This is a genomic window from Salinimicrobium profundisediminis (assembly GCF_026241755.1).
GTDB lineage: Bacteria > Bacteroidota > Bacteroidia > Flavobacteriales > Flavobacteriaceae > Salinimicrobium > Salinimicrobium profundisediminis.
Genome location: NZ_JAPJDA010000003.1, coordinates 1 through 57671, shown reverse-complemented (window position 1 = coordinate 57671; position 57671 = coordinate 1). Strand labels below are relative to the sequence as shown.

Genomic DNA, 57671 nt, shown 5'->3' with positions numbered 1-57671 from the left:
CGCTAAAAGGAACTTTTCTTTTGAATTACGAAATGCAGGAGAAGTTGATTTGAGCCAGGGAAAACTGGAAGTTTCCTATTTTGAAGAAGATGGGAAAGCGCTCGCAAAAAAGGAATATGAGCTGTAAAATAACTTTGATACTCCTGTAAAATAAAATTTTTCTCTGCTATAATGAATACATCGGCTCCCCCTGTTCGCATTTTGTTCTTATGCCTGTTCATGCTGGGGAGTTATTTGGTGCAGGGACAGAGCATTAGTAAACCCATTGTGTCAGGTTCGCCTGTGTGTAGCAATCAATTAGAAGTGACTTTCGATGCTACAAAAGCCATTATTTTTGGAAATTTCGATTCAAATACTAATTATTACATAGAGTTACAAAAGTCAGGAACCATTGTTTATAGTACCCTGTTTAAATCGGATAAAACTACAAGTTTATTTGGAGAATGGACTATTAGTTTAAGTACGAAAATTACTCCTCCTACTGCATTTCCTCCTGGTTCAGGTTATACAATAGGTGTTCGATCTACAAATCCTGACGTACCTTCAGTAGCTTCTGATCCTTTCACTATTTATGCCGGACCTATATCTCCTGCCATTGGCAGCATTTCACAACCAACATGTACAACATCAACAGGAAGTGTTATATTGAATGGCTTACCGTCGACAGGAAGCTGGACAATAACTGAATCTCCAGGGGGGCTAACAAAGACAGGGACAGGTACCAGCACAACTTTCACAGGCCTTACATCCGGCACCCATACTTTTAAAGTTACAAGTGCTAATGGGTGTATCTCTTCTGTTTCGGCTAATGTTGTTATTGATCCACCACCTACAGTACCTGCTGCACCTGCCGTTGGACAAATCACACAACCCACCTGTACATCAGCTACAGGTAGTGTAGCTTTGAGCGGTTTACCTTCAGGAAACTGGACAATAACCGAATCACCAGGCGGATTAACAAAAACCGGAATAGGTACAAGTACAACTTTTACCGGACTAAGTGCCGGCACGCATATATTTACAGTGACCAATGAAACTGGTTGTACTTCTCCGGCTTCAGCAAATGTGGCTATTGACACACCTCCTAACCCTCCTGCACCAATAGTGTCCTCTGTAATTCAGCCTACATGTTCAACAGCCACAGGTAGCGTAACCCTAAGCGGTTTGCCTTCAGGAAACTGGACTATTAATCCTGGAGAAATTACAGGATCGGGTCCTACCAAAACCATTACCGGCCTTAGCCCCGGCAATTATACTTTCACTGTTGATGTACCAAAAACCACAACTGGTTTAAAAGCAGAATATTTTAACAATAGGTATCTCTCAGGTACTCCATCTCTAACACGTACAGATGCTACTGTTAATTTTGACTGGGGAAGTGGGAATCCTGGTTCACCAATTAATAGCGATAATTTTTCGGTAAAGTGGTCGGGGCAAATTCAACCATTATACAGCGAAAATTATACCTTTAAAACAAGAAGTGATGACGGAATCATATTAAAGGTAAATGGTGAATTAATCTTTGAAAATTGGACAGATCATTCAGCCTCTTTTAATGAGGGTAAAATAAGACTTACTGCTGGTGTAAAATATGATATTGTTCTGGAGTACTATGAAAAGGGTGGCAATGCAGTAGCTCAACTTTACTGGTCCAGTAGAAGGCAGGAAGAACAAATCGTACCACAATCGCAATTATTTTCTGATACCGGAAAATGCACCTCCTTTTCTTCAGAACCTGTTGTAATTAACCCACAACCAGCAACGCCTGCCGCACCTGTAGTAGGATCTGTTACCCAACCTACCTGTACATCAGCAACTGGCAGTGTAAGTTTAAGCGGCTTACCTTCAGGATCATGGATCATTAATCCGGGAGGAATTACGGGTTCGGGAACTAATAAAACAATAACCGGACTCGTACCCGGTAACTATAATTATACCGTTACAAATTCAAGTGGATGTGTGTCTTCTGCTACAGCAAATGTTGTTATTAATCCACAACCTTTAAGTATATCTAATAATAGCATTAATTATTCAGGAGAAACACGTAATATTTGTTCAGCCAGTACTGCTTCTCAAATACATGGTTCACAACCTACAGGAGGAAGTGGCACTTATTTATATTTGTGGGAAAGTAGTATTTCAGGTCCCGATGAAGGATTTGAAGAGGCATCAGGAACAAATACTAACCTGAATTACATTCCAGGAACTCTAACGCAAACTACCTGGTTTAGAAGAATTGTAAATTCCGGGGTATGTGGGGCAAGTACCTCAAATGTTATAAAGGTAAGTGTTAACCCGCTTCCCAAATTGACTCCAACCAGTGGAGATACTACCATTTGTTTAGGACAAACAGTAAACCTGAGTGGAAAACTTTCAGGAACAGCACCATGGATGGTAAGAGGAACTATTAATGGAGCAGCATTTTCGGTCTCCTCGCCTTCTGCTTCTCTTTCCTATCCTTTCTCTCCTACTGTAAGCACTACGGTAAAAATAACCAGCATCACCGATGCCAATGGCTGTACCAATAATGAGGTGCATTCAATTACCATAAGCGTGTCACAAGAAAATGTGTGGACCGGTGCCGAAGATACTAACTGGAACAACAAAGCCAACTGGAGCTGTAATACGCTACCAACTTTGAAGACAGACGTCCTTATTCCCAATGGACTCCAAAATTACCCTAAGGTAAATACCGGGCAGAATGCACTTGCCCGAAAACTTACCATTGAGTCTGGGGCTTCTGTATTTATCAATGGTAACTGGATAAGAATGGCCGGAGACCTGGTAAATTCCGGAGTTTTTAACGTAGAGAATGGCAGCGTCTCGTTTGAAGGTGCTAATACTCAGCAGATTCCTTCAGCAGCTTTTCTTAATGATAATGTTCTCAATCTAAATATTAAAAATCCCGCGGGTGTGACCTCCAATGCAAACATCAGGATCCTAAATTCTTTGAAGGTAGAGCAGGGTATTTTTAATACCGGTAATAACTTGCTGCTGATTTCTAACGAAGCAGGAACGGCATATATTGACGGTAGTGGTACAGGTACTGTTACGGGTAGCGTGAGTATGCAACGTTACCTCTCAAATGCCTTTGGTTACAAATATTTCAGTACGCCTTTTCAAAATACATCAGTAGAAGATCTGGCTGCAAATTTCGAACTTCAGGATGCCACAACCGGATTTCCACATCTTTATCAATACCTGGAAAATAGACAAGACGGTTCGGGCAATGATCTTACAGGCTGGGAGAAATATCTGGATGCTACTTCCGTGATCAATGCCGGATTTGGCTATGCAATTAATCCGAAGGGAAATGCAGTATCTTTGACCCTGCAACTTTCGGGAACGGTTAATAATGGAGCTGTAACTGTAGACCTTGAAAACAACGATGGGACCTACACCAATGGCTTTAATTTAGTCGGCAACCCCTACCCTTCTCCTATTGACTGGAATTTGATTGTGGGCAGTCTCAACGGCATAGACAATGCAATTCACTTTTTTACCGCTGGAAGTGACGACAGGTATACCGGCACTTACACTTCATACATAGATGGTATCTCTACAGATGGGCGTTCGTCTAGTGTCATTCCTTCAATGCAGGGCTTTTTTGTGAGGGTGAGTGATCCTGCCAATGGCGTTTATCCCGCAACAGCAAGCTTGCAGTTCAAAAATGCTTATAGAGTAGGCAATCAATCAGAACCGAACTATTACAGGGCAAAAAATAAAGCTGAAGTACCTCAAATCAAATTAATGGCTGGTTTTAAAGGAGAGGAAATGGCAGATGCCACGGTGATCTATTTTAGACATGGCGCAACCACAGGATTTGAAAAGGAAATGGATGCCCAAAAACTTCTGAATACTGCCGTTAATGTTCCCAGTGTTTACAGCTTAACCGCACTTCAGGAAAAACTTTCTATAAATGCAGTTTCGGGCACTTCTATGGAAACTATGGAAATTCCGTTGGGAATTTCAGCAGAAAGATCGGGTGAGATGAGCCTTTCTCTTGCTGAAACCAACAATCTTTTTCCTTCTGTTTATATTTACCTGAAAGATATCAAGAAGAATGTCCTAAAAGACCTTGAGAAAGATGGCGATTACACTTTCACCTCTCAAAAAGGGCAAATTAACGACCGGTTTGTGCTAATGTTTTCTTCGGAAAAATTATCGCCTGTACAAATGGAACTTGCGATGGAAGATTTTACCGTGTACACCAAAAATGAGCAGGTATTGGTACGCCTGAATTTGCCTAATAATGCTGAAGGAAAAGTGATTCTTAGCAGCATGGCAGGCCAGGTACTTCAAAGCAAAAGAGGCTCGGGCAAAGATGTGCTTACCTTTAGTGGTATGGCAGCCGGAATTTACCTGGTGACGCTCAAAACTGAACAAGAAAGCCAAACCAAAAAAGTAATCTTTAAAGAGTAGAAAATGACGGGAAAAAGCTTCTTCTTATTCATTTGCTTCAGCCTGCTGATTATCCCCTTTCACAAAGCAGCTGCCCAGGAGCATCCGCCTATTCCCGTTAGTGTAGAGGTGCGAAATGCCCAGGGGCTTAACTTTGGGTCTTTTATTGTGGGAAATGCCGGTGGTAACGTCATCCTCACTCCAAACGGCGATCGTTCGGCCGATACCGATGTGTATTTACTAAATCTGGGAAGCAGCCCTCATTATGCCATTTTTGACGTCTATGCCAATCCGGGAACACTTCTGCAAATTCAACCTGTAAGTAAAGTGTTACTTTCGGGACCCGCGGGCAGCAACGTCACCTTAAATATTGATCCGTTTTTTGATATCAGTACTGGCCAAACTTTTATTACCACCACCAATCCTCACGAAGTTATTGTAGGCGGAAAATTGAATATCCCTAGTGGTGAGGCCGGCCCGGCAGGAAATTACAACGGTACTTTTACCCTCACCTTCATTCACGAATAGCAAGCCAACCACGATGCTTTCTCCTTTTCGTCTTTCTCTTTCTGAAGTTTTGAAGTTGTGGCTAACGCTCATGTTATTCCTGAGCCTTGGCACCGCATTCGCACAAGAAGATTATCCCGATTACGACGAACTTTCGGTAGAAATGAACATTCCCAGGTTGGGCACCTATGAAATTCCTATCGCGATAAAGGGGGAAGATGCATTTTTGCCGGTTACCACGCTGTTTGAAATTCTAAACATCAAGCACGAAATCGATGGAGGTATTCTAAGCGGATTCATCATTCACCCCGATTCTACCTATACTATTAACTGGGAGCAGCCACAAATCACATATAAAGGAGAGAGCTTCAGGCTCTCCAAAAATGACGTTTTGATCACTCCTTCCGTAAAGTATCTCAAATCAAATTACTTCGGAAGCATATTTGGCCTCGATACCCAGTTTTCCTTCCGAAGCCTTTCTCTAAAACTTGAAACAGACAAGGAGCTACCGGTGATGAAGGAAATGCGCCTTCAAAAAATGAGAGAGAATCTTGATCGGGTAAAGGGCGTGGTAGTTCCAGATACGCTTATCCCTGCCCGCTATCCCTTTTTTAAACCCGGTACTTTAGACTGGGGAGTGGTGACTACTCAGCAAACCAACTTTGAGAATGACAATCGCCTTACGTTGGGGCTGGGCACCATGTTTCTTGGTGGGGAAACCAATCTTATGCTTAATTATTCCAGCAGGCTGCCGTTTTCATCACGTAACCAGTTTTACCAGTGGCGCTATGTAAATACCGATAACAAGTACCTGTCTCAGGTCACCGCCGGGAGGATCTTTAGCCGGGCCACTTCTTCCCTTTTTGCCCCGGTTTCGGGGGTGCAATTCACCAATAGTCCGCTTCAAAACCGCAGGTCTTTTGGTACTTATTTGCTCAGTGATTACACTGAACCGCGATGGACGGTTGAATTATATGTAAACAATGTGCTCGTATCATTTACAGAAGCCGATGCTTCGGGGTTTTACAGTTTTGAAGTTCCGCTCATGTATGGCAATACCGCTGTGAGTCTGCGGTTTTATGGCCCGTGGGGAGAAGAAAGGACCGAAGACCGGGTGATTAACATCCCTTACAATTTTGTACCTAAAAATGAGCTGGAATATACCCTTAGCGCCGGGGTAGTAGAAAGTGACGACTGGAACCGCTTTAGCCGCCTTAACCTCAATTATGGGTTAAATAACGCCATAACTATTGGCGGCGGGGTAGAATATCTTTCGGAAGTAGAAAGTGGCGAAGTAATGCCGTTTGTCAACTCTTCAGCAAGAATTGCTTCAGGCCTGCTGTTCTCTGGAGAATATATGTATGGTGTAAAAGGAGAGGCTTTATTGAGCTATCAGTCTCCGCGCAACTTCCAGGTAGATTTGAATTATATCAATTACAACGAAGATCAAACGGCAGTAAATTTCAATTACCTGGAAGAAAGAAAACTCAGCTTCTCTACGCCTATTCGCACAAAACATTTTTCTTTGTTTAGTCGTTTTAGTGTGAACCAGATCATAATGCCAACAACCGAGTTCACCACTGCACAGCTCCTGTTATCGGGAGCGGTTTTTGGCGTAAGCACCAACTTTACCTCTTATGGCCTGTATAACGACAGGATGAAGGAGCCTACTATTTACAGCTCTTTATCTCAAACTTATCGCATGCCCTATAAGTTCCTGTTGTCTCCCCAACTTCAGTATGACTTTAGCCGCGACAGGTTCAATAACCTGATCGTTGAACTGGAACGGCCTATGTTCAAACAAGGCTTTCTTAACCTCGCTTACGAAAATAATTTTTTGAGGAATGCCCACATCTTTGAAGTAGGCTTGCGCTATGCTTTTAATTTTGCTCAAACTTCGGCCACTTCACGGATAGGGAACAGAAATTCTTCTTTCGTACAATCAGCCAGGGGTAGCCTCATGCTCGATGACAATACCGGCTATATCGCGGCCAGTAACCGTACCGCCATGTCTCGTGCAGCAGTGAGCATCATTCCCTTTCTCGACTTCAACCAAAACGGGATTAAAGATCCTATGGAACCGGGAGTGGCCGGGCTTGAACTTAAAAACCGCAGCGGCAGGGTGAGTTATAACGACGATGAAACGGTATTGCGAATCACCGAGCTGCAGCCTTATATCGACCTTATGATTGAACTCGATCCTCTTAGTCTCGACAATATCGCCTGGAAGATCCCAAATCCTAAGATCCTGGTGAAGACGCAGCCCAACCACTTCAAAGAGATTTATGTGCCGGTACAGGTCATGGGTGAAGTTGGTGGTATGGTCTACTTCAAAAACGGCAATTCCCTTCGCGGACAGGGCCGTATACTTATAAACATCATCGATGCAAACGGAAATAAAGCTGCGGAATTATTAAGTGAGGGTGACGGATATTTCAGCTACCTGGGTCTTGCTCCCGGAAAATATACTGCTGAAATTGATGCACAACAGCTCGAAACCCTCAACTATAAAGCGGCTCCCGACAAAATTGACTTTGAGATCGAAGTTGATGAATACGGCGATATTGAAGACACGCTGGAATTCATCCTCTCTCCTGCCGAATAATTATTTTTCTGAAAAACCGGAAATCTTAGGGTGTCAAAAATGGCATTTTAGGAAGGTAATTTTCACCAAAGTTTTGGATAAACCTTTCTGAAGAGAACTTAGTTTACGCATAAGTGATGTTGATGATCTCAAGTTCCTGCATCGCACCACCCGTTTGCCCCTGCGCCTTCTCGCCCACTTTTTTTCCGGTCAGTAAAAGTATAAAAGCTGTCAAAAATGGCATTTTAGGAAGGGATTTTTTACCAGAATTGTGGATAAACTTTCAGAGGAGAATTTAATTTACGCGTAAATGATGTTGATAATCTCAAGTTCCTGCATCGCACCACCCATTTGCACCTGCGCCTTCTCGCCCACCTTTTTTCCAGTCAGTGCCCGCGCAAGGGGTGCCAAAAATGCTATTTTTCGCTGTTTAATATCTGCTTCATCTACTCCCACAACGGTAAAAACCTGCTCTTTGCCCTGTAGCGGACCTGTTAGCGGCTTAAAAGTGACCGTAGCACCAAATCTCACTTCACTTTCTGGTTGGTCCTGTGGTTCCAGGATCCTTGCAGAAGCAAGCCGCTCGTTTAGCAGGTTTAATTTTCCGTCAATCACTGCTTTGGCGTGGCGCCGCTCTTTATCGCTACTTATATCAAGGCCTTTTCTCTCATTTTCGAGGGATTCCCGCTCTTCCAGGAGCTGTTTGTGGCCTTGTGGCGTCACGTAGTTGGTCACTCCCGCAGGCAAAGATGCTCTTGGGGGTATAAACGGTGCTTCTTCCTGGTCTTCTTCTTTTACAAATCCGCGGCTCATTGTTCTGTTTTTCTTAAAGGTCACAAATTAGCGGCACAATTCAAAAAGTCTATTAAAACCTGTTAATTTTGGAGCATGTCACAAAAACACCTTTTAGTCATTGGCTACGTTTGGCCCGAACCAAAATCCTCGGCTGCGGGCGCCAGAATGATGCAGTTGCTGGAATTTTTTATTGCTGAAGGTTATGCTGTAACCTTTGCTACCACGGCTGCAAAAACCGATTTTATGGCCGATCTTTCTTCCTTTGGAATAGCTTCGGAAAAAATTGAACTCAACAACAAGAGCTTCGACGCATTTATTTCAAAAATATCCCCTGAAATTGTCATTTTTGACAGGTTTATGATGGAAGAACAGTTTGGCTGGAGGGTGGCTGAAGTATGTCCTGAAGCCCTAAGGATCCTCGATACCGAAGATCTGCACTTTTTACGCAAGGCAAGGCAGAAAGCCACAAAAACCGGAAAAGACCTCTCTCTTTCAGCGTTATTTACAGAGGTGGCAAAAAGGGAAATTGCCAGTATCTATAGATGTGATCTAAGCCTTATCATTTCAGAAGCAGAGATGGATCTACTTCAACATACTTTTGGAGTGCCACAGCAGCTATTGCTGTATTTGCCATTTATGCTGAAACAGATTTCCGAAGAAAAGAAAGCGGATCTTCATCAATTTCAGGAACGGCAGGACTTTGTGAGCATCGGGAATTTTCTTCATGAACCCAACCGGGATGCTGTAGTTCGCTTAAAAACTGAAATATGGCCACTGATCAGAAATAAATTGAAGGAAGCAAAAATCCACATTTTTGGGGCCTATATTCCGCAGCAAATCCTGGAATTCCATAACGACAAAGAAGGCTTTATTGTACATGGGCGGGCAACTTCAGCAAAGACAGAAATTAAGAAAGCGCGGGTTCTCCTGGCTCCTATAAGGTTTGGAGCGGGTATAAAAGGGAAATTTACAGATGCCATGCAGGTGGGAACGCCTACGGTCACCACCTCTGTTGGTGCCGAAAGCATGGCCGGAGAGCTTCCCTGGAACGGCTTTATAAGCGATGACCCTTCAAAATTTGCCAATGCAGCCGTCAGTCTTCATGAAAACGAGATCATTTGGCAAGAAGCACAGGAAAAAGGGTTCAGGATCTTAAATGAAAAATTTTCAGAAGAACAACATCGCAGCCGGTTTAAAGAAAAGCTTCAGGAGTTAAAAGCCAGACTTCAGCAGCATAGAAATTCAAATTTTACGGGGCTCATGCTACAGCATCATTCTTTGAGCAGCACAAAATACCTTTCAAAATACATAGAGGCCAAAAATAGGAGTCGCCCGTAAACGGGCGACTCCTTCCAAACAAATAAACTAACAACTCGAAGTGAGCGACTAGGTTACTTTTAATGTCTTTTCTTCAAAAAGCTTTTGATGCAAAAGCTGTAACGCCCTGACTTTGTTCTGCGTATCTACAAGCAGCGAAATGTTGTTGCTACTACCGCCGTAGGAGATCATCCTTACAGGAAGATCATTAAGTATTTCGAACAGCCTGAAGGTCTCGTGGTCATTGATCACGCCCTCTCCTACAACACAAATAATGCTGTGATTTGAATCTACGGTGATCTCGCCGTATTCGTCGAGTTCAGAAAGGATCTTATCCAGGTTTATGGGATTGTCTATGGTAAGGGAAATCGCGATTTCTGAAGTCGTGATCATGTCTATAGACGTCTCATGCTTGTCAAAGACATCAAAGATCTTTCTTAAAAAACCATGAGCCATAAGCATACGGTTAGACTTGATCTTGATGGCTGTGATACCGTCTTTTGCAGAAATAGCTTTAAGACCTACAGTATGGTATTCATCTGAAATACAGGTTCCTGGCGCATCAGGGGTAAAGGTATTTTTCAAATAAATGGGAATGCCTTTTTCCTTTACCGGAGAAACCGTTTGTGGATGAAGGATCTTTGCGCCAAAATAGGCCAGCTCGGCAGCTTCTTCAAAAGTAAGGTTGGTGAGAGCCGAAGTCTCGGGCACGTAACGCGGATCATTATTGTGAAATCCGTCAATATCGGTCCAGATCTGCACTTCGGTAGCATTTACAGCAGCCCCAATAATGGTCGCTGTGTAATCACTTCCTCCCCGGTTTAGCGTGCTTATGTTCCTGTTGCGATCAATTCTAACGAAGCCCTGGGTTACATAAATTTCATTGGTAACTTCCCTTTGCAGGCTTTGCCTGATAAGTTTTTGAACAGTAGCAATCTCTGGATTCTCCACATTTGAGATATGCATGAAGTTCTTGGCATCCAGGAGGGTATTAAACACGCTCTCTTCTTCAAGGTAATGCGAGAAAATAAGGCTCAAAAATGTTTCCCCAAATGTGACGATAACAGCATCTGAAAAAGGGCTTTGCTGAAGCGCCTCTTCGAGTTGTTCATACAACTCAAGGAATTGATTTTCGGCCATGCGTTTTGCTTCATGAGAAACTATAAGCTCTTCAATAAGCTGCAGGTGTTTTAGTTTAAGTTCCAGCAGGATGGCTTCGGCCTCTTCAGGCTTACCATTCTTCATGGTTTCACATAATTCTACCAGCATATTGGTGACCCCAGACATTGCTGAGACCACGATAATCTTCCGGCCTTTTTGACCCTGAATAATATTTTTTACATTGCGAATGCTTTCCGCAGAGCCGACAGAAGTCCCTCCAAATTTTAATACTTTCATATCTTAACTTCAGACTGCATAATTAATAGATGGAAAAGGCAGATTAAAAAAAATGACTTCTTTTTCATATCTTTGTACAAATTGTATATTATTTAACAATGAAAACCATAAGTACCTGTGTCCATGACATCATAAAACATCAGCCTTTTTTGGATGATGCCCTTGCCCGTAACATCATTAACTTCAGTTCTCTGGCTGCCGATTTGCAGCCGCAGGTGGAAAAAGAAATGAGAAAACCGGTAAAGCAGGGTTCTATAATTATGGCACTACGGCGGTACCACCCCAAAAGGAGCAAGTTTACTACCAAAAATTTCAGGGAACTGGGCGACATGATAGTGCGTTCGGGGATCACGGAATACACCTACCTGAACTCTCAAAACATTATTGCACGAAAAGCTGAGTTGCTACACGCTATTAAAGATCAAACCGGGATATTTCTGAATTACTCAAGTAACTTCCAGGAAAGTAATTTTTTGGTGTCTACGAGCCTGCAGCCGGTGATTGAGAAGATCTTTAAAGAAGAACAACTGGTGAGTATCTCTGAAGAACTTTCTTCTATCACCATTGCCCTGCCCGAAAAGAACACGAAGACTGTAGGACTTTATTTCTATATTTTTAAGCTGCTGGCTTATGAAGGAATTCCTGTCTATGAAATTATTTCTACGTCTAACTATTTCACAATTTTCTTAGAGAAGGAATATGTAAATCAGGCATTTTTGCTGATGAACGAGATAAAAACCTCCTGATCATTTCATGTTGTAGATCCACACTTCATTCTGATGGTTCATTGGGAGATACATTTTTTTGTCATTTTTGAGATATAATATATCTCCCGAGCTTTTTTCTGAAGTAAACTCCTTCGTGAGATTTCCTTGCATATCTATACTATAGATGTTGCCCGTTGCCCAATCTGAGATATAATATGTTCCGGTAGCTGCGGATTGTATTCCATCCATATTACCGATTCCGTTTCCAGTTATTTTACTGATCTCTTTCGTGCCACGATCTACTTTCAAAATATTACCATTCTGGTTTTCGCCCCAGGAAGCAACCAGGATATTATCTGGTGTTACAAATAGACCGTTAGGTCTCTCCAGGTCGGTGTTGTTAAGCCACTGCTCTACCTCCCCGGCTTGATTCATCTTATATATGCTGTTCCCGACAAGATCTGAAAAAAAGATATTTCCTTCTTCATCTATTGCTGGATCATTCAGCGATTTTGCGCCTTCCACAGGGATTCGTCTTATGATCTCTCCTGTATGCAGATCCATTTCAACAATATTGGTTACGTCGGTTACATAGAGTCGGTCGCCGTTAATAAGAAGTCCTTTAGGGTCATTTAGTCCTGTGATCCAATTGTGTTCCTGTTCCTGCCATTTCCTGGAGATCCTTGAAATGAATCCGTCACCTTCTGCTTTGTCGGCCATATTCGAAACATAAAAATATGCCGTTCCTTCATCAAAGATTATTGATTCGGGATGGCTGAATCCTGTTAATTTAATTTCGGGAGTTTTGTTCTGTTCCTGTGCTGTCGCGGTGATTCCGAAAAGAAGCAACAATAATAAGAAATGTCTCATCTTTTTCTTTTCAAGATAGTGATTTTTGTTTTTATACATTTAAACAGCAGGTCGCTAAAAATTTCTTAAACATGACATTGTAAAGTAGGTATCCTATTACTTTTAATTAAAATATGAATTGGTATGAGAAAGATCATTAGAGCCCTGTTGGCAGGATGGGGAGCAAAAAAACTGGGAGGAAAGACCGGATGTGGATGTTTTGGAACTATAATAGTGTTTATTATCTTATGGTGGCTCCTTTCAAACCTTGGGATCTAAGCCCTTTTTTTCTACTGAAAAAAGTAACCAAACCCAATGGTGAACATGATTAGCCCATATAAATAATGTTCCAGGCTCACGTTAAGCAGGCTTCGTGTTTGGTAGTAGTTATAGATAAAGATCCAGCCGGCTAAAAAGGTCGCGATGGGTGCTACCCAGTTGGCATAGATAAAATGTGCCAGGCCAAATACAATGGCATTACTGAGCATTAAAAGGTATTTTTCGGGTACTACTTCATGATACCTGTGAAAAAAATACACCCGGTAAATGATCTCCTGCGGAAAAACTGATGCCAGGGGATATAAAAAGAAGGTAATTACGTAGCTCTGGAAATTCTCTACAGGATATACTAAAAATAACTCCGGAAAGATCCAGAAAGTAAACCACACCAGGAGTATGGTGATAATGATCATCCTGCCAAAACTCTTACCTAGATATTTTGTGTTGAATCTGGTAAGTACCTTCCTGTCAAAAGTGGGGTCTTTGAGTAGTAGAAATAGAAACAATAGCGCGATGAGCACCAGGGGAATGATCTTGTACCACCCGTCAAGAAAGGCGGTGGCCAGGAAGGGAAAAAAGACGTAAAAAACAATAAACTCTGCCACCATGTAGGGTGTAGAATTGTATATGATCTTTGGGCTCATTTAGAGATGGAATGAAAGAGAGAAAAACTGAGGTGAAAATAATAATCCTAATCAAATTAAAAATCAATCACCCGGTTTCAAGATTTTCCTCTTCTTCAGCTTTATTTCTGCGCATCTTTTTTTGGCGTAAAAGGTCTATAATATTGAAAAGGATAACACAAAAAGCCACCCATATAAGTCCGGCTACAAAACCTCCAATAACATCGGAAGGAAAATGTACCCCAAGATATATTCTGCTTAGACCAATAAGAAAGACAAGGGAAGTGAATAATACGGCCAGGAATACCCGAAGTACCCTGCTCATTTTAATTTGAAATACCAGGTACGTAAGGAAACCGTAAAAAGCCATTGCACTCATGGCATGGCCGCTAGGATAGCTAAGGGTTTCTACTACCACCATATGCTCAATAGTGGGACGGGCACGGTCAAAAGCTTTCTTTAAAGCAATATTGGCCAGGGCTGATAATATAAGCACCCCTAAAAGCTGAAATATGAATTTCTTGTTCCGGAGTTTGAAAAAAAAGAAAATAGCGGCAATGGTAGTGGCGACTATATAGGCATAGACATCACCGAGATCGGTCACGAATTGAAAAAATTGATTTAAAGCGGGAGTTCTAAAGGAAGTCACATAGTCTGTAACCCGGCTGTCAAAGTGATCTATGGTTTCACCCTGCACTTCTTCGGTCAATTCAACAAAGAGGTTTGTACCAAGAACGAAGATAAGAAAAGCAATAAAAATTAAGAGGTAAAATGGAAAATCCGGATTACTCCTGGTAACATGTTTTTTAAAAAATTCAACAAATTCATTGATGTACTTTTTTGTTACCTGTACCATTAGAGTTGTTTTTATCCTCCCGGCTCATCTTTGGCGGGAAAAGCGATTTCTACTTTTCTTCTACCCCACTTAAGGGCCTTTTCTTTATTGGCCCCCATATAAATGTCAATCTTATTTCTCCATCTTGGGTGCATTTTGTCGTTCACTATAAATACCCCTTCAAAACCTTCAATTTTTACTGGAGTTTTATAATCGAGCCCTTTTTTCATAAGGTCTCTTGACACAGCTATAGACTGTACCCCGGGGTTTAGCGTATCTCCCCATGCAGTGATCATAGGGTTTCCTTCCCCCTGTTTCCCTAACGAGTTATAGGCCGAGGCTGTCACTGTTATTTTCTGCCAGTCATCAAAATTCAACTTTTCATCTTCAATTTCCTCACAGCTTCCCAGCGCAACCATCATCGTAACAGGCAGCAACAAGAACTTTAAAATAAGCTTTACAGAGAACATAGTTACCAACATAATAAAAATTAAGGCATTAAACAATTTAAGGCTTCAGTCTTAACCCTCTTTTAAGAGAGATTTTAAAATTAAGTATCTAAACTCATTTTTTTGCTGATTATTTTCAGCTACTGCACATTTTTTTCAGAAGAAAAGGACTAAAAGGCTGTTTCTTTGGTCGTCCATCTTATTAATGGTATCTTTGTTTTTTTGAAATGAGTTATTCCTCAGCACTGTAAAGGTCCTTCCTTTTTATTTTCTGTTTAATTTCCATTTCCCGAATATTTAATTGAAAAAATAAACATTTATTATGAGTCAGGTTAAAGCAAATGACACTGTAAGAGTACACTACACCGGAAAACTTACCGATGGCCAGGTTTTCGACAGTTCTTTGGAAAGAGAACCAATCGAATTTACCATGGGACAGGGACAGTTAATTCCCGGGTTTGAGAATGGTTTGCTCGACATGAAAGTGAGTGAAAAGAAAACAATTGAGATTCCTTCTGAAGAAGCTTATGGTGCTCCAAGGGAAGAATTGATTCAGGAAGTTGACAAAAGCCAGTTACCTGACGAAATTAAGCCGGAACCAGGAATGGGACTTGTTTCTAAAAGCCCTGATGGCCGTGAAATGAATCTTGTTGTGAAAGAAGTAAAAGAGAATTCTATTGTTGTAGATGGAAACCATCCACTGGCAGGGAAAGATCTTATCTTTGATCTTGAAGTAGTAGAGATCAAATAATCACCTTTCTATTAGAAATAAAAAAAGCCTGCATATTGCGGGCTTTTTTGTTTTTAAAAAGTCTTTCTTCCAGACTCTTTCTCGATTGTTTAAAAATCAATCGTGGTGCATAAATTTTTGCTTTGCCATAAGGTGCTCCTGTGATTCTTCATTAGCAGGATCGGGCACACAACAATCTACCGGGCACACAGCCGCACATTGAGGTTCATCGTGAAAACCAACACACTCGGTACATTTATCGGGTACTATATAATATATCTCATCGCTAAGCGGTTCATTTGCTTCATTGGCGTTTGCTGCCTTACCACTGGGTAAAACAACGTCTCCGTTAAGATCTGTTCCGTCTGCATACCTCCAGTCATCTGCACCTTCATAAATAGCCGTGTTTGGGCATTCAGGTTCACAAGCGCCACAGTTAATGCATTCGTCGGTTATAATAATTGCCATAGCTTATTTTTGTTCTAAATTTGCACAAATTTAAAGCCAAATCCGTTCTTAAACAAATAAGGAGATGACAATCGAGCAACGTAGAGAAAAGTTGGAAAGCCTGGGACGTTTTTTAAACCAGTTTAAAAGACAGGGAATTGAGAAAGATGAAAGCCTGCCACACAACGATCCTTATTTTGAACTGCTGAAGGAAAAAATAGAAAGAGCCGTGCATTACAACGGCTGGTTCACCCTTGAAAATGTGCTTTTTAGCATCGAGCAATGGAGCAGGGCTCTCACTTCAGATAACCTTCAAAAATGGCTTTCTGGCTATGATTTTTCTGAAGTTGAACCAAAAACCGTGGGCATCATCATGGCCGGGAACATCCCACTCGTGGGATTTCATGATTTTATTTCGGTGCTGGTGAGTGGCCACAAGGTGCTGGTGAAACAATCTTCTAACGATAAGCTGCTTTTGCCCGTAATAGCCGATTATCTCAAAACAATTGCTCCTGAATGGCAGGAAAAAATTGAACTTCTCCCCGACTCTGCCGATGGGGCGTCAAAAATGACAAATTTCGATGCCATTATTGCTACCGGAAGTAATAACACTGCACGTTATTTTGAATATTATTTCTCCGGAAAGCCTTCCATCATCAGGAAGAACCGCAATTCGGTAGCTGTGCTTACCGGAAATGAGACTTCCGAAGAACTTTCGGCCCTGGCTGAAGATATTTTCAGGTATTACGGCCTTGGCTGCAGAAATGTTTCCAAATTATATGTTCCAAAAAACTATGACTTTAATGCCTTTTTTGAGGCCGTATACAGTTGGAACCCTATTATAAATCAGGCGAAATATGCCAACAACTATGATTATAACAAGGCGGTATATTTAATGAGCCAGTTCAAGTTACTCGAAAACGGGTTTCTCATTCTTAAAGAAGACGTATCCCTTAACTCCCCTATCGCCACACTGTTCTATGAAACTTATGAAGATATGGAAGCAATTCAAAAGGAGCTTGACAGCAGGAAAGAGGAGATTCAATGTGTAGTGGGAAGAGAAATTATTGAAAATGAAGTAAGTTTTGGCAATACCCAGTATCCACAACTTTGGGATTATGCAGATAATGTAGACACCCTCCACTTTTTAACCAAACAAGTCTAAAAAGCCCGATTTTCGGCTGTAAGTTATCCTAAATTATCATTTCAATAACAGGAAAATGCTTTTGATTTTCTCATATTTGTAACTGTTAAAACACAAGTATGAAAAAACATAATTATAGTGCCGGACCCTGCATACTTCCACAGGAAGTTTTTGAGGAGGCATCACAGGCAATATTAAATTTCAATAACTCAGGCTTATCAATTCTCGAGATCTCACACCGAAGTAAAGACTTCGTTGATGTAATGGAAGAGGCCCGCAACCTGGCCTTAGAATTGCTGGGGCTGGAAGGCAAAGGATACAAAGCCCTTTTTCTCCAGGGCGGTGCAAGCCTGCAATTTCTTATGACTCCATATAACCTGCTGAAAACAAAAGCAGCTTATCTCAATACGGGTACCTGGAGTACAAAAGCCATTAAAGAAGCTAAATTCTTTGGAGAGGTTGCCGAAGTGGCATCATCGGCCGACAGAGATTTTAAATACATCCCAAAGGGTTATTTTATACCTTCAGATGTAGATTATTTTCATTGCACCAGCAATAACACCATCTACGGTACTCAAATAAAGGAATTTCCAAATACACCAAAACCAATGGTGTGTGACATGAGCAGTGATATTTTCTCACGGCAAATGGATTTTTCTAAATTTGACCTCATTTACGCAGGGGCACAAAAGAATATGGGGCCTGCAGGTACTACCCTTGTGGTGATAAAAGAAGATATTCTTGGTAAGGTAGACCGATCAGTCCCTTCTATGATGGATTATCGCGTACACCTCAATAAAGCCAGTATGTTCAATACTCCTGCAGTTTATGCAGTGTATGTTTCTATGCTCACCTTAAGATGGCTTAAGAACAATGGAGGTATTGCCGGAGTTGAAGAACAAAACGAAAAGAAAGCAAATCTTCTCTATTCAGAGATCGATATAAATCCCCTTTTTGAAGGCTATGCAGAGAAGGCAGATCGCTCAACCATGAACGCTACTTTTAACCTGATAAACGACGACCTTAAGGAAACTTTTGATACTATGTGGAAAGAGGCAGGAATTAATGGTCTTAACGGGCATCGCAGTGTTGGAGGTTACCGCGCCTCAATGTACAATGCTCTTCCGCTTGAGAGTGTACAGGTGCTGGTAGATGTGATGAGCGAACTGGAAAGAAAAGCTTAAAAATAAATCTTTTAAATGAAAATTTTAGCAAACGACGGTATTGCTTCGGGGGGTAAAAAACAACTCGAAGAAGCCGGATTTGAAGTTATAACTACCAAAGTAGCCCAGGAGCAACTGGCTAATTTCCTTAATGAAAAAGAAATCTCGGGGCTCATAGTTCGCAGTGCCACCAAGGTGCGCAAAGAGCTCATCAATGCCTGCCCCAATTTGAAGATCATTGGCCGTGCAGGCGTGGGAATGGATAACATTGATGTTGAATACGCCCGCAGCAAGGGAGTGCATGTGTTCAACACACCTGCAGCTTCTTCGGCTTCTGTAGCCGAGTTGGTGTTTGCACACCTTTACGGCGGAGTACGGTTTTTACACGACTCCAACCGGAATATGCCGCTTGAAGGAGATTCCCGTTTTAAGGAACTCAAGAAAAGCTATGCCGGTGGTCGCGAATTACGCGGGAAGACCCTTGGGATCATTGGCTTTGGCCGAATAGGCAGAGAGGTTGCAAAGATCGCTCTGGGTATTGGGATGAAGGTCATCGCCAGTGATAGTACCGAAGGGGAAGCAGAGATCACACTGGAGTTTTATAACCATCAGGAAATAAAAATTCCAATTAAGACCGAGCCAGTAGAGCAGCTGATAATGGATTCAGATTTTATAACCCTTCATGTTCCGGCACAAAAGGAGCCTGTTCTGGGAAAAGAAGAGTTTGAACAGATGAAAGATGGGGTTGGAATTATAAATGCATCCAGGGGTGGCGTAATAGACGAAGTGGCACTTATAGAAGCATTAGAAAGCGGAAAAGTGGCTTTTGCAGGCCTCGATACTTTTGAGCAGGAGCCGAGCCCGGCAATTAAAGTACTTATGAATGGTAACGTTTCTCTTAGCCCTCATATTGGTGCGGCTACAAAAGAAGCCCAGGAAAGAATTGGTTTTGAACTGGCCAATGAAATCATAAAGGTGCTCAAATAACTCATTATTAAGTATAAATATTTAAAATGCTTCTGTTAAAGGAAGCATTTTTTTTGGTTAAAACTCAAATTCCGTTTAGGAGCGCATCTTATTTTTCGTAAATTAAAAAGAAAAAGATGGCTTCAATATTAGATTTTTTAGACACTGAAAAAGGAAAGGAATTTATTCAGAAATCCAGTGAAGAAGTGAATGAATCACCAGATAAGGTGAAATCGGCTCTTGGTATGGCCCTGCCTATGATCATGGGCGCCTTGAAAAAGAATACAAGTTCTTCGGAAGGTGCAGAAAACCTGAATAAGGAATTGAATAAAGACAAACATGACGGCTCTGTACTCGATAAGATTGGCAGTGGCGGACTTTCAGGTTTGTTGGGAGAAGGTTCGGGGATTCTGGGGCATGTACTTGGCGGCAGCCAGTCAAAAATAGCTTCGGCTGTAGGTTCAGCAATAGGAATGGACTCGGCTAAAGTGAATAAACTTCTTCAAATGGCTGCACCTGTGATCATGGGTATCCTGGGAAAACAAAAGAGGAAAGAAAATATCGAAAGCAGTAGCGGTGTGGCCAGTCTTGTGGGTTCTGTGCTGGGAACTAATTCTTCACACGATCAATCTATGCTCGAGACTTTTATGGATTCAGATCAAGGCGGAAAAATTGCTAAAGACGTTGCTGGCAAGATCTTTGGTAGTAAAGATAAGTCCAAAGGATTGGGCGATTTTTTTAAAGGATAAGATATGAAAAACCTCCTCTACATACTTTTTGCCGGACTTGTCATTTATAGCTGCTCTTCTACGAAGAACAGGAACTTTGGCGCTGAAGAAGCCGGGGTTCAAAATGATACAGTGCGAATAGCCAATGATAGCCTGGAGTATGAGATCATTATAATTGATCCGGGCTACTCCTACTTTCTAAACTCTGTGGCACGGCCCGAAGGTTACCACTCCCTGAGTTATCTCGAAAACAAGAACCAATTTCTGGTTACCGATTATAACAGCAGGGTTCGGAGCCCTCAGCTTTACAATCCGAATATTTACGAGATGGAAATCAATTATGACCCCGATATTAATTACGGCTACGAGGTGAATTATAAGCTGTATAATTACTTTGTTTACCTCTCCCAAAAATACAATCAGCGGTTTTCTGTCCCTACAAGATTGTGAACCAGATATGTATAAACCTCACCCAGGACCTCACTTATTAATATTCTTTTTTATATTTGCCGCATGAACAAATTGAAGCAACGTTGGGGGATTTCTTCCAACTGGCAAATTTTAATTATTTTCATCGTTTTCGGTCTTACAGGTTCCTCATCCCTGTTCGTAGCGCGACCGGTGTTGGAGTTCATAGGGCTCAATCGCATGAGCTTTCCAGCAGATCTTGTAGGTGCAATTAGCTATTACGCCTTGCGCATACTCATGATATTTCCGGTTTACCAGGTTCTCCTGGTGCTGTATGGCTGGCTGTTTGGACAATTCAGATTTTTTTGGCAATTTGAAAAAAATATGCTTTCCCGATTAGGTTTAGGCAGAATCCTGAAGTAACATGAAGCTGTGGCAAAAAATATCACTGGTTCTGTTCACCGGGTTGATCCTCTTCCCTTCGGCAGTAGATCTTGCGCATATTTTTGCGGGCCACCAGCATTATACCTGTAATCATTACGCCGAATCTCATATACATCAGGATACTGTAGATTGCGATATATTTCACTTTCAGCAAAATCCTTTCTCCTTCCCTCCTGCTGTCGCGTGGTCATTGTATGAACCCCAGGTAGAAAGCCTTCACTTAAAGAAGGAGTATCTATATTTAAGTACGTTTCAAAAACTTCATTTCTCGTTAAGAGCACCCCCAGCCCTTGCGTAAGATTTACTGAAGCATTTTTTGAATTAACAACGTATTTAAAATACCAATGAAAAATATCATTTTTGGGCTGCTTTTATTAGCAGTCACTACCGGCTATAGTCAATATTCAGCCAAAGGCATTGTCATAGATGCAAATACAGAGCAACCTGTAATAGGAGCTGCCATTCAGCTTCAAAAGCCAGAACGAAGTACCATTACCAGCCTTTCCGGAGAATTCACATTAAATAATTTGACAGCGGGCAACTATTCTCTAGTTATTTCTTCCCTGGGATATGGTACCCAAACCTACCAATTTGAACTTCCGGGTGCCGGGGAGCTTAAAATCAAGCTTTTTCCTACTGCAATAGAGATGGAAGAAATCATTGTCTCTACTCCTTTTCATCAACTGCAAAGCGAGAATGTCATGAAAGTAGAGCGGATAACGCGTGAAAGTCTGGAACGTTCGGGAACCAGCAGTCTTACCGAAGGCATAAGCGAGATTGCAGGCGTTGAAACCATTACTACAGGTACTTCTATAGGGAAGCCCGTTATTCGCGGTTTAAGCTCTAATCGGGTGCTGGTCTATGCGCAGGGAGTACGCCTGGAGAACCAACAGTTTGGAGATGAACATGGCCTGGGCTTGAGTAGTTCGGGGATTGAAAGCGTAGAAGTAATAAAAGGCCCTGCTTCCCTTCTCTACGGAAGCGATGCTCTGGGCGGCGTTTTGTATTTGAATCCTGAACGTTTTGCCCCACAGGGGGAAACCGAATTTGATGCTGAAACCGCTTATTATTCTAATACCGAAGGTTTTGAAGCTAACGCAGGTGTGAAAACATCAGCTGAAAAATTCAATTTCCTGGTTCGTGGAAACCTTGCCACGCACAGCGACTATGAAACAGGAGACGGAAGAAGAGTCACCAATACCCGCTTTACAGGATACGATCTTAAAGGTGGTGTAGGATACCGGGATGAAAATTATAAAGGTGATCTTCGCTATAACATCAACAGCAGCACTGCGGGAATTCCTGAAGAAATCGGAATTCAAAGCACTTCAAAAAGTAAAATGCTGCCTTACCAGAAGGTAGATAACCATATTTTGAGCCTTGACAACTCTTTTTATTTTGACGAGTCAAGCCTGGATGTGAAGATAGGTTACCTCTTTAATAATAGAAAAGAGTTTGAAGATGCTCACCATGAAGAGCACGGGCATGAAGAAGATCATGAACATGAAGAGCATGAGGAACATGAGGAACATGAAGGACATGCAGAAGGAGAACCAGCCCTCGAAATGCACCTTGAAACCCTTAATTATGATGTAAAATATCATTTCCCGGCACATGGAAAATTTGAGACCATTGTAGGGGTGCAGGGGATGTTCCAGTCTAATGAGAACATGGCTGAGGAGATCCTAATCCCCGATGCCCGCACCACAGATGCCGGCGTACTCGCTACCACACATTACCACCTTGAAAAATTAGATTTTCAGGCAGGCTTGCGGTACGACTTCAGAAAAATTTCTTCTGAAGCTTATGAAAATCATGATACCGAAACTGAAGTACCGGCTTTAGAAAGGGAATTCAACAGTTATAATGGCGCTTTTGGAGTAAAGATGGATATCACTTCTAATTTTACCTCCAGGCTTAACCTAGCCACCGGATTCAGAGCTCCAAACCTGGCTGAGCTCACCTCTTACGGAAGTCATCACGGGACTAACAGGTTCGAGATTGGAAATTCAGATTTGGAGAACGAACAGAACTATCAGATAGATCTTGCGCTCGAATTCAGGAATCAGCACTTTGAAGTTTCAGCTAACGGGTTCTACAATGCTATCAATAATTACATTTTCTTAAATCCCACAGGAGAGTTTATTGATGAAAATTCTGTTTTTGAGTACCTGCAGCACGATGCAAAACTTTATGGTGGAGAAGTAGGATTGCATATTCATCCACACCCTCTCGACTGGCTGCACCTTGAAAGTAATTACGAGCTCGTCATTGGAGAACAGGATAACGGGGATTATCTTCCTCTTATTCCCGCTCAATCTATTCAAAATACAATTTGGGCAGAAATCGCTGATGGAAAAACATTTAAAGATGCTTATGTGAGTCTTAGCTTAAAGTCAGTCTTTGATCAGAATAGAACCGGACTTTTCGAGACTGAAACTGCTGGTTATTCTCTTTTAAATACGGGAATAGGGACTTCTATAGCCTTAAATTCTGTAGAGCTGCAGGTGAAACTGGCAGGAACAAACCTTCTTGATAAAACCTACATCTCTCATCTTTCGAGATTAAAACCTGATGGTATACCCAACATGGGAAGAAATATATCTTTGGGAGTAGGGTTTCAATTTTAAAATCCAGCAAAAAAAAAGCCGGTTGTTCTTAAAACAACCGGCTTTTTCATTTTATATCAATTCAACTACTTCACTCTAACTTCAATAGGCCGCAGTTCTCCAAAATCATCTTCTCTTTGCCATACAAAGGTGTATAGCCACATTAAAGTAAATGTTGGAATTATATCACTAAATGGCAAAATCTCTTCAATAAATACCAGGACAGAGGCTAATTTCCCCTTTTTGCCGGGATACATAGCCGACATTTTCCTGGCGGCGTAAGGAGCCCATAAAAGATCAAGGAATCCTCCAACTAACGGAACTGCTCCACTTGCCATACCAATAGCATCGTAAACCAGGCCTTTGATCAATAACTTCTTTTTATTGGTTTCCATCTATTTTTTTATTTTATAATATCAATACAAGAAAAGTGCCATTTTTATGATTCAGCTTTTACCTTCTTTGAAAACGTATGCTTCAGTTTCTGAACCTTCGGATCAATGATCACCCGGCAATATGGCTGATTCCTGTTTTGGTTGTAATAATCGTGATGTTCCTGTTCGGCTACATAAAACTCACCCGCAGGGGCGATCTCAGTGACTATAGGATCTTTAAATGTCTTTTCTTCTTCCAGCTTTCTTACAACATTTTCGGCGGTTTCTTTTTGAGCTTCAGAATGATAAAATATGGCACTCCTATAATGCGTGCCTACATCATTTTGTTGCCGGTTAAGCGTTGTAGGGTCATGCGTGGCAAAGAACATATACAGTAACTCTTCAAAAGTGACAATTTTGGGATCAAATTTTATCTCTATAGATTCTGCATGCCCGGTTCTTCCGGTCACCACTTCCCGGTACGGCGGATTTTTAATATGCCCTCCGGTAAAGCCCGAAGTCACCTGTTTCACACCTTCTATACGTTGAAAGACCGCTTCGGTACACCAAAAACATCCTCCGGCCAAAGTTGCCTTTTCCATTTGTTTTTCTTCCATATTTAGTTTTTCCAAAAAATAGGCAAAAACAACGAACCTTCCAATTATAAAATTTCAGGATTTCGTAACATTGCATTACGGGATAAATTCGCCTTTAATAACACCCTATGCTCTGTAAATATCTGTTGTTACCTTTTTTTCTTTTAATAACAGGATGCCTGTTTGGTCAACAAAATGAACTTCCTCAGAAAAAGATCTACACAGCTACCAGAATTGAAGATAAACCAAAGATTGACGGAATCCTGGATGATGAAATCTGGAAAGATATTCCCGAAGCCGGAAATTTTGTAATGTACGAGCCCGGCGATAGTAAACCTTCCCGCAGTACACATCCCAGCCAGGTAAAAATAGCCTATACCGATGAAGCTATTTACGTGGCAGCCTATCTTTACGATAATGAACCTTCTAAAATAAGGCGCGAATTTGCGCAGCGCGATAACCTGCCTACTGCCGATTATTTCTTTTTTGATCTCAATACCTACAACGATGGCGAGAACCAAACGCGGTTTTACGTCACCGCCGCGGGTACGCTCGCCGATGCCAAAATGAAGAGGGACAATGAAGATTTTGCTTTTAATGTGGTATGGGAGGCAAGGGTTTCCTTAAATGAAAATGGCTGGTTCGTAGAAATGGAGATCCCCTACTCTGCCCTGCGTTTTCCGGGCGGTGAAGAGCAGCTGTGGAGCATGCAGCTGGGAAGGCACATTAGCCACCTCAATGAAACTTACGTTTGGAATTACATCGACAAATCTATTGGGGAAAGCACTCATTATAATGGCATTTTAGAGGGGATAGAAAATATTGACGCTCCGGTACGACTTAGTTTTTATCCTTACGTTTCGGGGGAAGTTGATTATATTGACGGTGAGACCACCACGGCATTCAATGCCGGAATGGATCTCAAATACGGAATTAATGATGCCTTTACCCTCGATGCCACGCTAATCCCCGATTTTGGACAGACCGCCTATGATGAAGTGGAACTGAATCTTGGGCCTTTTGAACAGACATTTGGTGAGAACAGGGCCTTTTTTACTGAAGGTACCGAGCTATTTACCAAAGGAGACCTGTTCTATTCCCGGCGTATAGGTGATACGCCTTTGGGTTTTAACAACGCGCAGGACGCCCGCCTCAAAAACGAGGAAATAGTAGAAAATCCAGAAACTACCAACCTTCTAAACGCTCTAAAGATCTCCGGAAGAACCAAAAGCGGACTTGGGATAGGGTTTTTTAATGCTATTACCGAACGGCAAAAGGCAAGGTACTACAACAAAACGACGGGCGAACAAAGAGAGCTTGTCACCGAACCACTGGCGAATTACAACATTTTTGTACTCGACCAGCAGTTTGATCAAAAATCGTCTGTTTCTCTCATCAATACCAATGTGATTAGGGAAGGAGAGTTCAGGGATGCCAATGTTTCCGGTTTTTTGTTTGACGTTTATAACCGTGGCAGTTCCTTTAATTTTTCGGGGGAAGCAAAGATGAGCCGAATCAATTATGCCGAAAGTAACAAGACAGGATTTGCTTCACAGCTGGCTTTTGCGAGAACCAAGGGAAAATTCAGGTATGGAATCTCCCATGAATTTGCCAATAAGACCTATGACATCAATGACCTGGGGCTTAATTTCATCAATAACTACAGTAACTTCAACTGGGAAACCTCCTATCGCATTTTTGAGCCCCACGGAATTTTCAATGAATACAATATTCAGTTCTATGGCGACCATCAGCGACGCTATGATCCCGATATTGCACTCACCAATAACTTTGGGTCGAGTTTCTTCGGAATCACCCGCGAAAGGTTCGCTTTTGGAGGTAATGTTAATTACAGTACACCTTTCAAGGACTTTTTTGAGCCCCGCCGGAATAATTCCTTCATCGAATATCCTGAAAATGCAGCAGCTGAAGCCTGGATCTCTTCAGATTACCGCAAAAGAATTGCGATAGATTCGCGCCTTGGTTACAACAAGTACCTGGGAAGCCCGCACGGGGAACTCAACTTTAGCTTTAGCCCCCGTTTTAGGGTTAGCAACAGGTTTATGCTTATTTATTCCTTTGAATTTATGGAGGAAAATGAGCGGGAAAGTTTTGTAGCATTACTGCCCAAAAATGTCATTTTTGGCACCCGTGATATGAAGAGCATTGAAAATTCCCTGCAGGGCAGCTACAACTTCACCAATCGGCAGGCCCTTAATTTGAGTTTCAGGAACTTCTGGTCTTCAGCAAATTTCGCCTATGACAGCTTCAGTCGTCTACAGGACAACGGGGAGCTGGTTTCCTATAACTACAAGGTTGATGAAGCAAACGATCCCGATGCAAATTTTAATGTGTGGAATCTCGATCTAAGCTACCAGTGGCGTTTTGCTCCCGGCAGTGAGATGATCCTGCTTTATCGCAATTCCATTTTCAATGTAGACAAGCAAAGTGAACTGGCTTATTTTGAAAGTGTAGAAAATCTTTTTAAACAACCGGCGAGGCATAATCTTTCGCTAAGAATTGTATATTATCTGGATTACAGCAGCATAAACAGCATAATTTAAACTTAATATTGTAACAACATACCATGATAGAAGCACATAACATCCATAAAAGTTACAATGACCTGCATGTTCTAAAAGGAGTAGACCTGCATATCCCTAAAGGCGAAATTGTCTCTATTGTAGGAGCTTCGGGGGCCGGGAAGACCACCCTGCTTCAAATTCTTGGGACCCTTGAAAAACCCGATCGCAATACCAACAGTGTCCTCAAGGTAAATGGCGTAGATGTCTATTCCCTTTCTTCAAAGGAGTTGGCGAAATTCAGAAATGAAAATATCGGATTTATATTTCAGTTTCACCAGCTGTTGCCCGAGTTTACAGCTCTTGAGAATGTATGCATCCCGGCCTATATCGGGAATAAAGATAAAGCCCAGACAGAAAAAAGAGCTAAAGAATTACTGGGGTTCCTTGGCCTTTCAAAGCGGGGCGATCACAAACCGGCCGAAATGAGCGGCGGTGAGCAGCAACGTGTCGCTGTGGCACGGTCGCTTATAAACAATCCCGGAGTGATCTTTGCCGACGAACCTTCAGGAAACCTGGACTCTGAGTCGGCTGAAAACCTGCACAGGCTCTTTTTTGATCTTCGGGAAGAATTTGGGCAAACCTTTGTGATCGTGACCCATAATGAAGAGCTGGCCAATATGGCTGACAAAAAACTGACTATGGTAGACGGTAAGATAATTTAAGGTTTAAGGTTCAAGGTTCAACATCCTTAAACCTCAAATCTCACGTCTAATGTCTCACGTCTCAAATCTCACATCCAAAACCTGGTAAATGAATTCAACAGAACTTAAAGAATTCCTCGATTTTAAGGTTGACCAATACAATACTTCAGAATTTATTGAAACAGATCCTGTGCAAATCCCGCATTTGTTCAGCAGGAAAGAAGACATGGAAATTTCGGGATTTTTGACCGCTACGATTTCCTGGGGCAACCGTAAAAGTATTCTGAAAAATGCCAATTATTTGATGGAGCTGCTGGAATTTGCACCCTATGATTTTGTGCAGAATCATTCCGAAGCAGAACTGGTAAAGCTTGAGAACTTCGTGCATCGCACCTTCAATGGTGGCGATCTTATTTACTTCATCAAGGCGTTTCAGCATATTTACAGGGAGCACAATGGCATGGAAAACATCTTTAGTAAACATTCAGGTAAAGATAGTTTACAGCCTGCAATCCATGATTTTAAGAAAATATTTTTTGAGCTGCCTCACGAGAAGAGGACTGAGAAACATGTGAGCGATCCGCTAAAAAATTCTGCAGCCAAAAGGATCAATATGTTCCTGCGATGGATGGTAAGAAATGACAGCAGAAATGTAGATCTTGGCATTTGGAATAGTATTTCTCCGGTACAACTCAGTTGCCCGCTTGATGTACATTCGGGAAACGTTGCCAGGAAACTGGGGCTCTTAAAACGGAAACAGAATGACGCCAAAGCTTTGCTGGAGCTGGATAATAACCTTAGAAAGTTAGACCCGCAAGATCCTGTAAAATATGATTTTGCATTGTTCGGGCTTGGGGTTTTTGAGAACTATTAAGCTGAAGTAGACAGTTAACACTGAAATATTGTTCACTTCGGAAGTTTTAAAGATTAAATAAAAAGGTCTTGCTGAAGCCTTTTTCTATATTTGACAAAAGAATGCCTGCGCATGTACTTTAAACATCCTGAACTGCTTTACGCCCTTGTTGTGCTGGTGATTCCAATCCTGGTGCATTTGTTTCAGTTAAGAAAGTTTAAGACAACCCCATTCACGAACGTAAGGTTCCTCAAAAAAGCCGTTTTACAAACCCGCCAGAGTTCGCGCTTAAAGAAATTTTTGGTCCTTTGCACCAGGCTTCTCATGCTCACATGCCTTGTGCTGGCCTTCTCACAACCCTACTTCCCTCCCGCTTCAGCGACAGTTGAGGAGACCAAAACAGTGATCTATCTCGATAATTCTTACAGCATGCAGGCGCGGGGTAAAAACGGAATTCTTTTAAAACGCAGTGTGCAGGATTTACTTGAAAATATTGCTGAAGACGAAGAGGTAACTTTGTTCACCAACAACGAAGAATTCAGAAATATCCCGGGAAGTACGCTTCGGGAAAGGCTTCAGGAGATTGAGTTTGCTCCCGAAGAACTTTCCTGGGAAACTGTGGCTCTCAAGGCAAACAATCTTATTGGTTCTGCGGAAAACCTTCAGAAGAATTTTATAGCAATTTCTGATTTTCAACACTTACAGGATTCTGTTATTTCTCTCAAAAATGGCATTTTTACGCACCTGGTCCAGTTGATCTCCGAGCGGGTTGACAATGCAATGATCGATTCGGCATGGGTTACAAATGCAGGTCTAAACCAGACTGCACTCCAGGTTTCTTTTTCGGCAGTTGGAGACAGGCAGGAAGAAATTGCGCTAGGAATTTATGACGGCGACCGGATGCTCGCCCGCAAAACCGTTAAACTTCAAGAGGGAACTGAAGGAAATACCACATTTAACCTGGATACAGATGTAATTCCTGACGGAAGAATCGAGATTGAAGATAACGGATTGCAATTTGACAACCGACTGTACTTTAGTATCAACGAAATTCCGCCGGTGAAGGTAGTGGCAATTGGCGACCGCGAAGTAGATTACCTGCAAAGGATCTATGGTCCCGATGAGTTTGAACTCACAATACTTCCTGAAAACAACGTAGATTACAATGCCCTCTCCCGGGCCAACCTGGTAATTCTGAATGAGCTGAATCAATTACCTTTTGCTTTGATAAGCAGCCTTCAGCAGGTAATTGAAGATCGTGCGGTGGTTGTTATTATTCCGCCGACACAGGGAAAAAATGAAGACTACAACGTATTGCTGCGCAACCTGAATTTGCCCCTTTTTGAGGATTTAAATATTCAGGATAAATTAATTACAGATATCAGTTTTGAGCATCCGCTTTACAGCAGTGTTTTTAATGAAAAAGTCACAAACTTTGAATATCCCGGTGTTCAAAGCTCATATCTGTTAAACAGGAGTGTTCCGGGTATTTTAGAGTATCAAAATGGAGCTCCATTTCTTTTTCAGCAAGACAATGTCTTTGTGTTTACGGCAGCATTGAACCGGGAAAATTCCAACTTTAAGAACTCTCCGCTTATTGTTCCCACCTTCTATAACATTGGTAATTTGGCTATTTCAAGACCAAGTCTTTACAATGTACTTGGCAAACCACAAAAAATCTCGCTTCAGGCTGAACTTCAGAAGGATGAGATCCTTAAATTATCATCTTCTGAAAGCACTTTTATTCCGCAGCAGCAAAGCTTCAGGAATAAGGTAGAGCTTACCCTGGATGACTTACCGAAAACTCCCGGCCACTACAAAGTACTACAGGACGAAAAGCTACTGAGAACCTTCAGTTTTAATGTGCCTCGCAGTGAAAGTGATCCTTTACTCAACAGGTTGCAGGGACAGGAAGATCTTCTTGTGCACGAAAATATTTCCGAAGCTTTTTCTTTTATAAAATCGGCTAATGAAGTCGATAGCTTTTGGAAATGGTTTGTTATTTTTACTCTTGTTTTCCTACTTGCTGAAATACTAATTCTAAAATTCCTCAAATGAAAATACTCGTCAAATCTGCCCGGATAGTTGATAACGAAAGTCCGTACAACAACAAGGTCATGGACATCCTGGTAGAGAATGGTCTCATTGCAGAAATAGCACCAGAAATCAAGGTCAAAAAAGCCGATCTTGAAATAAAATTTGATAATCTTCATGTTTCGCAGGGATGGTTTGACAGTAGTGTTTCTTTTGGGGAGCCGGGATTTGAAGAAAGGGAAACTTTGAAAAACGGACTAAAAACAGCAGCTAAAAGCGGATTCACAGCCATTGCCCTAAACCCCGGAAATGACCCGGTGACCGATAACACAGGCGCGGTAACTTATCTTAAAAACAAAGCTGAAAAGCAGCCGGTAACTGTGCTGCCAATTGGGGCACTTACCCGCAAAAGCGAGGGTCGTGATATGGCCGAACTTTACGATATGCAACAGGCCGGCGCGGTGGCTTTTGGAGATTTTAAAAAACCTGTTTCCAATCCCAATCTTTTGAAGCTTGCCCTGCAGTACTCCCAGAATTTTGACGGATTGGTGATGTCATTTCCGCAGGAAGACAGGATAGCACTTCAAGGGCAGGTAAATGAACATGAGAACAGTACCCAACTGGGCCTTAAAGGAATTCCGGCCCTGGCTGAAGAATTGCAAATCATTAGAGATCTTTATATCCTGGAATATACGGGAGGTAAACTTCACATCCCTACCATTTCAACAGCAAAATCTGTAGAACTCATTAGGGACGCTAAAGAAAGAGGGCTGGATGTGTCTTGCAGTGTGGCTATTCATAACCTCTTTTTTACAGATGAAATGTTGCATGAATTTGACACCAATGCCAAAGTGCTTCCACCTTTAAGAACCAAAAGCGATATCAAGGCACTTATTGCGGGAGTAAAAGATGAAACTATAGATATGATAACCTGCGACCACATCCCTATGGATTCTGAACATAAAAAAGTGGAGTTCGATAATGCCCTTTTTGGAACCCTGGGGCTGGAATCGGCTTTGGGCGCTTTACTGCAGTTGTTTTCTATCAAGACCACAGTAAAATTGCTTACTTCGGGCAAATGGAGGTTTGGGCTTGGCGAAGGAGTCATTGACGAAGGGCTTCCTGCCAACTTCAGTTTTTTTAATCCTGAAGGAGAATATACCTTTCAAAAAGAGCATATTTTGAGTGCTTCCAAAAACAGCCTCTTCCTTGGAAAAAAATTAAAAGGCAAAGTATACGGTATTCTGGTAGGTGAAGAATATTTAGCTTCTTATGACCGGTAAGGAAGCGCAGAATTCCGTAAATTTACCCCTAAATTATCTCTTATGGACAGTGTAGCCAACCAGGGGAAAGCTGCAGCAATTTGGGCCTATCTTACTATTATAGGAACTATTATTGCTTACTTTCTCAACAATGATTCAAAGAACCCGTTTGCTTCTTTTCACATTCGGCAGGCGCTGGGAATCCACATCACCTTTTACCTTTTGGGAATAATAGTTTCGTGGTTTAATACCTGGCTTATTTCGGCACCATTTTACCTCTTTATCATCATTTTATGGGGTTATGGCTTACTTGCTGCCATACAGGGAGAAAAGAACGAAGTACCCATTTTAGGAAAACAATTTCAAAATTGGTTTAGCACAATAAATTAATGGAAGCAGAAACATTCACCCTATATCATTTAGTCAGAAAACCCAAAAAAACTGTAGAAAAGGCCCCTTTGCTCATCATGCTACATGGCTACGGAAGCAATGAAGAAGATCTATTTTCTTTTGCAGACGAGTTGCCCGAGGAGCTTTTTATTATTTCTGTAAGGGCACCTTATCCCCTGCCTCCTTATGGCAATGCATGGTATGCGATTCACTGGGATGGCAGCAGCAACGGCAAATTCAGTGATGATGATCAGGCAGTGATTTCGAGGGAAAAGATCGTTCAATTTATTGATGAAGTAACCGAAAATTATCCCGTAGATGCCAACAATGTTACATTACTTGGCTTCAGCCAGGGATGTATCCTCAGCTTTAGTGTGGCACTTTCATATCCCGAAAAGATCAAAAACGTGGTTGGCCTTAGCGGGTATATCAATGAGGAAATCCTAAAAAAAGGATATAAAAACAATGATTTTTCAGGACTATCAGTTTACAGTTCCCACGGTACGGTAGATCAGGTAATCCCTGTGGAATGGGCCCGTAAGACGGCACCTTTCCTGGATACTTTAAATATTGAGAATACTTATTCAGAATTTCCTGTAGGTCATGGCGTTGCGCCACAAAATCTTATGGAGATCAAACAATGGCTTAAGGAGCACCTTTAATTGCGGGGATACAACAGGGCTTTTTCAGTAAAAATCTCTACTGTGCCATTGTCGTCAATTTCAAAACTAACAAAAAGGTCACCCCAATAAAGACCATCGGTAAAACTTGCTATGGCCCATTTGTGGTTTAGCAGTTTCACCTTATTAATTCTGAAAGGGCCATTCATGCCTTCATAAGGAATAAGGTCGTTATCGGCATCTACCGCGTTTCTGCTTACAAGAGCTTCCTCTACCTTATTCATTACATCGGCAGGATCAAGCCCCCTGTCTTCGAGGTATGAAAGCGCTTCCTCATTAGAGGCTAACGAAAAGGATTTTTCCTGTGAAGCATTTTCTGCGACAGGTTGAGCATTCGCTCTTTGCTCTTCAAGTTCCTTTTTTAGATATTCTATTTCTTTTTCTTTAGATGCCAGTACTTTAGACCCATTCATATAAAAGACTACCGCCAGTAAAGCAGTAAAAACAAACAGGTACATTAAAAAACTCTTGCGCATTAAATTTCAATTTGAAGGTTATCATAGGCCAAAAACACATTTTTGGGAAGTTCGGCCTGTACCGCTTCATGAAAACCCATATGTTGACTTATGTGAGTGAGGTAGGCTTTGTCTGGCCCTATTTTTTTTATAAATTCTAAGGCTTCCTGTAGATTAAAGTGGGAATGGTGAGGTTCTTTCCGCAGCGCATTTACAACCAGCACATCTACTCCTTTTAGCTTTTCAGCCTCTTCTTCTTCTATGGTCTTTGCATCTGTGATATAGGCAAAGTCTCTAATTCTGAAACCAAAAACCTGTACCCGGTTATGCATCACGTTTACGGGAATAATATTTATCCCTTTTACGGGGAACGCCTTATTTTCAATAATATGTTCCTGTACACTGGGTGCACCCGGATATTTATTTTCTGAAGCAAAAATGTACTCAAACCGTTTTCGTAAAGAAGCCATTACCCTTTCATGAGCATAAACCGGAATATCTCCCTGCCTGAAGAAATAAGGCCGTATATCATCCAGCCCAATAGTATGATCACTGTGTTCATGGGTGTATAAAATAGCATCTATTCGCTGCACATTATTAGTGAGCATTTGTTGCCTGAAATCCGGTCCACAGTCAATGAGGATATTGTGGTTGTCTACTTCAACAAGAACCGAAACCCGTAACCTTTTATCTTTGGGGTCTTCGCTTTTACAAACCGGGTGGTCACTACCTATAACGGGTATTCCTTGTGATGTTCCTGTACCTAAAAACGTAACTTTCAATGCTCTTAATTTTACCACAAAACTAAGTATTATTTTTTGTTTAGCCCTCCATTTTAGTACCTTTGACTACGATCTAAGCCGTTCCTACAAAGGAACAAGTTTGTACAAAAAAAATAGCTATGCCAATAACTATAATGGGTGACCGGGAATTTGAAAATGTCCCGTCGATAAAGAGTAAAGCTTTACGCATCAACCTAAATGAAAATATCTACGGAACTTTTTCTGAAATAGGTGCCGGGCAGGAAACTGTACGTAACTTCTTTAGAGCCGGTGGTGCTTCTGGGACTATTGCAAAGGCCATGAGCGCCTATGATAAAGACTTTAGTGATGCAATTTACGGAATAGAAGACGACAGAAGATATGTCACCGAAGAACGTTTAAAAAAAATGCTCACACATGAGACCAATCTCATTGAGCAAAGGATTTCCCGCGAAAAACACCCCAACAAATTATTTTTCACCTACGCCAATACAGTGGCCACCATTGATTTTGCCAAGAAATATAAAGGTCATGGCTGGGTAGGAATTAAATACCAGGTGCATCCTGAAGAAGATTACAACGAGATCAGTCTCCACGTGCGTTTTCACGAAAACGATGCTCGCTTGCAGCAAAACACGTTAGGAATCCTGGGAGTGAATTTGATCTACGGAGCTTATTATAAATATGATAACCCGAAGAAATTACTCCGTTATCTTTACGACCACATAGATAAAGACCAGATAGAGATTGATACCATCAACTTTTCGGGCCCTCGATTTGAAAAGGTCGATAACAGGTTGATGAGTTTACAACTGGTCAAAAACGGAATGACAGAAGCGGTAATGTTCGCCCCCGACGGGAATAACGTTTTACCAGCTAAGATCCTTTACAAAAAGAACATTCTGGCCTTGCGCGGTAGCTTTAGACCGGTGACCAAGGTGAATATGGACATGTACAAGCGTTCTTTGGAACTTTTCCTCAATGAAAACAGGGTTTCTGAAGAAAATACAGAAGTGATCTTTGAGATCACCCTTTCAAACCTTCGGGCGGAAGGAGAAATTGATGAACGGGATTTTATGGACAGGGCAGAATTACTATGCTCCCTAGGTCAAACCGTGATGATCTCAAACTTCCAGGAGTACTATAAGGTTGTAGAATATTTCTCCCGCTACACCAAAGAACGCATGGGGCTTGCAATGGGTGTAAACAACCTGGTAGATATATTTGATGAGAAATACTACAGGCACCTGAGTGGAGGGATCCTGGAGGCATTCGGAAAGTTGTTCTTTAAAGATCTTAAGGTCTATTTATATCCGTTCAAAGATCGTGAGACCGGCGAAATTACGACCAGTGATACCCTGAAAGTACATCCAAGAATGAAGGAACTGTACAAGTTCTTCAAATACAACGGAAAGGTTGTGGATATTACAAATTACGATCCGGCTATTTTAGATATTTTCTCCAGGGAAGTATTACAATTAATTGCTGAAGGTAAAGGTGGATGGGAAGATATGTTGCCCGAAAAAACCACAGCGATGATCAAAGAGCACGATCTGTTTAGTCACTACAAACAAAAATCAGCTCAAAAGATCTAAACTCGCAGGAATAAGATTTTAAGATAAGATCTGAAACAGGCCTTTTAAATTGCTCTTATGCTTCTTTTAGAGAGGTGCCAAAAAGGGTAATTTAAACGGCCTCTTTTTTATAGCTCCCAAACAATTCAATAAGTTTCTTTCTTCTGAAGTTGAAGATTTCCTCCAGTTTGGGTTTGACCATCAAAGGATGAACTGCCTGCCCTATTATTCCAAAAGGAAGTTTATAATCTATAATATCTTCCATCTCTACGCCGCCATCTATTTCCCTAAGAAAATGTTTATGGTGCCAAAGAGCATAAGGTCCAAACCTCTGTTCATCTACAAAATAATAAGGTTCTTTGATATGAGTGATTTCTGTCACCCATTTTGTTTTAATTCCGGCTACGGGAGTAACTATATATTGAATGATTTGTCCGGCAAACATTGACCTATCCCCTCCCGATATAATATCGAATCCCATGTAAGGCGGTGTGATTACTTTGAGGTTTGCAGGACTGGAAAAAAATTTCCACGCCTCCTCCAAAGAAATCGGTAATTTCTGAACAGTGTGTAACTGATATATTTTCATAGCAATCTTTTTCCAAAGGTAAGTTTTGTTTTAATATTTTTAAATAAACTTAAACAAAAAGTTTTCTTCACTAATGGATTGAAGCTCTCAGGAAGAAGGTTAGTTTTCTGAAAATTTTCTGAAAACCCTTGCTATCACTCTTATAATTGCGTTAATGCTTCAGGTTGTAAAAAGTAAAAAAACGAGCTTTGATTAAAACTCCCAAAAGATGAAGAAATCAATTTGTGTTATAGTTTTACTTTTTTGCTTTACTTTTTCTACTTACTCTCAATCTTTTTCCACCTCCAATAGCGATACTTCCCAATCCCCATACAAGATCAGCTGGAAGCTTGATGCTCCCTGGGTGGGTGTGGGATTAGGTTTAAACGTGCTGGGTCTTAAATTGATCCAGGACAAGGATGATCTCACTATTGAAGAACTTAACGATTTATCAAAAGATGATGTGCCGGGTATAGACCGTTTTCTGGCGGGAAATCACAGTGACAGGGCCGATAAGATAAGCTACTATCCTTTTTATGGGTCTTTTGCAGTTCCTGTAATTATGATGGTGGCAGATGGCAATATGCGGTCAAACGCCGGACAAATTTCAGTAATGTTCCTGGAAAGTATGGCTACAACAGGAGCTTTATATACTATTTCTGCAGGTTTGGTAGAGAGGGCGCGACCTTTAGCATATAACACCTCTGTTCCCGAAGAAGATCGTAGGGAAAGTGGGGCGCAAAGATCCTTTTTTGCAGGACATACTGCAGCTACGGCCTCCGCTACTTTTTTTGCGGCCAAGATCTACAATGATTCCTATCCGGATTCGGCAGCGAAACCGTATGTGTGGACTGCAGCAGCGATTGTTCCTGCCTGGGTGGCCTACTTAAGGGCCGAAGCCGGGAAACACTTCCTCACCGATAACATAGTAGGATATGCTGTGGGTGCAGCAAGCGGAATTCTTATTCCGGAGCTTCACAAGAGGGATGAACAGAATTTTCAGGTATCTCCGGCTATGGGAGTCGATATAAGGGGAAATGAATTCCAGGGGCTGTCCTTTAGTTACAGCTTCTAAAAAACGGCGCAGGTTCTTCTGATTTTTTCTATTTTTAGGTTTTTTAACCAAGAACCTGAAATGAAAAAAATTACTTTCCTCGCAATCTTATTTGCTGTTTTACATGCCGAAGTCCGGGCACAGGACGTCCAGATCCCTGTTGACACTACTGTAGTTACCTCCCACAGGGTGAACATAAACGGGCAGAGAATTGACTATACGGCAACCACAGGTATGCAACCTGTTTGGAATGAAGATGGTGAAACCCTTGCCAGTCTCTTCTATACCTATTACAAACGCAGTGGTATTAATGAATTAAAGAACCGGCCATTGGTGATTTCCTTTAATGGTGGGCCTGGTTCTGCATCTGTCTGGATGCACATTGCCTATACTGGCCCGCGAGTTTTGGAGATAGATCCTGAGGGTTTCCCTATTCAGCCTTACGGCACAAAAGAGAATCCGTATTCAATTCTTGATATTGCCGATATTGTCTATGTTAACCCTGTAAATACTGGGTTTTCAAGGATCATTGAGCCAAAAGGTGAGAAAAAACAGAATCGGGACCAGTTCTTTGGTGTGAATGCCGATGTTAGCTATCTCGCAAAATGGATCAACACCTTTGTGACCAGGTATGACCGCTGGCTGTCTCCAAAATATTTGATTGGCGAAAGCTATGGAACTACCCGGGTTTCCGGTTTGGCCCTCGAACTTCAGAATTCACAGTGGATGTATTTAAATGGAGTAATCCTTGTTTCTCCTACAGATATTGGAATAGACCGTGAAGGCCCTGTAGAAGTCGCAAACCGACTCCCCTACTTTACTGCCGCCGCATGGTACCACAACCTGCTTCCGCAAGATCTTCAAAAAAGGGATTTGGAAGAGTTGCTTCCCGAAGTTGAACAATACGCAATAAATGAATTACTTCCTGCTCTTGCCAAAGGAGGATTCCTGGAGCAGGACAAGAAAGAAGAAGTGGCTTCAACTATGGCCCGCTATTCCGGAATTTCTGAGAAGGAAATTCTTCAGCATAATTTAGAAGTACCCTATAATTATTTTTGGAAAGATTTGCTGAGAGATCAAAAAGGTATGACCGTGGGAAGACTTGATTCCCGCTATGTTGGCTTAGACCGCAAAGAAGCCGGAGATTCCCCCGATTATAATGCTGAACTCACCTCATGGCTACATTCTTTTACTCCGGCAATCAATCATTATCTTAGGAATGACCTTAAATTCAAGACAGACCTTACCTATTATATGTTTGGGCCCGTGCACCCATGGGACCGAAGCCGCGATAATACCGGGGAAAACCTGCGTCAGGCCATGGCTCAGAATCCTAACCTTGATGTGCTTATTCAGAGTGGGTATTTTGATGGGGCAACCACATATTTTGATGCAAAATATACCATGTGGCAGCTGGATCCCAGCGGAAAGATGCGCGACAGGTTAAGCTTTAAAGGATATCGCAGCGGCCATATGATGTACCTTCGGAATGAGGACCTTAAAAAGGCCAATGATGATGTGAGGGAATTTATTCAGAAATCATTACCACAACCGGGAACACCTGCAACTTACTAATAGGTTGTATTAAACTGAAAAGGTCGCCTGAAATGCCATTTTTGACACCCTGAAACAGTTACAGGTGTTAATTACAGCTTTTGAGGCGACTTTTTATTTTCTGAAATCCTGATCTTCTGGTTTTATACTCTGCAAGTATCTATAAAGACTGCGCCTTGGCAGCTTTTAAGCCTTCAAGCAGCTCTTCCAGTACCTTTTCCACTCCCAGTTCGTCATTGCTGCCGGCGTGGTGCGTAGCCACGGCTTTCACTTCTTTATGTGCGTTTTGCATAGCGTAGCTGTAGCCCGAATGTTCAAATAATTCCAGGTCGTTTAGATAATCTCCAAAAGCAACCGTTTCTTCTTTCTTAATGTTCATCTGCTCCTGTACGGCAATGAGCGCATTTCCTTTTTGAGCTTCCTTATGGTTAAAATCTATCCAAATTTCTCCGGAAAGTTTTACCTGCAGGCGATCTTCAAAATGCTTTAGGTAAGGCAGGGAATTTTTCTCGGCTCCTGAAAGATCACAAATAGTGAATTTTAGAAAAAGGTCGTCCTCTACTTCCATCAGGTCATCTACCACTTTGTATTTCTCATAATGATTAAGAAACGGCTCCATAAATTCGGGAGCTGTACTTTCAATGTAGGCCTGTTCCCTTCCGCAGAGAATTAGATACTTATTTTCAAGTTTTCGCACTTCCTGTATAAGTTCGTGCACTACCTCTTTTTGCATAGGTACAACGTGTAATTCCTGCTCATGCTGCATTACAATAGCTCCATTTTCGGCTATGTAAATAAGCTCATCTTTAATCTCGTCCATTCGCTCCCTAAGGCTGTAGTACTGCCTGCCACTGGCCACGGCAAATTTAATCTCCTGCTCCTGCAGGTCTTTAAAAATCTTTAAAAACTGCGGACTCACCTCGTGCTTGCTGTTCAACAAAGTTCCATCCATGTCGCTCACCACGAGCTTTATCTTTGAATAATCCATATCCTTTACTATTGAAAAAAGGCAAAAATAAGGGAAGTTTCAGGCAACAAAGAATGTAGAGCGTTAATTTGTGTAAAGGAGATTTCAGTTTTTACAGGAACTTGGCCGGTAAGGCAAATATTTGTCATTTTTGGCAGGTTTTTTCAGCAGAAGTACTTCCGAAGAAATAATTTTAAGTCAGTTTCAGCATACAAATAGCTTCAGATATTAAGAAAAAAAGTTCAGTTTTTTCAACAGAAATAAATGATCTTCAAAAAGGGCATTTTTGGAACCTAATCTTGAAAGCAACTATATTTTTACAACCTGATAATAATCATACTTTATTGGTATCTATGGTCTTACCTTTAAACAGGTAAATTCAAAATCATGAAAAAGATAATCTACGCAACCGATTTTTCGAGCAACTCTGTGGCTGCGCTAAAATATGCAGCTGAACTCGCCCGAATCATGGGAGACGACCTTATTGCTCTTCATGTTTATCCTTCTTATGAAGTAGATAGACCAAAAGGGGATTTTTTAAAAGACCACCAAAAAGAGCTTCAGGATTTTTGCAAGCTACATCTAAAAGAAAATTATCAGCCCCAAACCATCTCTCCCGCGGTAGTTTCTGGCTCCAGCATAGCCGAAGAGATCCTGAAATTCACCAAAGACCTGCAGGTAAGGGTGATCGTTATGGGGGCTTGTGGCGCCAGTAAACTAAAGGATAAACTCGTGGGCACCACGACCAGCGAAATGATTGGAAAATCTTCTTTGCCTGTTTTGGCTGTGCCGCCACAATACCGTTTTAAACAGCCTCAAAAGATCCTTTTTGCAAGCACTTTAGACGATCAGGAACTTATTTATCTCAAGGAATTGATCCCTATGGCCCAATCTCTAGAGGCCAGTATTGAAGTTGTTCACATTACCCACCGCAAAGAAGATGAGGCACTTCAAAAGCTTCAGGATTTCCAGGAAAAAGTGGAACAGGAAATTCCTTATCCTAAAATTTCCTACAGAACACTCTATTCTTCTGAAGTTTTTGATACTCTTCGCAAAGCCATAGAAAAAGAAGAGCCCGATATTGTTCTAATGCCCGAAAAAAGGAATATGAACCTCTTCAAAAGAGGAATTGTAAGGGACAGGATTAAACGAATGCAGTCTTGCAGCCCATCTCCCCTGCTCACATTCCCTGCCATTGTTTAAAAATTATTTGAAATTGAGTTTAAAGGAGAAAAGGGGTTAAACCTATTGGTTTGACCCCTTTTTGTATTTGTGAACGATATGGTACAAAACCAGAACCAACTATTAGCACTTTAAAGCTTTTGGCCAATTCTGCTAGAGGCATTTATAAATAACTTTTCATCTCTTCACATTAGACCAATTCGTAGCGTCTTATCCTATCTTCTAAGACTTATCTAAATTATTTATTTAAGTAAACTTAAAATTAATATAATTTATCCTAACTTTAGCTTTTATCTAATTTCTAAAGTAATCTACCAAACCTACCTGTTTAGTAATGTTTAAAATTTCGTCCCCTCCTCTCTCATCACCAGCGACCAAAAATCTTAAATCAAAAAAGCACTTTTTAATACTCGACGGGCTAAGAGGTGTAGCGGCACTAGCAGTTGTAATATTTCACTTTATGGAGTGGGTATATCCAGATTTCAGCAAGAATTTTATTGGTCATGGCTTCCTGGCGGTCGATTTCTTTTTCTGTTTATCGGGATTTGTAGTTGGATATGCCTATGATGACCGCATTCAAAAAATTGGAACCTGGGAATTTTTCAAGTCAAGATTGATCCGCCTGCACCCTCTAATTATCCTGGGTTCGGTATTGGGTCTCCTTGCACTTCTTTTTGATCCTTTTGCCCTTGATGCACAAGGTTATGGAACCGGAAGGATTATTCTTATCTTTTTATGTTCTATTTTTCTTATTCCTCTTCCGGTCATGGAAGACAGGGCGTTTAATCTTTTTGGGCTTAATGCCCCTTCCTGGTCTTTGTTCTGGGAATATGTGGCCAATATTGTATACGCTTTGGTTCTTTACAGGTTAGGCCGCCGCTACTTGCTTGTAGTAACCCTGCTGGCGGCCATAGCTCTTGGCTACGTAAGTTATAGCGCAGGCAACTTATTAGGAGGATGGACGGGAGAGAATTTTTGGGATGGCTGTGCGCGAATCTCCTACTCTTTTTCAATGGGGTTATTAATCTTCCGCTACAACTGGGTGATAAAAAATCAGATTGGTTTTATTTTCCTGGCTTTACTATTATCCCTGGCTTTTGTTATGCCTTATTTTGAAATGAACTGGATGATAGAAACGGCGATTGTGCTTTTCTATTTCCCGTTACTTATTTCGCTTGGTGCAGGTTCTAGCCTGTCTAAAAGGTTAAAAAACTTCTGCAAATTTTCGGGAGATATTTCCTATCCGCTATACATGACGCATTACGCAGTCATCTGGATGTTTGGGAACTATTACACCAATTACCAGCCGGGAGAAACCCAGACCTTTCTCATCATCTCTTTAGGTACCATTGTATTGATTGGAGTGGCTTACGTTGCTATGGTTGCCTATGATATCCCTGTAAGAAAATACCTCAATAGAAAAAGGAAATAACTTAATCAAAAAAGGGTTTAACCTGTTTAAGTTAAACCCTTTCATCATTTAAATATTCAGGAATTTAAGCAGGAATTTCCATGGCTGCTTTTTCCCTCTTCCAGTTACGGTGTTTGCTAATGGCATCGATAAATTTCTGCGGTTTTCCATTTATAATCACCGCTTCATCATCTTTAAAATCTTTACCATAGGTTGCATCAAACAGCTTTTCTGCTTCAGAATCTAAAGCGATAGCCTTGCAGTGCTTCAAAGTTTCATTGATGAACTTTTTGGCTTTTGCCTGTTTCATGAGGGCATCAATACTCTTTTTGCCACCGGGAATGTAAAGTGCATCAAACACCACACTTTCTGTGGTCATAAGTGAATGAGCAACTTTGTGAGAATCACCTTTGTCACAGGTAATGCTGCCGCCGTGGGTGCCCACAATCTGCACCATGGCTCCAGCTTCTTCCAGGGGTTTCTTCATCTTGTTGTAGTCACTTTCACTAAAGCCATCGCCTGCCAAAACGGCAATTTTTCGTGTAGCTATTCCTTCGGAAGGCAAAAACTCCTGACTCAAAGCTTCAGATTTATCGAGATAGTTCTTTTTAGGCCCCGGCTGTTGTTTTTCAACATCTGCATCGGCTCCTATAGCCTGGTTTAGCGGTCGTTCAATTTCTGAAGGAATTTCCATTCCCAGATTTGAAGCCACCTTTGATGCCAGGGTTTCATCAATTTGGGCCAGTATGTACAGCATTCGCTCCTTAATATGATCATAAGTACATTTGCCCAGTTCAAAAGAATAAGCCTGTACCACATGCTCCTGCTCATGCTGGGTTAAACTGCGGTAAAACAACGCAGGCTGCGAAAAATGGTCATTGAAGCTCTCACTTCGTTCCCTAACTTTTTTGGCATCAATTCGATCTTCATAATGGCTAAACCCACCTTCGGCTATTTTTGCCAGGTGAGGGCAACCGCCGCCAATTGAATTTGGGAAGTAAGCTGTCTTACCCTTATTCACCGTCATACGCATATGGGCATCCCGCTGATTGTTATGAATTTCGTTGACGGGACGATTAATTGGAATTTCATTAAAATTTGGGCTGCCCAGCCTTGAAAGTTGGGTATCGGTGTAAGAAAATAACCTTCCCTGCAGCAAAGGATCGTTTGTAAAATCAATTCCCGGCACTACATGCCCCGGGTGGAATGCCACCTGTTCAGTTTCTGCAAAGAAGTTATCGGGATTTCGGTTAAGTGTCATTTTCCCAATGCGCTGTACCGGTACCATTTCTTCCGGAATCAGTTTTGTAGGGTCTAAAAGGTCAAAATCAAATTTATGTTCGTCTTCTTCGGGAACTATTTGAAATCCTAATTCCCACTCCGGGTACTGGCCGGCTTCTATGGCATCCCACAGGTCTCTCCTGTGAAAATCTGAGTCGGCACCGTGAATTTTCACCGCTTCATCCCAGGTCACCGATTTTACTCCGAGTAATGGTTTCCAGTGGAACTTCACAAAATGGGATTTTCCTTCTGCATTTATTAACCTGAAGGTATGAATCCCAAAACCTTCCATCATCCTGAAACTTCTCGGGATCGCCCTGTCGCTCATCAACCAGATTTGATTGTGCAGGGTTTCGGGAGTATGAGAAACGAAATCATAAAAAGTGTCATGCGCCGAAGCTGCCTGCGGAATTTCCCTGTCGGGTTCAGGTTTCACCGAATGGATCAAATCGGGAAACTTCATGGCATCCTGAATAAAAAAGATGGGCATGTTGTTCCCTACAAGGTCAAACACCCCTTCATCGGTATAAAACTTGGTAGCAAAACCCCTCACGTCACGGGCAAGATCGGCCGATCCTTTAGAACCGGCAACCGTTGAAAACCTCACAAATACCGGCGTCTTTCTTGAAGTATCAGTAAATATGCCTGCTTTGGTATATTTCTCCTGACTCTCATAAAGCTCAAAATAACCGTGAGCGCCACTTCCGCGTGCATGTACAATTCTCTCGGGAATGCGCTCGTGGTCAAAATGAGTGATTTTCTCCCTTAGAATAAAATCTTCTAATAATGATGCACCACGTGCTCCAGCTTTTAAAGAATTATTGGTGTCATTTACCTTTAAACCCTGATTGGTGGTCATTGTTTTCCCCTTTGGATTAGAGGTGTTCTTCTTTAAGTCTTCAATTTTTTTTGAAGTCTCTTTCTTATTATCTTTCATAAATTTTGTTGATTAGGTTTAATTCTGAAATTAAAATAAGCTATCTACAATTTGATAAAAAGACTGTTAAAAGAAAGAGGACAAATTCATAAAATAAACCCTATAAAAAAATAAAGAGCCTGGAAATGCGTCTACCATCCAGGCTATTTCCTACAAGTTTTAAAAAAACTGATTTTCAGAAAGTATAGTGGAATTTTCCTTTCAAAAATGGCATTTTGGAACTACATTTTTTCCAGCTGTTTCTTCGGAAAGATCCTGCTACTCTAACCATTTGCAAAGAAGTATAGTTTTAGGAAAAGTAAGGGATTTACAGAACCTCCTTTCCGTCTGAAATACAAAAGGATATAACTTTTAAAGCCTTTTTTGCTGCATTACATAAACCTGAAGAAATGATAACCTCTTTCTTTTAATTCACTGATAATTGAATCGAGGTTAAGGTAAAGTTTATCTTTTCTAAGCGGACTGGTTCCGGGGTGAATGAGGATATGAAATCCGTTTAAGCCATGTTCTTGTTCGAAATGGTACAGATTCTTCAAAATTTCTTGGCTGGAGAGATAGTTGGCCATATCGGGACTTGTATAATCGGCATTGGTTCGTATTCCGGGGCTAAAATTTATAGTGCGCTGGCCTGCTTCCGCAGCTATTTCCACCACTTCCTGATTGTACCATTCATAAGGAGGCATAAAAACTTCAGGATAAATCTCTATGGCTTTGAGCTCTTTCAGATTATCTTTGATGTCTTTTTTAATTGTAGCAGGTGAATAAAGTAAGCTATCCCTCTTGGTCCAATCGTTATATAGAAGATGCCTGTCGGAGTGCGCCCCCACAAAATGACCTGCTGCGGCAATCTCTTTTACCAGCTCACGGTGCTGTCTTATAAAATCTCCGGTGAGAAAAAAGGAAGCCTGTATTTCCTGCTTTTTAAGTACCTCCAGCACATGTTTAAAGCCCTCATAATGGTCATGTCCTGTAAAAATTAAATAAACATTGGCTTCGCTAACATTAGAACGAACTAGCGCACCGTAACGATCAATTACTTCCTGTGAAGAAGCTGCCACACTAAGTAAGAAGAGTATCAGGATTAAAGAAAATTGCTTCATTTACCTGTCTTGAAGTAGTTTTTAAATGGAGTATAAAGTGCCTGCATCTGTTGCGGGCTGAGCTATAATTTGGAACTTGGATGATCTTTATATATCCTACAAAATGCCAACTTGCGCACAAAAACAAAATTACACGCTTTTTTGTCTTAGTTGTAATTTAATCCCAATTCGTATAGTTAATGTTATCAAGATTAGTTTCTGCTATGCTAAATCAACACCTTCAGAAATCATTACTAATATAAAAAGCCCGGAAATTGATCCCGGGCTTTCTCCAATGTTTTCTCTAAAATATATCTCCTCAGATAAACATTATATATATTTTAGATCCTGCAGAACTTATCCAATCCTCCCATCCTACAAAACTTCGGAAACATGCCATATTTCAGGCTCATGGGTTTGAAAAGGAATATATGATCCGGCAGCTCCTGGCTGTCGTGTTAGCCATACCAAGAAATTACTGACTGTTTGAAAGTCGTGACGTACAACCGTACTTTCCAAAAGATTCAATGAAAACCTGCTCTCAAAAAGAAGAAGGATCTCAATAAAATCAAAATCACAGTCACAATAGGTTTCAAAGTCTTCGTTTGTCTTTATTTTTGATCCAGCCCAGATTGATAAAACTTCCTGGTATTGGAGTAGTTTAGGGAATGAATTCATATTATTCTTATTCGGGGGTTAATGCTGCTTCTTTCTGAAGAAAAAAGCGCTAAAAAGTCATTTTGTCGTCCGGTTTCAGAATTACTCATAAATCGGTTTGGTCTTCTTGCCTCTAAGCAAGTTTAGGTCGGGGGATTTTATGGCATAGCCAATCCTAATCATATTCTCATATTCGTGGTAATCAATTAAGCTTTCGGCATTACCTACATACCACTCCAGCATGAGGTGTTGATTGGTACTTTTTGATATCCTGTAGAAGACCCTTGACCTTACATTACCTTTCCAGTCCCACTGGGCACCTTTACGGGCAGAAACCTCTAAATTCCATTTTGGAGCCAGGTCATAAGATAAATTGGCTTCGCCATATCCTATATAATCTATGAGGTCGCGGTTATCACTGTAGCCAAAAGGGAACCATCCTCTCAGGGTCAAAATAGTCTTATTGTTAAGGCGGGCGTTGTAGGTGAGGATAATACTGTTCCAACTCCTTGAGGCTTCACCTTCGCGGCCGTTAGATTCGTGTTCAAGTTTGAATTCGGCAATTCCCGTCAACTCGTCGTTCCTGTTATAAATACCTGAAGCCAACCCAATACCCGGATTAAAATTCACATCCTGAAAAGGACTGGAGAATTCATAGATATTCCAAAAAGATTTTTGGGTGTAGGTCAAGAACAACTGGGTTTGAAATGGAAGCACGTGCCTGGTAACCAACTGTTTAAAACTTATCTGGTATTTAGCATCTGCCGTGGTCTTAGAAATATCATTTTGCAGGGGTACTCCCGTAATAAAATAATTATCGCGATAGGCCGAAAATGAAGGTAAAAGTGTATCCTTTAACTGCTCTCTTGTCACACGTTGCGCCTGAGAAGTATTGTAAAACGATAAAAGAAAAAATACTGTGAACAGAACTTGAAGCTGACTAATCTTAAATTGGTACATGCTAAAATTTTAATGGTAAGAAGGCTTAAATTCCTTCATCACTTCTTTGCCTTCTTCGGTCGTGATCGCGTTCATATAAAAGTTCAAAGTTTCATGTTGGTACTGCTCTCTTGAGATGTTTGTAGTATCGAGAAAAGGAGAATTATCATAGGTCATGGTCAACTGGAAGAAAAGCTTTGAATAAAAATATGCATCAAAATCCTCTCTATACAGCCCCTGCTTCCTCCCTCTCTCAATATTGTGTGCCAGTATTTCTGATAATTTTTCTGAAAAGAACAACATGTGCTTATTAAAGATCTGCGGATAGTACTTGATAAGCTGCCTCAACATAACAGAATCATTCGTCCTGGAAGCCTTTTCAATATCCTGATCCCTGGAGTACATTCTCTCCACAGCATTTTCAATAGTTTCATCCAGATTCCTCATTTTGGCGATCACCTTCTCCAGTTTATAGGTCAAAACCTCCTCAAGAAGCGCTTCCTTATTCTGGTATTTTTGATAAAGCGTTTTTTTGGAGATCTTAAGTTCCTGGGCAATATCATCCATGGTAACAGTTTTAGCTCCATTTTGAATGAAAAGTTCTGAAACCTTCTCTAAAAATTCAATATCCTTTTCCATTATTTCCTGTTTTTCATTTTTGATGAGTTCCTCCTTCTAAAATTCTCAATTTAAAGCGGAAGGAAAAAAGAAAAACTGACCGCAAAAAAATGCAGCCAGTTTTTGGCATTTTTAGAACTCCAGTTCATGTTTAGGATCGACGTGCTCATAATCGGCCACCATCAACTCTTCATAATTATTCTTTTCGCTCTTAGTGAACTTCTCTTCCAGTCTCACAAAGATCATGAACACAACCGGCACAATAACCAGTGTGAGGAAAAGAGAGGATAGAAGCCCCCCAATGATCACAATTGCAAGACCGTTACTCATCTCGGCCGCTGCACCCGATGCAAGGGCGATTGGCAACATCCCGAAGACCATCGCAATGGTAGTCATCAAAATAGGGCGTAAACGGGCGTGGTTCGCCTGGATCAATGCATCGCGTATTTTCTCACCGTGTGCCAGCCTGTGGTTGGCAAAATCTACTAACAGAATGGCATTTTTGGCAACCAATCCAATAAGCATAATGATTCCCAGAATGGTAAAAATATTCAAACTGTTATTGGTGAGTGCAAGTGCCCATAATGCCCCGATAAACGAAAGCGGAATGGAGAACAATACAATAAACGGTTTCACAAAGTCATCATACAACACCACCATGATCATGTACACCAGCATAATTGCAGCTAAAAGGGCAATACCCAGCGTTCCAAAACCTTCACTCTGGTTTTCCATGTTTCCTCCCCAGGTCCAGTCTACTCCTTTAGGCTGTTCTACACTGGCCAGTTTCTCTTCCCATTCCTGTGCTACAGCACCGGTAGTTTTACCCACAGTCTGGGCCTTAACGGTCACAGATGGTGAACGGTCATAACGCTCCAGCAAAGAAGGGCCAGATTCATAAGTAATGTCGGCAAACTGAGACAGGTTGATTCTTTGCCCCTGATTGTTTATAAACTGAATATTCCTTACATCTTCAATATTGTTTCTTGAAGCCTCATCAAAAATGATGTTAATGTCATACTCGGTGCTTCCGGTACGGAACTTATTATCGGTATTTCCACTGAAGGCAGTACGCAGGGTTTGCCCCACCACGGCAACATTAAGTCCTAAAGATGCCATTTTATCACGGTCTACATTTACCGAAATTTCAGGGTTACCTTCTTCAACACTTAGTTCAATTTCTGTCGCCCCGTCTATATTCCGCAGAATTTCTTCAGCAGCTTCAGCATAAGTGATGGCATCTTCAAAAGAATTTCCGGTAACGGTCATTTGCAATGGTGCTTCTTCAGCCCCAACTATGCCCACAGGTACGGTAGTTACCTTAGCGCCCACCAATTCCTGCTCCAGGGCGCGGGTTAGTTTAGCCGCATAGACATTTGTTTTATCATCTCTTTCAGATTTGTCTACAAGGGTAACGTTGATTTCTGATTTGTAATTGGTAGCCTGTGCACCACCCATTCCTCCACTACTTGACTGCCCAACAGTAGTGATTATTCGCTCAACTTCGGGCAACTGTGCAAGATAGTTTTCTGCTTTTTGGGTAATAAAATTGGTTTCCTCTATAGAAGCATCCTTGTCTATTTCAAGCTGTACAAGAAATTCTCCTCTATCGGTCCTCGGGAAGAAATCTGACCCGATATAACCCATACCCACTAAAGTTATAGAGCTCACAAACAGCACAAACACTATAACGAAGGTTTTAATTTTATTATCAAGAGACCAGTTAAGGATCTTGGTAACTTCTTCGGTAAACCACGTAAGCCCCTTCTCAAAATGGTGAATGATTTTTCCGAAGAAAGAATCGCCACTAATGAGTTCCAGTTTTCCATATCTGGAGAAAAGCCATGGCACCACGGTAAATGAAACCAGTAACGACAACAAGGTGGCAATAATTACCGTCACACAAAACTGTGCAATAATGTTGGCAACAAGTCCGCTACTAAGGGCAATAGGCAGGAACACCACCACAATTACCAGGGTAATTGCAGTTACTGTAAACCCAATCTCTTTTGCTCCATCATAAGCCGCACGTACTTTGTTTTTACCCATCTCCATGTGGCGGTGAATGTTCTCAATCACCACAATCGCATCATCTACCAGGATACCTACCACCAACGAAAGGGCAAGTAAACTCATGAGGTTCAAACTATAACCAAGCAATAACATTCCTATAAATGTTGCGATAAGCGAGGTTGGAATTGCCACCATCACGATAAGCGCATTCCTGTAACTATGCAGGAAGAAAAGCATTACAAAGGCCACAAGCCCTACCGCGATCAAAAGGTCTTTGATTACCGAATCGGCTGCTGCAAGGGTAAAGGTAGACGTATCATTTGCCATGGTAAGTTCAATGCCTTGATCTGCATACTGTTGCTCTAATTCGGCCATTTTTTCCTGAACAAGTTCACTTACAGTTACCGCATTGGCATCTGTTTGCTTCTGAACCTGTAGTAAAATGGTACTTTGACGGTTAATCCTGGCAATTTTCTCTGTTTCTTTTTGAGTATCCTGAACTTCAGCAACATCTGTTAACCGAATGTTCTGGCCATTCTGAGATGCAATTACCAGATTTCTAAGCTCATCAACCGACTGGATTTTTCCTGAAAGCCTGATAAGCGTGGTATTTTCACGGGTAGTAAGGTTTCCTGTAGGAAAGTCAAGGTTGGAAGCTGTAATAATTTGTTGTACCTGTGGTACGGTAAGACCGTAACCTTCAAGTTTGTTTGGGTCAATATTTACCCTAATCTCTCTTTCCTGGCCACCAACAACGTTCACCTGTGCTACCCCCGAAAGTCTTGAAAAAGCAGGCTCAATCTTTTGATCTATCAACTCATAAAGCTCATTTTCTGAAAGGTTACCTGTAACCCCAAGGCTTACCACGGGTAAGTCTGAAAGTGAGAACTGGGAGAGCGATGGCTCGTCAATATCCTCTGGCAGGTCAGACCTAATGGAGTTGATCTTACGCTGGGCTTCATTAAGTAGAAAGTCAACATCGGCATCATTGTTAAACTGAATGGTAACTACCGACAAGCTTTCAAAAGATTTTGTCTGGATCTTCTTGATGTTCTCAAGGGAAGAAACCGCGTCTTCTATCTTTCGGGAAACCGTGTTCTCCACCTCGGCCGGCGATGCCCCGGGGTAGACGGTCATCACTGTGACCACCTTCACTTCAAATTTTGGGATCAACTCATAGTTGAGCTGACTATAGCTAAAAAGTCCTCCTATGATAAGTAATGCAAGCATTACAATCACCAGGCTGGGCCTTTTAATAGAAACTTCTGCTAATTTCATTTTCTCTTATTTTAGAATGTTTACCGCAGTATTGTCGGTAAGGTTAATTTGTCCGCTGGTCACCACTACATCTCCTTCATTAAGTCCGGCAGTAACCTGCACTTTATCTCCGTAGTTAATCCCTGTCTGTATCTCCTTGAGTTGTGCAGTTCCGTTCTCTACCACAAAAATCTTGTTATCGCTTACACTACCCACAAAGGCTTCTCTTGGAATAGTAAGTACATTGTCATTTCCAGTTTCATTGAAAACCGCAGTAGCATACATCCCTGCTTTTCTTTGCCCATTCTCATTCTCAACTGTGATCTCTACAGGAAATTTCAAGGCTCCGTTTGAAGCAGGAGCTATAAAGCTTATCTTTCCTTTAATGGTATCTTTTGTTACACTTGGCACCACATTCACGGTGTCACCAATTTGGACACGGCTTACCAAAGCTTCATCTACTTCAACCCTAAGTTCAAGCGAAGAGATATTTACCACCTCGATGATTGGCGTACCGGCACCAACTACCATTCCCTCTTCTACCATCTTCTTGTTTACAATACCGCTTATTTTTGAACGCACATTGGTATCGCCCGAGCTAAGTTGAGCCGATTTATATTGTGCTCTTGCATTTTGCACCTGTAAACGTGCCTGGTCAAGCTGAACGGCGGTTACACCTCCGGTTTGAAAAGCTGCTTCATATCTACTCAAAGTAGATTCTGCATTGTCAAGATTTGCTTTTGCATTATTGACGTTTACATTGATCTTATCTCCCGAAAGTTTGGCAACAACCTGCCCTTTTTTCACTTCACTTCCCTCTTCTACATAGATCTCAACAATTTGACCACCCATTTCTGCGGAAATATTCGCCCGGGTTTCAGGCTCAAAAGTTCCGTTTACGGTGAACTGTCCACTTATATTTTCACTTGTCACATTTGCAGTTCTTACTGAAACTTCAGTATTCTTTTGAGCTACAATCTCTAATTCTGCTTCGTTTTTGTTTTTGTTATTCTGAAGGATTAGAAAGAAAGCTACAGCAACTCCTACAAGCGCTACTATTGTTATGATGGATTTCTTTTTCATTTTATAAAGTATTATTGGTAAGTGTTTCTAATTGTCCCTGTGATCTCAATAACTGCACTTCGGCAAGTTTGTAATCAAGTCGGGCGTTGGTAAGGTTATTCTTCGCTTCAGCTAAATCTCTTTCGGCGTCAAGCATGTCATTAAGACTGGCAAGACCAAGACCGTAGTTGTTTTGCGTATCTTCAAATACCTCACGGGCCAGCTCAACGTTATCTTCCTGAGTTTGAATAGTGAGTAAATTGTTCTCTAATTGAGCTACCGCATTGGCATGGGCCAGCTCCATTGCAAGTTTGGTATCTTCAAGGTCTTCACGGGCTTTTTCAATCTCAAACTGGTTTTGTTTTACTCTTGCTTTGGTTGCCCCTCCATTAAAGATGGGGATACTTAGATTAACCCCTATAGCCGACATATCGGACCAGTAAACACCTTTATCCTCACCGTTTCCAAGAGGAATAACATCTCCCTGTCCCAGCCATCCGTAGTTGGCCACTAATGCCAGAGAAGGATAATACTCAGCAATACTGGCTTTCTTCTGCCAGTTAAGTAGTTCCAGTTGTTTATTTAAAAGCTGTACTTCGGTTCGTTCAACCATTTGAGGATTGATTTCAGGCAAAATGACCGGATCAAAAGTCCGCTCCGGAAGTCTAATTTCCTGCCCAATAGGCATACCTATCATGAACTTCAAAGCATTCTCGCTAAGGGCTACAGAGTTAAGCACCTGTTGCCTGTTGGCAATCAGGTTATTTAGTGCCACTTTGGTACGATCATAATCAATTTTCTTCGCCAGGCCGTTTTCAAATAAACCCTGTACAATTTCTACAGTCTGTTCTGTAAGCTCCAGGTTACTTTGTAAATTTTCCAGCATTTGCTGTGCCTGGTATACCTGGTAATAAGCATTTGCTACCCGCTCAATGATCTCTTCATTGGTGAGTTGAGCATTAAGCTGATAAAATTCTTTGGTAGATTTTGCCGCTTTTAGACCGGTAAATACCTGCTGATTAAAAAGGGTTTGTGTTAACTGTGCTGTGGCATTTGAGGTCCATTCCTTTCCAAAAGCTACCGCGATATCTTCGCCCGGCATCCCAAAGATCTCTCCCGGCAAAACGTTCTCCTGTAAAAGGGGATTATAAGTGGTGTTTGCACTTGCCGAAAGGTTTGGCAACGCACTGGCTCTCACCTCGGCAATCTTTGCATCGGCACTTTTTATGTCTAACCGTGCCTTTTCAGCTTCAGCTTTATGCTCCAGGGCGTAGCTTACGGCCTCATTTAGATCCAGTTCTACAGGATCTTGAGCAAAGGCGAAGCCGGTAGTAAAAAGCAAGCCTAATAGTAATTTCTTCATTTCACTCTTGTTTTAATTTCTTTAATCGTATAAAGCGAAGCAAAGATAAGGCCAAAATAAACTAAAAAACAAAAAAAGTTTCCTAGTTTATTTTACTGAAATTGAAGCGTTTGTCTCACGTTGATTTACGAAGGTTTAATTCTTTATGAATTTTTAAGGAAGATTTCTAACCTCTGAATTCCTCTTGAAGATTTTCTCACATAAATAAAAGAGGTGTCAAAAATAGCATTTTTGGAAGTAAACTTTTGAAGCCATCAGTCTTGATAAAACTATTTTGTAAGTGCTTTCAATAGGTTCAGGCTCTACTATAAAAAAGCAATCAACACCTTCTGAAGAAGTGCATAAAAAATACCTATAAATAGGTATTTCAAAAGATATTATTCCTCTTTATCTTAGCTTCATCAGAAATTCTATTGAGTTAAGATTGGGAGGTGAAAGAGTTGATTAACTTCGGCTTGTCAAATGTTATTCTGGGGGGAAAGAACATTTGTTTAAATCTACCGGTTTTTACTCGTAACAAGAATGGAGAAAAAACCCTTAGCAAAATTGCTGAGGGTTTTTTTCTTATTTTACTGCAGTACAAGTTGTGTCAACAATAAATCCCATTTCTAACTATTCCTATATTTATTGTTGAACTCCTACCTTTCTTTGCGGGTTTTAAAACAGATTATTGTGGATTTAATCCACAACTTTCTCACCTGCTCCCACTTATTTTCCCCAGTTACTGCAAAATCCCCCTTCATTATCACCTGTTTAGATTTGGTATGTGAATTGGTACTTCCTTTCCCGGAGAAAACCATCTCTTACAAGAAAGTTTAAACAGAAATAAGTACATAATTCTATATGATTTCAAGAGACTTAAAATTAACTTCATCCGCTTCTTTTAGAAAACCTGATGTTACTAAAGCTACGCAGCAAGATGCTACAGCAACCCAACAGGTCCCGGAAAATTACCAAAAGGCATCTTTTACCAAAAGGCACCTGTTCACTTTAGCGGGTACATTCCTGTTATTACTTGGAGGAGCCTTAACTGTATATCTGCTTCAGCCGCAGTTTGAGCAAATGAACCTTGGAAGAATGAATACCATTGGCGGTATGATCCTCCTGTTTGTATCGGGTTTCCTGTTACTTTTCAGGATGGGTTTCCTTGCTTACGTTGGGAGTTTATTCTTTCGGTATAAACCTGTTGATTCGGTGACCGATGAAGAATTGCCGGCCTGTACTGTTATTGTACCCGCATATAATGAAGGCAGGCAGGTGTATGACACCCTGGTGAGTTTAACCAATAGCCTTTATCCCGAAGAAAAACTACAGCTAATCGCCATTGACGACGGCAGTAAAGACGACACCTGGGAATGGATGAAGAAAGCAAAAGAATTGCTGGGAGAGAGCGTTGATATCTATCAACAACCTACCAACCAGGGAAAAAGACATGCGCTTTACCGCGGATTTAATCTTGCCACAGGCGAGGTGTTTGTCACGGTAGACAGTGATTCTATAGTTGAAAAAGATACGCTTCGCAACCTGGTCTCCCCATTCGTCATCAATAAAGACTGCGGGGCAGTTGCAGGAAATGTTCGTGTACTCAACAATCAAAAAGCCATCATCCCACGTATGCTGAACGTGAGTTTTGTTTTCAGTTTTGAATTTATACGTTCGGCACAAAGTGTTTTGGGATCGGTACTATGTACTCCCGGTGCTCTTGCAGCCTATAGAAGCAAAGCCGTAATGAACTGTCTTTCCGAATGGATCAACCAAAAGTTCATGGGGCAACCTACAGATATTGGTGAAGACAGGGCCATGACAAACATGATCCTTAAGCAGGGTTATCACGTTCTGTTCCAGCGAAACGCTTATGTTCTTACCAATATTCCTGAAAAATTCAGCAGTCTGCACAAGATGTTTACCCGCTGGGAACGAAGCAACGTGCGGGAAAACCTTATGATGACCAAGTTTGCTTTTAAACCTTTCCGGAATGGATCAAAACTGGGTACCCGACTTTTACTTCTTAACCAATGGATGCACATGTTAACCGCCTATCCGTTATTCTTTATCATGATCGTGTTACTGGTGCTGCACCCGGTGTTGTTCATTAGTTCTACCCTCTTAAGTATCTTAATTTTCTCCAGTCTGCCGGCTTTCTTTTATGCGAAGAAATACAATATTGCTGAAGCTTTTTGGGCCTATTCGTACAGTATCTTTTATACTTTCGGATTGTTCTGGATCACCCCTTATGCCATGGCCACAGCTAATAGAAGAGGCTGGTTAACCCGTGAACTACCGGTGAAGAAACAAGCCGCTTAAATTATTTAATTCAAGATCTAGCCCTCCTGTTCTAAAAGTTACTGAAGCAATTCGGTAACTTTTAGTTTTTTATACACTCTTCTGAAAGGACTTACTTCAACAGGAGTGTCAAAAATGGCAAATTTTCAACTGATTATTTCATTATTCAAAAAGCGAAAGTGTGCCGTGAGTAGCCATGATCCTGGCATTTTTTCTGGTTCTTACTTCCGGTTTAAATTCTGAAGCTTCTTCAGAAGTTTTAAAAAATACCACGTTGGGTTTTCCCTGCTTCCGCATGTAATTGCTCAGGATCTTGTTGGTGTGATACGTGGCCGGCTGTGGCTTCAAAAAAGGTTCAAGATCATCGGGGCCACTTATTGCCGTGTCAGCATCTATAAAGCCGTAACCCGAATATTTTCCTGCCTTTACCAATATAAATGCCTCCTCTTCATAGTGCCTTCCTTTTTCCCTTATCACAAATGTGGAAGATTCTTCTGTAAGGGAACCAATAGCTGCCGTTACCTTATTATTGTACGATTCAATCTCCTCTTCCCCGGTGCATATACCTTCACAACTCACTATTTCATAATGCCTACACTGTTCTACATTAGCCTGAAGGCTGCAGTACTTTGGGCAGAGTTTAAACTCACGACATAAATATTCTAGTTTTTCCTGCGCCAGGCTACGACTATAAAAAGTGCCTATAGATTTCCTACGCTTGCTGGTCTTTTCTATAGCCAGCTGCAAAATACCGCGTTGGTTAGTATAGCTTACAATTTGAAATACCGGCCCCGGCCTTTTTTGCGCCCGGTTGAATTTGGGATAATACTTTCTAATGCATTCTGCTTCCAACAGCAAAGCCATCAGCTCATTCCCAGTAGTTTCGTAGTCAATAGAATAAGTTTCCTGCCCCAGTTCATATTCCTTGCTCATACGATCGTAGAAATGGGAGATCACCCTTTTCTTAATGTCAATGGCTTTCCCGGCATAGATCACTTTTTGCTGCCTGTCTTTGAACAAATAGATCCCCGGACTTTCGGGCAGGCTGTGAATTTCTTCGGCATCAAGATGTGGCGGTAAAGTGGCCTGTCGCGAACGTACATGCAAAAAAGAATTGATCACCTTATAATCATCATCTAACGACAGCAGGCGTTGAAAGAGAATAACTGTGGCATCGGTATCCCCTTCGGCCCTGTGGCGGTTGGAAATAGGAATATTAATAGAATCGCACAACCTCCCCAGGCTGTAGGAAAATAAACCCGGCATAAGTTTACGGGCAAGGCGAACAGTACAGAGTTTTCTACGGGTGTAATCAAATCCCAGCTCCTTAAATTCATTCCGAAGTACATTGTAATCGAAATTCACGTTATGCGCTACAAAAATGGCATCCCGGGTAATCTCTTCAATCTTTTTAGCTACCTCATGAAATTTTGGAGCATCGGCAACCATGGCATTGTCAATTCCGGTTAAACCGGTGATGTGCCGCGGAATTTCTTTTTCGGGATTGATAAGGCTGGTAAACTTGTCGACAATTTTAGAACCGCGAAGCAGCACCACGCAAATTTCTGTAAGGCGGTTTCCATTAATCCCGCCTCCTGTTGTTTCGACATCAATAACTGCAAATAACTGCTCTTTCATGGGCTTCAAAAAAGGTAAAAGTAGCAATTTATTTTAAAAATGTAGGAAAAAATCCATAAGAATGGAAAAAATCCCATCGCTCACACCACATTCTTTTTTTTCTGAAAAACCTAACCCTGAGCTACATTACTTCTGAAATAAAAGAGGCTGTCTGAAAAGTAATTTTTAGGCGGCTTTTTTGTTGGTAGATATTTAAAGGAGTGGTTTTTTCACCTGAGTC

At 41.4% G+C, this 57671-nt stretch carries 51 protein-coding genes (1 of these 51 running past the window's edge); 29 read left to right on the top strand and 22 right to left on the bottom strand.

Going from position 1 to position 57671, the window contains the following annotated elements:
• The 4 genes in view from OQ279_RS02590 to OQ279_RS02575 are tightly spaced (at most 44 nt apart) and all read left to right on the top strand, a layout consistent with a single transcriptional unit that may run on beyond the window.
• Positions 1-127, top strand: the 3' end of a protein-coding gene (locus OQ279_RS02590) for a fimbrial biogenesis chaperone (RefSeq protein WP_266068228.1). Its footprint begins 689 nt before the window's first position; the window shows 127 of its 816 coding nt (coding positions 690-816); its start codon lies off the left edge, out of view; it ends in the stop codon at positions 125-127.
• A 44-nt stretch (positions 128-171) separates the two neighbouring features.
• Entirely contained in the window at positions 172-4422 is a 4251-nt protein-coding gene (locus tag OQ279_RS02585; protein ID WP_266068227.1) for a DUF8693 domain-containing protein, read from the top strand.
• 3 nt (positions 4423-4425) lie between these two features.
• A complete protein-coding gene (locus tag OQ279_RS02580; protein ID WP_266068226.1) occupies positions 4426-4929 on the top strand; it encodes a DUF4402 domain-containing protein in 504 nt (167 codons plus the stop codon).
• 13 nt (positions 4930-4942) lie between these two features.
• Complete coding sequence (locus OQ279_RS02575; RefSeq protein ID WP_266068225.1) at positions 4943-7513, top strand: hypothetical protein; 2571 nt, start codon at positions 4943-4945, stop codon at positions 7511-7513.
• Between the two features lie 279 nt (positions 7514-7792).
• On the opposite strand, the gene OQ279_RS02570 is transcribed toward OQ279_RS02575, so the two are convergent.
• Complete coding sequence (locus OQ279_RS02570; protein ID WP_266068224.1) at positions 7793-8305, bottom strand: GreA/GreB family elongation factor; 513 nt, start codon at positions 8303-8305, stop codon at positions 7793-7795.
• Between the two features lie 75 nt (positions 8306-8380).
• Between OQ279_RS02570 and OQ279_RS02565 the strand changes: the two genes are divergently transcribed.
• Positions 8381-9625, top strand: a complete 1245-nt coding sequence (locus OQ279_RS02565; RefSeq protein WP_266068223.1) for a glycosyltransferase — start codon at positions 8381-8383, stop codon at positions 9623-9625.
• A 48-nt stretch (positions 9626-9673) separates the two neighbouring features.
• Here the strand turns inward: OQ279_RS02565 and OQ279_RS02560 are convergent, their stop codons facing one another.
• Positions 9674-11002 (bottom strand): aspartate kinase, encoded by a 1329-nt coding sequence (locus OQ279_RS02560; RefSeq protein WP_266068222.1) that lies wholly within the window; start codon positions 11000-11002, stop codon positions 9674-9676.
• A gap of 98 nt (positions 11003-11100) precedes the next feature.
• Between OQ279_RS02560 and OQ279_RS02555 the strand changes: the two genes are divergently transcribed.
• Positions 11101-11748 (top strand): hypothetical protein, encoded by a 648-nt coding sequence (locus OQ279_RS02555; RefSeq protein WP_266068221.1) that lies wholly within the window; start codon positions 11101-11103, stop codon positions 11746-11748.
• Here the strand turns inward: OQ279_RS02555 and OQ279_RS02550 are convergent, their stop codons facing one another.
• The gene (locus OQ279_RS02550) at positions 11749-12579 is read right to left on the bottom strand and encodes an SMP-30/gluconolactonase/LRE family protein (protein WP_266068220.1); all 831 of its coding nucleotides are present in this window, start codon (positions 12577-12579) and stop codon (positions 11749-11751) included.
• A 123-nt stretch (positions 12580-12702) separates the two neighbouring features.
• On the opposite strand from OQ279_RS02550, the gene OQ279_RS02545 reads away from it, so the two are divergent.
• A complete protein-coding gene (locus OQ279_RS02545) occupies positions 12703-12837 on the top strand; it encodes a hypothetical protein (protein ID WP_255702456.1) in 135 nt (44 codons plus the stop codon).
• Positions 12838-12848: 11 nt separating this feature from the next.
• On the opposite strand, the gene OQ279_RS02540 is transcribed toward OQ279_RS02545, so the two are convergent.
• The 3 genes from OQ279_RS02540 to OQ279_RS02530 all read right to left on the bottom strand — a co-directional run bounded on the left by OQ279_RS02540 (position 12849) and on the right by OQ279_RS02530 (position 14777).
• On the bottom strand, positions 12849-13481 hold the full coding sequence (locus tag OQ279_RS02540) for a CPBP family intramembrane glutamic endopeptidase (RefSeq protein WP_266068219.1): 633 nt from the start codon (positions 13479-13481) through the stop codon (positions 12849-12851).
• A gap of 67 nt (positions 13482-13548) precedes the next feature.
• Positions 13549-14316 carry a phosphatase PAP2 family protein gene (locus OQ279_RS02535; RefSeq protein WP_266068218.1) on the bottom strand — a complete coding sequence of 256 codons (768 nt, stop codon included), beginning with the start codon at positions 14314-14316 and terminating at the stop codon, positions 13549-13551.
• Between the two features lie 11 nt (positions 14317-14327).
• Positions 14328-14777, bottom strand: a complete 450-nt coding sequence (locus OQ279_RS02530; protein WP_266068217.1) for a 3D domain-containing protein — start codon at positions 14775-14777, stop codon at positions 14328-14330.
• 289 nt (positions 14778-15066) lie between these two features.
• Here OQ279_RS02530 and OQ279_RS02525 point away from each other — a divergent pair, with 289 nt between their 5' ends.
• Complete coding sequence (locus OQ279_RS02525; RefSeq protein ID WP_266068216.1) at positions 15067-15495, top strand: FKBP-type peptidyl-prolyl cis-trans isomerase; 429 nt, start codon at positions 15067-15069, stop codon at positions 15493-15495.
• A 96-nt stretch (positions 15496-15591) separates the two neighbouring features.
• On the opposite strand, the gene OQ279_RS02520 is transcribed toward OQ279_RS02525, so the two are convergent.
• On the bottom strand, positions 15592-15942 hold the full coding sequence (locus OQ279_RS02520; protein ID WP_266068215.1) for a 4Fe-4S dicluster domain-containing protein: 351 nt from the start codon (positions 15940-15942) through the stop codon (positions 15592-15594).
• A 64-nt stretch (positions 15943-16006) separates the two neighbouring features.
• On the opposite strand from OQ279_RS02520, the gene OQ279_RS02515 reads away from it, so the two are divergent.
• The 8 genes from OQ279_RS02515 to OQ279_RS02480 all read left to right on the top strand — a co-directional run bounded on the left by OQ279_RS02515 (position 16007) and on the right by OQ279_RS02480 (position 23404).
• Positions 16007-17086: an acyl-CoA reductase gene (locus OQ279_RS02515; protein WP_266068214.1), complete on the top strand. Its 1080-nt coding sequence runs from the start codon at positions 16007-16009 to the stop codon at positions 17084-17086.
• 98 nt (positions 17087-17184) lie between these two features.
• The gene (gene serC, locus OQ279_RS02510; RefSeq protein ID WP_266068213.1) at positions 17185-18249 is read left to right on the top strand and encodes a 3-phosphoserine/phosphohydroxythreonine transaminase; all 1065 of its coding nucleotides are present in this window, start codon (positions 17185-17187) and stop codon (positions 18247-18249) included.
• Between the two features lie 15 nt (positions 18250-18264).
• Positions 18265-19215, top strand: a complete 951-nt coding sequence (locus tag OQ279_RS02505) for a D-2-hydroxyacid dehydrogenase (RefSeq protein WP_266068212.1) — start codon at positions 18265-18267, stop codon at positions 19213-19215.
• Positions 19216-19331: 116 nt separating this feature from the next.
• Entirely contained in the window at positions 19332-19943 is a 612-nt protein-coding gene (locus OQ279_RS02500; RefSeq protein WP_266068211.1) for a DUF937 domain-containing protein, read from the top strand.
• A 3-nt stretch (positions 19944-19946) separates the two neighbouring features.
• Positions 19947-20372, top strand: a complete 426-nt coding sequence (locus tag OQ279_RS02495) for a DUF6146 family protein (protein WP_266068210.1) — start codon at positions 19947-19949, stop codon at positions 20370-20372.
• A gap of 63 nt (positions 20373-20435) precedes the next feature.
• On the top strand, positions 20436-20753 hold the full coding sequence (locus OQ279_RS02490) for a DUF6787 family protein (protein WP_266068209.1): 318 nt from the start codon (positions 20436-20438) through the stop codon (positions 20751-20753).
• Position 20754: 1 nt separating this feature from the next.
• Positions 20755-21072 (top strand): hypothetical protein, encoded by a 318-nt coding sequence (locus OQ279_RS02485; protein WP_266068208.1) that lies wholly within the window; start codon positions 20755-20757, stop codon positions 21070-21072.
• A 46-nt stretch (positions 21073-21118) separates the two neighbouring features.
• Positions 21119-23404, top strand: coding sequence for a TonB-dependent receptor (locus tag OQ279_RS02480; protein ID WP_266068207.1), 2286 nt, complete (start codon positions 21119-21121; stop codon positions 23402-23404).
• A 65-nt stretch (positions 23405-23469) separates the two neighbouring features.
• Here OQ279_RS02480 and OQ279_RS02475 read toward each other — a convergent pair whose 3' ends face one another.
• Both OQ279_RS02475 and msrA read right to left on the bottom strand, forming a co-directional pair.
• The gene (locus OQ279_RS02475) at positions 23470-23778 is read right to left on the bottom strand and encodes a hypothetical protein (protein ID WP_266068206.1); all 309 of its coding nucleotides are present in this window, start codon (positions 23776-23778) and stop codon (positions 23470-23472) included.
• 44 nt (positions 23779-23822) lie between these two features.
• Positions 23823-24374: a peptide-methionine (S)-S-oxide reductase MsrA gene (gene msrA, locus OQ279_RS02470; RefSeq protein ID WP_266068205.1), complete on the bottom strand. Its 552-nt coding sequence runs from the start codon at positions 24372-24374 to the stop codon at positions 23823-23825.
• Between the two features lie 107 nt (positions 24375-24481).
• On the opposite strand from msrA, the gene OQ279_RS02465 reads away from it, so the two are divergent.
• The 7 genes from OQ279_RS02465 to OQ279_RS02435 all read left to right on the top strand — a co-directional run bounded on the left by OQ279_RS02465 (position 24482) and on the right by OQ279_RS02435 (position 32780).
• Positions 24482-26917: a DUF5916 domain-containing protein gene (locus OQ279_RS02465; protein WP_266068204.1), complete on the top strand. Its 2436-nt coding sequence runs from the start codon at positions 24482-24484 to the stop codon at positions 26915-26917.
• Between the two features lie 23 nt (positions 26918-26940).
• The gene (locus OQ279_RS02460) at positions 26941-27600 is read left to right on the top strand and encodes an ABC transporter ATP-binding protein (protein ID WP_266068203.1); all 660 of its coding nucleotides are present in this window, start codon (positions 26941-26943) and stop codon (positions 27598-27600) included.
• An 88-nt stretch (positions 27601-27688) separates the two neighbouring features.
• The gene (locus OQ279_RS02455; RefSeq protein WP_266068202.1) at positions 27689-28453 is read left to right on the top strand and encodes a TIGR02757 family protein; all 765 of its coding nucleotides are present in this window, start codon (positions 27689-27691) and stop codon (positions 28451-28453) included.
• 111 nt (positions 28454-28564) lie between these two features.
• Positions 28565-30490, top strand: a complete 1926-nt coding sequence (locus tag OQ279_RS02450; protein WP_266068201.1) for a BatA domain-containing protein — start codon at positions 28565-28567, stop codon at positions 30488-30490.
• Positions 30487-31749 (top strand): dihydroorotase, encoded by a 1263-nt coding sequence (locus OQ279_RS02445; protein WP_266068200.1) that lies wholly within the window; start codon positions 30487-30489, stop codon positions 31747-31749. The genes OQ279_RS02450 and OQ279_RS02445 overlap by 4 nt, the downstream gene beginning before the upstream one ends.
• 42 nt (positions 31750-31791) lie before the next feature.
• Positions 31792-32118, top strand: a complete 327-nt coding sequence (locus OQ279_RS02440; RefSeq protein ID WP_266068199.1) for a magnetosome magnetite crystal formation protein family — start codon at positions 31792-31794, stop codon at positions 32116-32118.
• Positions 32118-32780 carry an alpha/beta hydrolase gene (locus OQ279_RS02435; RefSeq protein ID WP_266068198.1) on the top strand — a complete coding sequence of 221 codons (663 nt, stop codon included), beginning with the start codon at positions 32118-32120 and terminating at the stop codon, positions 32778-32780. The genes OQ279_RS02440 and OQ279_RS02435 overlap by 1 nt, the downstream gene beginning before the upstream one ends.
• Here the strand turns inward: OQ279_RS02435 and OQ279_RS02430 are convergent.
• Together OQ279_RS02430 and OQ279_RS02425 are read right to left on the bottom strand one after the other, a co-directional pair.
• Entirely contained in the window at positions 32777-33274 is a 498-nt protein-coding gene (locus OQ279_RS02430) for a hypothetical protein (RefSeq protein ID WP_266068197.1), read from the bottom strand. The two genes, OQ279_RS02435 and OQ279_RS02430, sit on opposite strands and share 4 nt — an antisense overlap.
• Positions 33274-34035 (bottom strand): MBL fold metallo-hydrolase, encoded by a 762-nt coding sequence (locus OQ279_RS02425; RefSeq protein ID WP_266068196.1) that lies wholly within the window; start codon positions 34033-34035, stop codon positions 33274-33276. Before OQ279_RS02425 ends, OQ279_RS02430 begins: the two co-directional genes overlap by 1 nt.
• Positions 34036-34154: 119 nt before the next feature.
• On the opposite strand from OQ279_RS02425, the gene OQ279_RS02420 reads away from it, so the two are divergent.
• A complete protein-coding gene (locus tag OQ279_RS02420) occupies positions 34155-35609 on the top strand; it encodes a TonB-dependent receptor (RefSeq protein WP_266068195.1) in 1455 nt (484 codons plus the stop codon).
• Between the two features lie 91 nt (positions 35610-35700).
• Here OQ279_RS02420 and OQ279_RS02415 read toward each other — a convergent pair whose 3' ends face one another.
• Positions 35701-36177: an SRPBCC family protein gene (locus OQ279_RS02415; RefSeq protein ID WP_266068193.1), complete on the bottom strand. Its 477-nt coding sequence runs from the start codon at positions 36175-36177 to the stop codon at positions 35701-35703.
• Between the two features lie 208 nt (positions 36178-36385).
• Here OQ279_RS02415 and OQ279_RS02410 point away from each other — a divergent pair, with 208 nt between their 5' ends.
• Both OQ279_RS02410 and OQ279_RS02405 read left to right on the top strand, forming a co-directional pair.
• Entirely contained in the window at positions 36386-37231 is an 846-nt protein-coding gene (locus tag OQ279_RS02410) for a phosphatase PAP2 family protein (RefSeq protein ID WP_266068192.1), read from the top strand.
• A 60-nt stretch (positions 37232-37291) separates the two neighbouring features.
• A complete protein-coding gene (locus OQ279_RS02405) occupies positions 37292-38785 on the top strand; it encodes a S10 family peptidase (protein WP_266068191.1) in 1494 nt (497 codons plus the stop codon).
• A gap of 139 nt (positions 38786-38924) precedes the next feature.
• On the opposite strand, the gene OQ279_RS02400 is transcribed toward OQ279_RS02405, so the two are convergent.
• On the bottom strand, positions 38925-39752 hold the full coding sequence (locus OQ279_RS02400) for an HAD family hydrolase (RefSeq protein ID WP_266068190.1): 828 nt from the start codon (positions 39750-39752) through the stop codon (positions 38925-38927).
• A 366-nt stretch (positions 39753-40118) separates the two neighbouring features.
• Here OQ279_RS02400 and OQ279_RS02395 point away from each other — a divergent pair, with 366 nt between their 5' ends.
• Entirely contained in the window at positions 40119-40934 is an 816-nt protein-coding gene (locus OQ279_RS02395) for a universal stress protein (protein ID WP_266068189.1), read from the top strand.
• Positions 40935-41247: 313 nt separating this feature from the next.
• Entirely contained in the window at positions 41248-42345 is a 1098-nt protein-coding gene (locus OQ279_RS02390; protein WP_266068188.1) for an acyltransferase family protein, read from the top strand.
• A gap of 64 nt (positions 42346-42409) precedes the next feature.
• Here OQ279_RS02390 and OQ279_RS02385 read toward each other — a convergent pair whose 3' ends face one another.
• The 8 genes from OQ279_RS02385 to OQ279_RS02350 form a co-directional block, all read right to left on the bottom strand.
• Positions 42410-44542 carry a catalase gene (locus OQ279_RS02385; RefSeq protein ID WP_266068187.1) on the bottom strand — a complete coding sequence of 711 codons (2133 nt, stop codon included), beginning with the start codon at positions 44540-44542 and terminating at the stop codon, positions 42410-42412.
• 371 nt (positions 44543-44913) lie between these two features.
• Positions 44914-45642 carry a polysaccharide deacetylase family protein gene (locus tag OQ279_RS02380; RefSeq protein WP_266068186.1) on the bottom strand — a complete coding sequence of 243 codons (729 nt, stop codon included), beginning with the start codon at positions 45640-45642 and terminating at the stop codon, positions 44914-44916.
• 354 nt (positions 45643-45996) lie between these two features.
• Complete coding sequence (locus tag OQ279_RS02375; protein WP_266068185.1) at positions 45997-46299, bottom strand: hypothetical protein; 303 nt, start codon at positions 46297-46299, stop codon at positions 45997-45999.
• 81 nt (positions 46300-46380) lie between these two features.
• On the bottom strand, positions 46381-47238 hold the full coding sequence (locus tag OQ279_RS02370; protein ID WP_266068184.1) for a phospholipase A: 858 nt from the start codon (positions 47236-47238) through the stop codon (positions 46381-46383).
• A 9-nt stretch (positions 47239-47247) separates the two neighbouring features.
• Positions 47248-47856, bottom strand: a complete 609-nt coding sequence (locus tag OQ279_RS02365) for a TetR/AcrR family transcriptional regulator (RefSeq protein WP_266068182.1) — start codon at positions 47854-47856, stop codon at positions 47248-47250.
• A 111-nt stretch (positions 47857-47967) separates the two neighbouring features.
• Positions 47968-51126 carry an efflux RND transporter permease subunit gene (locus OQ279_RS02360; protein WP_266068179.1) on the bottom strand — a complete coding sequence of 1053 codons (3159 nt, stop codon included), beginning with the start codon at positions 51124-51126 and terminating at the stop codon, positions 47968-47970.
• Positions 51127-51132: 6 nt separating this feature from the next.
• Complete coding sequence (locus tag OQ279_RS02355; protein ID WP_266068177.1) at positions 51133-52188, bottom strand: efflux RND transporter periplasmic adaptor subunit; 1056 nt, start codon at positions 52186-52188, stop codon at positions 51133-51135.
• Position 52189: 1 nt separating this feature from the next.
• Positions 52190-53530: a TolC family protein gene (locus tag OQ279_RS02350; protein WP_266068175.1), complete on the bottom strand. Its 1341-nt coding sequence runs from the start codon at positions 53528-53530 to the stop codon at positions 52190-52192.
• Positions 53531-54373: 843 nt separating this feature from the next.
• On the opposite strand from OQ279_RS02350, the gene OQ279_RS02345 reads away from it, so the two are divergent.
• A complete protein-coding gene (locus tag OQ279_RS02345) occupies positions 54374-55834 on the top strand; it encodes a glycosyltransferase family 2 protein (RefSeq protein ID WP_266068173.1) in 1461 nt (486 codons plus the stop codon).
• A 141-nt stretch (positions 55835-55975) separates the two neighbouring features.
• Here the strand turns inward: OQ279_RS02345 and OQ279_RS02340 are convergent, their stop codons facing one another.
• Positions 55976-57451 carry an exonuclease domain-containing protein gene (locus OQ279_RS02340; RefSeq protein ID WP_266068171.1) on the bottom strand — a complete coding sequence of 492 codons (1476 nt, stop codon included), beginning with the start codon at positions 57449-57451 and terminating at the stop codon, positions 55976-55978.
• Between the last annotated feature and the right edge of the window lie 220 nt (positions 57452-57671).

Excerpts from the sequence above, each read along its gene's own strand:
- OQ279_RS02575 (WP_266068225.1), top strand. The coding sequence starts at position 4,943 with ATGCTTTCTCCTTTTCGTCTTTCTCTTTCTGAAGTTTTGAAGTTGTGG.
- OQ279_RS02410 (WP_266068192.1), top strand. The coding sequence starts at position 36,386 with ATGAAGAAATCAATTTGTGTTATAGTTTTACTTTTTTGCTTTACTTTT.
- OQ279_RS02560 (WP_266068222.1), bottom strand. The coding sequence starts at position 11,002 with ATGAAAGTATTAAAATTTGGAGGGACTTCTGTCGGCTCTGCGGAAAGC.
- OQ279_RS02395 (WP_266068189.1), top strand. The coding sequence starts at position 40,119 with ATGAAAAAGATAATCTACGCAACCGATTTTTCGAGCAACTCTGTGGCT.
- OQ279_RS02585 (WP_266068227.1), top strand. The coding sequence starts at position 172 with ATGAATACATCGGCTCCCCCTGTTCGCATTTTGTTCTTATGCCTGTTC.
- OQ279_RS02450 (WP_266068201.1), top strand. The coding sequence starts at position 28,565 with ATGTACTTTAAACATCCTGAACTGCTTTACGCCCTTGTTGTGCTGGTG.
- OQ279_RS02540 (WP_266068219.1), bottom strand. The coding sequence starts at position 13,481 with ATGAGCCCAAAGATCATATACAATTCTACACCCTACATGGTGGCAGAG.
- OQ279_RS02420 (WP_266068195.1), top strand. The coding sequence starts at position 34,155 with ATGCCAATAACTATAATGGGTGACCGGGAATTTGAAAATGTCCCGTCG.
- OQ279_RS02495 (WP_266068210.1), top strand. The coding sequence starts at position 19,947 with ATGAAAAACCTCCTCTACATACTTTTTGCCGGACTTGTCATTTATAGC.
- OQ279_RS02435 (WP_266068198.1), top strand. The coding sequence starts at position 32,118 with ATGGAAGCAGAAACATTCACCCTATATCATTTAGTCAGAAAACCCAAA.
- OQ279_RS02485 (WP_266068208.1), top strand. The coding sequence starts at position 20,755 with ATGAAGCTGTGGCAAAAAATATCACTGGTTCTGTTCACCGGGTTGATC.
- OQ279_RS02380 (WP_266068186.1), bottom strand. The coding sequence starts at position 45,642 with ATGAAGCAATTTTCTTTAATCCTGATACTCTTCTTACTTAGTGTGGCA.
- OQ279_RS02475 (WP_266068206.1), bottom strand. The coding sequence starts at position 23,778 with ATGGAAACCAATAAAAAGAAGTTATTGATCAAAGGCCTGGTTTACGAT.
- OQ279_RS02460 (WP_266068203.1), top strand. The coding sequence starts at position 26,941 with ATGATAGAAGCACATAACATCCATAAAAGTTACAATGACCTGCATGTT.
- OQ279_RS02445 (WP_266068200.1), top strand. The coding sequence starts at position 30,487 with ATGAAAATACTCGTCAAATCTGCCCGGATAGTTGATAACGAAAGTCCG.
- OQ279_RS02545 (WP_255702456.1), top strand. The coding sequence starts at position 12,703 with ATGAGAAAGATCATTAGAGCCCTGTTGGCAGGATGGGGAGCAAAAAAA.
- OQ279_RS02530 (WP_266068217.1), bottom strand. The coding sequence starts at position 14,777 with ATGTTGGTAACTATGTTCTCTGTAAAGCTTATTTTAAAGTTCTTGTTG.
- OQ279_RS02340 (WP_266068171.1), bottom strand. The coding sequence starts at position 57,451 with ATGAAAGAGCAGTTATTTGCAGTTATTGATGTCGAAACAACAGGAGGC.
- OQ279_RS02455 (WP_266068202.1), top strand. The coding sequence starts at position 27,689 with ATGAATTCAACAGAACTTAAAGAATTCCTCGATTTTAAGGTTGACCAA.
- OQ279_RS02535 (WP_266068218.1), bottom strand. The coding sequence starts at position 14,316 with ATGGTACAGGTAACAAAAAAGTACATCAATGAATTTGTTGAATTTTTT.
- OQ279_RS02350 (WP_266068175.1), bottom strand. The coding sequence starts at position 53,530 with ATGAAGAAATTACTATTAGGCTTGCTTTTTACTACCGGCTTCGCCTTT.
- OQ279_RS02480 (WP_266068207.1), top strand. The coding sequence starts at position 21,119 with ATGAAAAATATCATTTTTGGGCTGCTTTTATTAGCAGTCACTACCGGC.
- OQ279_RS02520 (WP_266068215.1), bottom strand. The coding sequence starts at position 15,942 with ATGGCAATTATTATAACCGACGAATGCATTAACTGTGGCGCTTGTGAA.
- serC (WP_266068213.1), top strand. The coding sequence starts at position 17,185 with ATGAAAAAACATAATTATAGTGCCGGACCCTGCATACTTCCACAGGAA.
- OQ279_RS02345 (WP_266068173.1), top strand. The coding sequence starts at position 54,374 with ATGATTTCAAGAGACTTAAAATTAACTTCATCCGCTTCTTTTAGAAAA.
- OQ279_RS02385 (WP_266068187.1), bottom strand. The coding sequence starts at position 44,542 with ATGAAAGATAATAAGAAAGAGACTTCAAAAAAAATTGAAGACTTAAAG.
- OQ279_RS02365 (WP_266068182.1), bottom strand. The coding sequence starts at position 47,856 with ATGGAAAAGGATATTGAATTTTTAGAGAAGGTTTCAGAACTTTTCATT.
- OQ279_RS02440 (WP_266068199.1), top strand. The coding sequence starts at position 31,792 with ATGGACAGTGTAGCCAACCAGGGGAAAGCTGCAGCAATTTGGGCCTAT.
- OQ279_RS02430 (WP_266068197.1), bottom strand. The coding sequence starts at position 33,274 with ATGCGCAAGAGTTTTTTAATGTACCTGTTTGTTTTTACTGCTTTACTG.
- OQ279_RS02405 (WP_266068191.1), top strand. The coding sequence starts at position 37,292 with ATGAAAAAAATTACTTTCCTCGCAATCTTATTTGCTGTTTTACATGCC.
- msrA (WP_266068205.1), bottom strand. The coding sequence starts at position 24,374 with ATGGAAGAAAAACAAATGGAAAAGGCAACTTTGGCCGGAGGATGTTTT.
- OQ279_RS02565 (WP_266068223.1), top strand. The coding sequence starts at position 8,381 with ATGTCACAAAAACACCTTTTAGTCATTGGCTACGTTTGGCCCGAACCA.
- OQ279_RS02370 (WP_266068184.1), bottom strand. The coding sequence starts at position 47,238 with ATGTACCAATTTAAGATTAGTCAGCTTCAAGTTCTGTTCACAGTATTT.
- OQ279_RS02400 (WP_266068190.1), bottom strand. The coding sequence starts at position 39,752 with ATGGATTATTCAAAGATAAAGCTCGTGGTGAGCGACATGGATGGAACT.
- OQ279_RS02570 (WP_266068224.1), bottom strand. The coding sequence starts at position 8,305 with ATGAGCCGCGGATTTGTAAAAGAAGAAGACCAGGAAGAAGCACCGTTT.
- OQ279_RS02555 (WP_266068221.1), top strand. The coding sequence starts at position 11,101 with ATGAAAACCATAAGTACCTGTGTCCATGACATCATAAAACATCAGCCT.
- OQ279_RS02500 (WP_266068211.1), top strand. The coding sequence starts at position 19,332 with ATGGCTTCAATATTAGATTTTTTAGACACTGAAAAAGGAAAGGAATTT.
- OQ279_RS02505 (WP_266068212.1), top strand. The coding sequence starts at position 18,265 with ATGAAAATTTTAGCAAACGACGGTATTGCTTCGGGGGGTAAAAAACAA.
- OQ279_RS02360 (WP_266068179.1), bottom strand. The coding sequence starts at position 51,126 with ATGAAATTAGCAGAAGTTTCTATTAAAAGGCCCAGCCTGGTGATTGTA.
- OQ279_RS02515 (WP_266068214.1), top strand. The coding sequence starts at position 16,007 with ATGACAATCGAGCAACGTAGAGAAAAGTTGGAAAGCCTGGGACGTTTT.
- OQ279_RS02550 (WP_266068220.1), bottom strand. The coding sequence starts at position 12,579 with ATGAGACATTTCTTATTATTGTTGCTTCTTTTCGGAATCACCGCGACA.
- OQ279_RS02580 (WP_266068226.1), top strand. The coding sequence starts at position 4,426 with ATGACGGGAAAAAGCTTCTTCTTATTCATTTGCTTCAGCCTGCTGATT.
- OQ279_RS02490 (WP_266068209.1), top strand. The coding sequence starts at position 20,436 with ATGAACAAATTGAAGCAACGTTGGGGGATTTCTTCCAACTGGCAAATT.
- OQ279_RS02390 (WP_266068188.1), top strand. The coding sequence starts at position 41,248 with ATGTTTAAAATTTCGTCCCCTCCTCTCTCATCACCAGCGACCAAAAAT.
- OQ279_RS02415 (WP_266068193.1), bottom strand. The coding sequence starts at position 36,177 with ATGAAAATATATCAGTTACACACTGTTCAGAAATTACCGATTTCTTTG.
- OQ279_RS02355 (WP_266068177.1), bottom strand. The coding sequence starts at position 52,188 with ATGAAAAAGAAATCCATCATAACAATAGTAGCGCTTGTAGGAGTTGCT.
- OQ279_RS02375 (WP_266068185.1), bottom strand. The coding sequence starts at position 46,299 with ATGAATTCATTCCCTAAACTACTCCAATACCAGGAAGTTTTATCAATC.
- OQ279_RS02525 (WP_266068216.1), top strand. The coding sequence starts at position 15,067 with ATGAGTCAGGTTAAAGCAAATGACACTGTAAGAGTACACTACACCGGA.
- OQ279_RS02465 (WP_266068204.1), top strand. The coding sequence starts at position 24,482 with ATGCTCTGTAAATATCTGTTGTTACCTTTTTTTCTTTTAATAACAGGA.